Source organism: Blastomonas sp. 34TW, assembly GCF_059803595.1.
Genome location: NZ_JAPFGW010000009.1, coordinates 55,776 through 109,835, shown reverse-complemented (window position 1 = coordinate 109,835; position 54,060 = coordinate 55,776). Strand labels below are relative to the sequence as shown.

Below are 54,060 nucleotides of genomic sequence, written 5' to 3'. Positions count from 1 at the left end.
CGGCATAGTCGAGCGCGACCAGCGATTCGCCGATCACTCGCTCCATCAGCGCCCAGAAATGGTTGCGCGGATGCCCGTAATAGCGCCCAGCCGCCAGCGACGCCCGGCCCGGAAGACTGCCCAGCAGCAGCAGCGTGCAGGTCTGGGGCAGCACCGGCGCAAGGCCGCTCACAGGGTCAGATAGCGGGGGAGAGTGCGTCATGTCGGCGTTTCAGCACGCCGCGACCAGGTGCGCACTATCCTGCGCAAGGCTGGTCGATCGGGGTTTTCGGGAAGGAGATGGATGCCCCCCAAGGATTCGAACCTTGATTAACGGAGTCAGAGTCCGTGGTCTTACCATTAGACGAAGGGGCAGTAGGCGGTCGCAATTAGGCGCGTCGGCGGACGCGGTCAAGACCCAAATCGCGACGAATCGGTGCCAAGCTTGCGCATTCACCGCATATTGGCTAGCCTTGGCCTCAAGTACCGGCGAAGCGTGGACATATTGGCCGCGTGGGCATGCCCGGATGAGAAAAAGAGCGATTTTGGCATGGTGGAGCAACCCACATCCATGCCGCAGGCCGAATCCCCCGCAATCACCCCGTCCGATGGCGGCAAGGTTGCCAAGGAACTGGCAAATCCCGCCAGAAATGGCCGGAATGCGGCACGACAGCGAGGCAGGTCCAAGACGGGTGCCCATCAGGGCCAGCGCGGCCCGGGGCCCGCACCCGGCACACCGACGCGAATCACCGAATCCAGACCGGCAAAGAGCGGCCATGGCGATCGTGGCGGCTGGAATGCCCGGCGCGCCTATGCCGCGATCGATCTCGGCACCAACAATTGCAGATTGCTGATCGCGAAACCGGCCGCGGACGGCTTTGTCGTGGTCGATGCGTTCTCCCGCGTCGTGCGGCTGGGCGAGGGCCTTGGCCAGAGCGGACGGCTGAGCGATGCCGCAATGGATCGCGCGGTCGCCGCTTTGTCGATCTGCGCCGACAAGCTGCGCCGCCGCCATGTCGCGCTGGCGCGGTCGGTCGCGACCGAGGCGTGCCGCAAGGCGAGCAACGGCCCGGCCTTTATCGATCGCGTGCGCCGCGAAACCGGGATCGTGCTCGACATCATCACCGCCGAGGAAGAGGCGCGGCTCGCGGTGCTGGGCTGTCATATCCTGCTCGAACCCGGCGATGGCCCGGCGCTGATCTTCGATATCGGCGGCGGATCGACCGAGCTCGTGCTGGTCGACAGCTCAGGCCCGGTGCCCGACATTCTCGACTGGATGAGCGTGCCCTGGGGCGTGGTGACGCTGACCGAGAGCGAGCGCTTCGATCATGACGATCCCGAGTCGCGCGCGGCCGCCTATGCGCGAATGCGAGCGCGGGTGATGGACGGCTTTGCCCCCTTTGCCCGCCGGTTGCCACAGCTGCCCGATGCAGAGCGGCGGTTGCTCGGCACCAGCGGCACGGTGACGACGCTCGCCAGCCTGCATCTCGACCTGCCTTGTTATAACCGCGACGCGATCGACGGGCTGATCGTTCCGTCCGAATCGATGCGCGCCATCAGCGCGCGGCTGGCGGGCATGAGCCTGAACCAGCGGCGCGAACTGCCCTGCATCGGCAAGGAGCGCGCCGATCTGGTGGTGGCGGGCTGCGCCATTCTCGAATCGATCCTCGACATATGGCCCGCCATGCGGCTGGGCGTCGCCGATCGCGGCATTCGCGAGGGCATATTGCGCGCATTGATGGGCAAGGATGCGCCGCAACCACGCTCCGCGCATGAGCAACGCGCATGAGCGGCGACGGCAAGGATGGCGGTGCCGGCAGCGGTAGCGGCGGCGGAAGGATTCCCGGCGATTCGCGGCGCAAGGCCAAGGGCAAATATGGCGATGGTCTCAAGCAGCGGGTCAAGACTGCGCGCGGGCGCACCGCCTCGTCCAACCGCTGGCTCGAGCGCCAGCTCAACGATCCCTATGTCCGCAAGGCCAAGGCCGAAGGCTATCGCAGCCGCGCGGTGTACAAGCTGGTCGAGCTCGACGAGAAATTCGCCATCGTGCGCAAGGCGCGGCATGTGGTCGATTTAGGCATTGCGCCGGGCGGCTGGTCGCAGCTGGTGCGCCGGGTGAACCCCAAGGCGGCAGTGGTCGGCATCGACCTGCTGCCGGTCGACCCGATCGAGGGCGTCACCATCTTCCAGATGGACTTCATGGCCGATGATGCGCCGGGCAAGCTGATCGATGCGCTCGGCGGCAGGCCCGATCTGGTTCTGTCCGACATGGCGGCGAACACCGTCGGCCACAAGCAGACCGATCATCTGCGCACCATGGGGCTGGTCGAGGCGGCGGCGCATTTCGCGGTCGATCAGCTGATCGAGGGTGGGACCTTCGTTGCCAAGGTGCTGGCCGGTGGCACCGACAACGACCTGCTCACGCTGCTCAAGCAGCATTTCAAGACCGTGAAGCACGCCAAGCCGCCTGCCAGCCGCAAGGGCAGCAACGAATGGTATGTCGTGGCGCAAGGTCGCAAACCGCGAGCAGCGTCTGCGGGCGGCGACGAACTGGCCTGAAACTGGGGGTGATTCGCCTTGCCCTGTGGGGCGGAATGGCGATGCTGGGGGCTGATGCAGCCTGACCGATGCGCTGCCATGGACGTGGGGGCCTCATGATCCATCGCAATTTGCTGGTTCTGGCGTCGATCGTGTTCATCGACATGGCCGGTATCGGCCTGATCGTGCCGGTGATGCCGTCGCTGATCCAGTCGCTGACAGGGCAAGGCCTCGATCACGCGGCGACCTGGGGCGGCTGGCTGCTGTTCACTTATGCTGCGATGCAATTCCTGTTCGCGCCGGTGATAGGGGGGCTGAGCGACCGGTTCGGGCGGCGTCCGGTGCTGCTGGCGACGCTGGCGCTGCTGGGCGTCGACTATGCGCTGATGGCTATTGCACCCAGCCTTGCCTGGCTGTTCGCAGGCCGCGCCATTTCGGGCGTGATGGGCGCAAGCTATGCCGCCGCGAACAGCTGCATCGCCGACAGCATTCCGGCCGAGCGGCGCGGGGCGGCGTTTGGCATGCTCGGCGGCGCGGGCGCAGCGGGCTTCGTGCTCGGCCCGGCGATCGGCGGGCTGATCGGCCAGTTTGGCGACCGGCTGCCGTTTGTCGCTGCGGCTCTGTTGTGCGCCGCCGGGGCGGTTTTCGGGCTGTTGCGGTTCGAGGAAACGCTTCTTCCCGAGCGGCGGCGGCGATTCGATCCCTTCCGATCCAATCCGCTGGGCACGATTCGCCGAATGCGGCGCATCCCGCTGGTCATGGGATGCCTCTGCGCGATCTTCCTGATGCAGCTCGCCAGCCAGGCGCAGCTCTCGGTCTGGGCCTATTATGGCACGGCGAAATTCGAGTGGACGCCTGCGGTCACCGGCGCAACCATCGCGCTGTTCGGCATATTGCTGGTTTTGACCCAGGGCGTGCTGTCGGGCAAGGCCATCGCCCGCTTCGGCCCGGTGCGCACCGCGACGATCAGTCTGCTGTTCTCGATCCCCTCGTTTCTGACGCTCGCCTTTGCGCCGAGCACGCCCGTGGTGATCCTGGGTGTGATCATCGGTGCCATCCCGGGCATGTGCTTCCCGGCGATGCAGCAGCTGATGAGCCCCCGCGTGGCCGAAGACGCGCAGGGCGAGTTGCAGGGTGCCATCGCCAGCACGATCAGCCTGACCGCGATCATCGGACCGCCGCTGATGACCGGGGTGTTTGCCGCTAATGCCGATGCCCAGGGCCCCTTCTTCCCCGGCGCACCCTTTGTCGTTGCAGCAGGGCTGATGGCAGGCGCGGTGACGGTGCTGACGGTCACGCTGTTGCGCCATGCCGGGCAACCCTCCGCCGCCTGAGCGCAGCAAAAAGCCCCGCCCGCGATGTGCGGACGGGGCTGTTTCGCCTTACCCTTGCAGAGCGATCAGAAACGGCCGCGCAGGGTGATGCCATAGGTGCGCGGTTCGCCCAGGAAGGCCGAGAAAATCTGGCGTCCACCGGGGAATTGCGGATCGACGAACGGCGCTGCGGTCGTACCGGCCTGGAACGGGCTGTTGAACGCGACCTGGGTGAAGTCCTCGTTGAACAGGTTCTGTGCCCAGAGCTCGACCGCCCAGGCCTGGTCCGGACCGCGCAGGCCGACGCGTGCGTTGACCACCACGAAGCTCGGCTGTTCCTTCTGCGGGAACAGGTCCGATCCGGTGTTGAAGGCATCGGTCACGCGGGTGTCGAGATAGACCAGACCCGAAAGGCCGTTATTGCCGATATCCGGCGTCCAGGCCATCGATCCGGTCAGCGTCAGCTCGGGCGCGTTCGACAGGTTGTCGCCGGGCAGCTTGCGCAGCGCCGGATCCAGCGGCGCGCCGTTGCGGTTGCCGATCAGGTTGTTGCGATAGCTGGTATCGGCATAGGTCAGACCGCCATTGACCGTGAAGGTGCGCGACGGACGGATCGAGGCTTCGAGCTCGACGCCTTGGGCGACCACGCCATAGGTCACGTCGCCACGGGCACAGCCGCCGGTCGTGGCGCTGAGATCGCGGTCGGCGCCGGCGAGATCGGTCGAGCAGCCGTTGACCGTCTGCACCAGGAAGACGGTGCCGTTGAAGGTGTTGAGCTGGAAATTCTCGAACTGCTGACGGAACAGCGCGAGGTTGATGGTCAGCGGACCGCGCGAATATTTCGCGCCCAGTTCGAACGCATCGACGATTTCCTGGTCGAACTGCAGGTTGCGCACCAGCGCCTGCGCACCGCCGACCGCCGCGAAGGTGGTCACCGGAGCGCCGCCCAGCGGAGCGACGACCGGGCCCTTAAGCGCCGAACGGTCGAGGTTGAAACCGCCTGCCTTGTAGCCGCGCGAATAGCTGCCGTAGAGCAGCAGATCGTCGGTGGGCTTCCACGACAGCACCGCGGTGCCGGTGAACTCGTTCTCGCTGCGGCGATCGCGGATCGATACGCCGTTGAGCTCTGCGGTCGAGTTGCCCTGGCAGCCCAGGCCGACCAGAGCGCCAGCCAGCGCGCGTGCGGTGGCATTGGGGCTGATCAGATCGTCGGTGAGCGATGCCTGCAGGCGGGTACAGACGGTGTTGTCGTTGCTGAAGGTCGCGTTGAAGCGCTTGCGCTCGTTGGTGTAGCGCAGGCCGACCGTCAGATCGAGATTGTCGGTGATGTGGAAGATATTGTGCGTGAAGAACGCATAGTTGCGGCTGTTCTGGAAATAGCGATCGCTGATCGAGCCGAGATTGTTGAGCGTATCGAGCAGCGCGAAGCCGTTGGCGATATCCGCGCCGGTCTGTCCACCGCCGCTCGCCGCAGCCAGCGTGGCGGGACCCACGCCGGGTGCGACGCATCCCGGCGAGGTCGGCGAATACAGGCCGGCGAGACCGCCGCCCGAGATGATGCGGCAGGTGGCGAAGCGGCCATATTGGTTGCCGAAGCGCAGGTTGTCGCGCACGGTCAGGTCTTCGTCGGCGAAATAGCCACCGACCAGCCAGTCGAGCTTGCCGTCGAACGCCTCGCCCTGCAGGCGCAGTTCCTGGGTGAAGGTCTTGAACTGGCGGAACTGGGCGTCGGTATCGTCGGCGCGATAGAGAATGTCGACCGCGCTGTAATCGGTGTCCGATGCCTGGCTGTTCTTGTAATAGCGATAGCCGGTGATCGAAGTCAGCGTTGCGCCGCCCATGTCCCAGTTCACTTCGAGCGAGAGACCGCCATCCTTGGTCTTGCCGTTATAGGTGCGGCCGCGGGTGACGAAGGTGTTGCGGCTGAACGGATCGTTGAACGAACCGATCGGCTGGCCGAGGTCGCGCAGCACGTTGATGATGTTGTTGCCCGTGGTCTGGAGCGGCGCGAGCGGAGTCGACGGGTTGTTGAGGTCGCCGATCAGCGGGTTGAAATCGCGGCCCAGATAAACCGCACCGCAGCAGCGCTCGTCGCGGTTGGTATAGTCGGCGATGAAGCGGAACGAGACCGCATCCACCGGCTCCCACAGCAGCTGGCCCTTGACGAAATAGCGGTCGCGATTGTTCAGGTCGATATTGTTGTTCACATCGCGCAGGAAGCCGTCGCGCTTTTCGTACACGCCGTCGAAGCGCGCCGCGAGCGTTTCGCTCAACGGGCCGGTGAGGCCGGCCTGCAGACGGATATTGTCGAAATTGCCATAGGTCGCCTCGCCAAAGCCGCCGAATTCGAATTCGGGCTTTTTCGAGTAGATCGACAGGATACCGGCCGAGGCGTTGCGGCCGAACAAGGTGCCCTGCGGACCGCGCAGCACTTCCACCCGGTCGAGCTCACCCAGTTCGTTGAGACCGATGCCCGAGCGCGAGCGATAGACGCCGTCGATGAACACCGCGACCGAGCTTTCGAGGCCCGGATTGTCACCCACCGTGCCGATACCGCGGATACGCGCCGATCCGTTCGCCTCGTTGCCGGTGGAGGATACGAGCAGCGAGGGGACGACCTGGTTCAGCTGGCGGATGTCGTTGGCGCCGGTATTCTCGAGCGTTTCGGCGTTGACGGCCGACACCGCGACCGGAACGTCGGACAGCAGCTGCTCGCGGCCCTGGGCCACGACGACGATGGTGTTGCTGTCGTTGACGCCTTCCTGATCCGTATCCTGCGCCAGGGCGGGGCTCGCCATGGCCACCAGGCCGGCTGAAAGCATGAGGGACACACGGCTGGCTTTGCCGAAACGCATGGGCATATCTCTCTCCTGATTGTGGTCTCTCTGGCGGTCATGCGCCGCCTTGACGTGAACGTTAGACCAAAATCGGCGGGATTCCAGCGGTTGCGCGGGCTGCCCGCAAAAATGCAGGGCGTTGTCGCGAAAACGCAACACCAGTTATGCAAGTGACTTTATCGCCGGAATTCTGCCGTTTTTTGCAAGTCGAAGCGCAAGGCCGCGCTTTCCGTAGCGACAAAGGCGTGCGGGTGGGCGCCCAGCACGGAGAGAATAGCCGGGTCATCGGCATCGAGCCCTCCGGTCAATGCACCGAAGGCGGGCAGGATCAGCCGGTCGGAACAGGCGACGAAACAGGGGCGCGAGACCGTCCGCCCGCGCAGCCGTACCCTGAGGCGCGGATGAAAATGGCCCGAGAGTTCGGGCACGCTCCTGCACGATTCGGCCCTGTGGCGGAGCGCCAGCCCGGCGATTTCGGCCTCCTCGACCACCCTGCCGCCGAAACCGGTTTCGAGCGCGCTGTCATGGTTGCCGGTGATCCAGTGCAGCGCGACACGTTGCGCCAGTCGCTCAAGCCGATCGACCAGAGCGGAGTCGAGCCGTGATGCGCCGTCGCTGTCGTGGAAATTGTCGCCCAGGCACCACAGGCTGGTCGCGCCCGAGGCCGCAAGCGCGCGTTCGAGCCGGTCGAGCGTCGCCGCGCTGTCATAGGGCGGCAGCATCTGCCCGCCCCGTGCATACCAGCTTGCCTTTTCGAAATGCAGATCGGCGACGAACAACGCCTTTTCGCGCGGCCAGTAGAGCGCGGCGCGATCGACGATGACGAAATCCTGCCCGGCGAACGAAAGGGGAACCATGGCTCTGCCATGCCGCAGACATCGGGGTGTTGCAAGCCCGGTGCTTGGCAGATCGTCGCACGCCGATTATGGGCCAGCGCATGACCTTGCCCACCGACTATCCGCTGACCGTCGCGGCGCTCTATCACTTTGCGACGGTTCCCGAGCCTGGCGCGGTGCGCGATGCGCTGCACGCGCTGTGCGAAGCGCAGGGATTGTGCGGCACGCTGCTGATCGCGCACGAGGGCGTCAACGGCACGATCGCCGGGCCCGATGCGGGCGTCGCCGCGCTGGTCGCTGCGATCCGCGCGATGCCGGGCTTCGCGTCGATCGAAGTCAAATATTCGGGCGCGCACGAACCCCCGTTCAAGCGGCTCAAGGTCAAGGTGAAGCGCGAGATCGTCACCATGGGCGTGCCCGATATCGACCCGGTGCATGGCCAGGGCGCCTATGTCGAACCCGCGGACTGGAACGCGCTGATCGCCGATCCCGATACGGTGGTGATCGACACGCGCAACAGCTTCGAATTCGCGCAAGGGACCTTTGCCGGATCGGTCGATCCCGGCACCGAACGGTTCACCCAGTTTCCCGCCTGGTTCGACGCGCAGGCCGAGGAACTGCGCCAATCGGGCAAGAAGATCGCGATGTTCTGCACCGGCGGCATCCGCTGCGAAAAGGCCACCGCCTATGTCCGCGCGCAGGGATTTGACGAGGTTTATCACCTCAAGGGCGGCATCCTGAAATATCTGGAACAGGTGCCCGCCGAGCAATCGCTGTTCGAGGGCGGCTGCTTCGTCTTCGACGAGCGGGTCGCGCTGGGCCAGGGGCTCGAATTGCTCGACGTCGAACGCGCGGTGGCCAAGGGCGGGGATTGATCCCCGACCCTTTATCATTGTCGCCCCCCGCAAAGGGGGGATTCCCGTTTTCGCGGGAATGACGGGAATTCAGCGCCGTCCGAAAGTGCTCTTCACCAGCCGCGCCACCAGCCCGCTCAGGCTGCGATAGTTTGCGAGGCTATAGGTCGATTCCACGCCCAGTTCGCGCACCAGGCGGCGGTGCGCCTCGGGCAGCGCGTGATAGGGTATGCCGGGCAGCAGATGGTGCAGCGCATGGTAGCGCAGGCCCACCGGCGCCCAGAGCTCGGGCAGCAGTCCGGGCGGCGGCACGTTGACGCTGTCGAGATATTGCGCCGTCACGCTCATCGGCTCCTCCTCGTTCTCCCACAGATGCGCGACCAGGGTGCGTATCTGGTTGAGCACCATGGTGCCCGAGACGATGGCGAGACCAATCAGGAAGGCACGCAGCGGCAAGGTGCCGGTCGCGACCAGCGCGATCAGTGTCATCGCCCAGGCGCTGGCGAGCGTTTCGAGCACCAGCCAGTGGCGGCGCGCCTCGCCCTCGGGCATGACGCGGCGGAAGGCGGGGTTGATCACCAGCCCAGAATAACGCTCGACGACGATGCGGCGCAGCGGCGGGATGATCAGCGAGAGCGGCGACAGCACGCCATAGCGCACGATAAGGCCGATCGGGCCCAGGGCCGCGACCAGCACGAACAGCGGCACCGTCCACGGCTTCATCAGCGCGAGCGGCAGATATTCGGGGTCCTTGACCGTGCCATAGCGCAGCCGCTGGTGGTGCAGATTGTGCACGCCCTCGTACATGAAGCTGGGAATGAGCAGCGGAATGCCGACCAGCGCGTTCCAGCCGGCATTGAATCCGGGGACGGCATCGGGGCGCAAATGAGTCAGTTCGTGGATGAAGCTGCCCGCGCGGTAGAGCGCCAGGATCGCGACCAGCGCGCACAGCAGCGCTAGCCCGGTGCCATCGACCAGGATCGCGCCGACCAGCGCGCCATAGCCGACCGCGACCGAGGCGAGCATGTCCGCCCAGTAAACGCCCGGCTTCGCGGCGTTGAGATCGCGCGTCAGCGATGCGGCCGCGCGGATCATCGCCATGTCGTCGGGCACCTGGCCGCTGGCGCGCGCCAGGGTCGCGCCCTGGGCGGCACTGCGGCCGGAATCGGAAAGGGGGAAACTGCTAGCCATGATGTTCCTGTACTGATCGCCCGCTTAAGCCACGGCAACGTGGCAGCATGATGGCAATATCTGGCCCGCAATTCCTTGACACAGATCATGGCGGAGCGACAAAGGGCACGGCCCTTTGGGGCTTCCATGACGATGAAGGATGAGTTTTGGCGGACCAGCAGCAGATAAGCGTCAGCCCGGTGAACGACAAGGCCGCCCTCAAGGCGTTCGTCGATATCGCCTATGATCTGAATGCCTCCGACCCGGCCTGGGTGCCGCCCCTGCGCGCCGAAGTCTACGAGATGTTCAATCCGGCCAAGAACCCGTTTTATGGCCATGCCACCGTCCAGCCGATGATCGCGCGGCGCGGTGGCAAGGTGGTGGGGCGCATCTCAGCGCATATCGACCATCTCGCGCTGACCCAGCCGGTCGAACAGGGCATGGGCCCCGGCACTGGCAATTTCGGCATGTTCGAGGCGGCGGACGAGGCCGTAGCCCGCGCGCTGCTGAACGCGGCCGAGCAATGGCTGCGCGACCAGGGAATGACCCGCGCACTCGGCCCCTTGAGCCTGTCGATCTGGGACGAGCCGGGGCTGCTCACCTTCGGCCATGACCGCCCGCCGATCATCATGATGGGGCATCACAACGCCGCCTATCAGGGCTGGATCGAGCGCGCCGGCTACACGCCCGCCAAGAAGCTGCTGTCCTACGAGCTGCCGATCGTCGAGGGCTTTTCGCCGCTGGTCCAGCGCATCGTCGCCGCCGGGCGCAAGAACGAGCGCATCCGGCTGCGCAAGGTCGACAAGAGCCGGTTCGACGAGGATGCCGCCACGATCCTGGCGATCCTCAACGATGCCTGGGGCGAGAACTGGGGCTTCGTGCCGATCACCGATGCAGAGGTCGCCTATATCGGCAAGAAGCTGCGCCCGCTGGTGCGCGAGGACCTGATCATGATCGCCGAATATGACGGCCGTCCTGTCGCGTTCCTGATGACGCTGCCCGATATCAACACCGTCACCGCGCCGCTCAACGGATCGCTCTTCCCCTTCGGCTGGGCCAAGCTGCTCTGGTGGCTGCGCACCTGCCGTTCGCCCAGCGTGCGCGTGCCGCTGATGGGCGTGGTCAAGGACCTGCAGAACACGCGCATGGCCGCGCAGCTTGCCTTCATGCTGATCGAGACAATCCGCGTCGAGGCGGTGAAGAATTACGGCACGGTGCGCGGCGAGATCGGCTGGGTGCTCGAGGACAATCAGGGCATGAACGCGATCGCCGATGCGATCGAGAGCAAGGTCAACCGCGAATATCTGATCTACGAAAAGCCGCTCTGATCGCCTGACCGGACTGCCGGGCGTTCAGACCATTGCAACATTCGCGCGTTAAGGCGTCCGGCCGGCCCGGCGCGGCGGGGATTTGACGCCCCGTTTTGCGCCCACTAGACGACACGCAAACGCTGTGGAGCTTATCCCCTTATGAAGATCGCGATGATTGGTTCGGGCTATGTCGGCCTGGTGTCGGGTGCCTGTTTCGCCGATTTCGGCCATGACGTGGTCTGCGTCGACAAGGATCCGGCCAAGATCGAATCTCTGCTCGCCGGCAAGATGCCGATCTACGAGCCGGGGCTTGAAGGGCTGGTTGCCGCCAATGTGCGCGCTGGCCGCCTGTCGTTCTCGACCGATCTGCCCTCGAGCGTCGCCGATGCCGATGCGGTGTTCATCGCGGTGGGCACGCCCTCGCGCCGCGGCGACGGCTTTGCGGACCTCAGCTATGTGCGCGATGCCGCGCGCGAGATCGGCGAATCGATCCGCAAGCGCTGCGTCGTGGTCACCAAATCGACCGTTCCGGTCGGCACCGGCGACGAGGTCGAGAAGATCATCCGACAGACCGCGCCGGAGGCCGATTTCGAGGTCGTCTCCAACCCCGAATTCCTGCGTGAGGGCGCGGCGATCGGCGATTTCAAGCGGCCCGACCGCATCGTCGTCGGCACCGAGGTCGAATGGGCACGCGAATATATGCGCGAGATCTACCAGCCGCTGTTCCTCAACGAATCGCCGATTCTGTTCGTCTCGCGCCGCACGTCCGAGGTGATCAAATACGCCGCGAACGCGTTCCTTGCCACCAAGATCACCTTCATCAACGAGATGGCGGACCTGTGCGAGAAGGTCGGCGCGAACGTGCAGGACGTCTCGCGCGGCATCGGGCTCGATGGGCGGATCGGCGCCAAGTTCCTGCATGCCGGCCCCGGCTATGGCGGCAGCTGCTTCCCCAAGGACACGCTCGCGCTGATGAAGACCGCGCAGGACCATGAGGCCCCGCTGCAGATCGTCGAGGCCGTGGTGCGCGTCAACGACCTGCGCAAGCGCGCGATGGCGCGCAAGGTGATCGCGGCGATGGGCGGCGATGTAGAGGGCAAGCGCATCGCGATGCTGGGCCTGACCTTCAAGCCGAATACCGACGACATGCGCGATGCCCCCGCGATCGTCATCGCCCAGGGGCTGATCGACGCGGGCGCTGAGGTCATCGCCTATGATCCCGAGGGCATGGAGGCGGCACGGTCGCTGATGCCTGTGGTCATCATGGCGGAAGGGGCGTATCAGGCGCTGCAGGATGCCGATTGCGCGGTGATCGTGACGGAATGGGACGTGTTCCGCGCGCTCGCGCTGCCCCGCGTGCTCGCCACCATGCGCGGCAACACGCTGGTCGACCTGCGCAACATCTACAAGCCCGAGCAGATGAAGGCGGCGGGCTTCCATTATGTGAGCGTCGGCCGCTGAGCCACGACGCCTGAAGGGAGAGCGGAGCATGGCCAGACGTATCGCGGTGATCTTCGGCACCCGGCCCGAGGCGATCAAGCTGTTCCCGGTGGTGGCCGCGCTCCAGGCCGCGCCGGATCTGGAACCGGTGGTGCTGGTCACCGGCCAGCATCGCGAGATGCTCGACCAGGTGCTGGAAATCGCCGGGCTGGTACCCGATCATGACCTCGCGCTGATGCAGCCGGGCCAGAGCCTCGACGAGATCAGCGCGCGGCTGCTCACCGGCATCGGCAGCGTGCTCGATGCCGAAAAGCCCGACATGGTGATCGTGCAGGGCGATACTGCGACCGCGATGTGCGGCGCGCTCGCCGCCTATTATCGCAAGATTCCGGTCGCGCATGTCGAGGCGGGCCTGCGCTCGGGCAATATCTATCATCCCTGGCCCGAAGAGGTGAACCGCAAGATCATCGGATCCTTCGCCGACCTGCACTTCGCACCGACCGAAACCGCCGCCAGCGCCCTGCGCCGCGAGGCGGTGGACGAGGCGAAGATTCTGGTCACCGGCAACACCGTGATTGATGCGCTGCACTGGGTGACCGGCAAGCTGGAAGCCGATCCGGGCCGGGCGAACGTGATCGCGCCCATCGAACAGCGCTTTGCGGGCAAGCGGATCATCGGCGTCACCACCCATCGGCGCGAGAATTTCGGCAGCGGGATGGACGATATCGCCCATGCCATTCGCGAACTCGCCGCGCGCGACGATGTCGCGATCATCTTCCCCGTGCACCTCAATCCGCAGGTGCGTGCCGCGATGCTGCCGATCCTGGGTGGGCTGGACAATGTCGCGCTGCTCGAGCCGCTCGACTATCTCAACTTCACCCGGCTGCTGCAGATTGCCGAGCTGATGCTGACCGATAGCGGCGGCGTGCAGGAAGAGGCTCCGGCGCTCGGCAAGCCCGTGCTGGTGATGCGCGACACCACCGAGCGGCCCGAGGGCGTCGCGGCGGGCACGGCGAAGCTGGTCGGCACCGACCGCGCGACGATCATCGCCGAAGCGACCCGGCTGCTCGACGATGGGCAAGCTTATGCCGCGATGGCGCAGGCGCACAATCCCTTTGGCGACGGCAAGAGCTCAGCCCGGATCGTCAATGCCATCAGCGCCTGGTTCGCCCGCCTATAGCCAGCCCTGGCTGCGCAGCACCGGCTGCATCGCCCTCGACACCGGCGCGCTGATATTACCGGGCAGCGCCAGTTCCATCCGGCCCGATTGCTGGCGCACCGCCTGCACCGCATCGCGCGCAACCCACCAGCTGCGATGCACGCGCGCGCCCGCCGAATCGTCGAGCAGCGCACAGGCATCGGCCATGCGCATCAGCACCAGATCGCTGCCCAGATCGGTATGCACGCGCAGATAATGGTCCTCCGCCTCGATCGCGATCAGCCGTCCGGCGCGCAACCGGTGCGGCAGCTTTTCGGCGAGCAGCGGCGGAAGCGCGGAGTGATCGGTCACGGGGGCTTCGGCAGAGGTCGATGCGGGCGCAGGCTCGGTTGCAGGCTGCGGCATGGGCACGACCGCCGCCTGGACGACCTGGTGTCCAGTCGCCAGATAGTTGATCGTGGTGAGCACCACCGAAATGAGCAGCACCGCCAGCCAGAATTCGAGCACGACGATCGGCGTGATCAGGCCGATGCCGAAGAACAGCGCGCTGACCACGATGACGATGAAGCTGTGCGGCAGCGAGACGAGCAGCGCGACCAGCCCGGCCTCTGCCCAGCGATGCGCCGCGAGGCCGCCCCAGCCGCGCACCAGCGCATTGACCCCCAGGCCGAGCAGCGATCCGGGCAGGATCACCGCCGCCCAATAGGCAAAGCGCTGGAGAAAGGGCGCAGCCTGGGTGCCCATCGCGCCCAGATAGGCGAGCACCGCCGCCGCGATTATCCCGATGACAAGTCCCCGCAATGCCTGGCTTTTCGCATCCCAAGCATTTCGCGAAGCGTGAACGGCAGGGGGTGGCAACTCACGCATCAGGGCGGGCAACTCGCGTAACCGGACAGGACAGCCGGGTCTAGCTGCGCCAGGGTGAGGGGGTCAAGCATGGCCCCGTCGCCATCGCAACCCGCAAGGAGAACCAGACCCATGAAAGCCCTGTATCTCGCCGCCACGCTCGCGCTTGCCACCGCCGGAAACGGCATCGCCTGGGCCAGCGCGCCCGCTACCGCCCCTGCCGCCTCCAACGCGGCGCTGACCGTTACCTTCGAGCAGATCGAGATGCCTGAGGGCCAGATCCTGCTCAGCCTCTATGACAACGAAGGTGCGCACGATGCGGGCGGCAAGCCGGTGCGCGCCGCGATGGCCAAGGTGGAAGGCAAGACCGTCTCGGTCCGCTTCGAGGGCCTCGCGCCCGGCCGCTATGCGATCAAGGCGTTTCATGATGTCGATGGCGACGGCAAGATGAAGACAAACCCCTTCGGCATGCCGCTCGAACCCTTTGCCTTTTCGAACAACGCCAAGCCCGTGGGCGGCCCGGCGCGCTGGCAGGCGGCCAGCTTCGACGTGCCCGCCGGCGGTTCCGAAACCCGCATCGCGATCCAGTAAGGACACGATCTCATGAACCGTCGTGATCTGCTGATCGGTGGAGGCCTGGCCGCGCTCGGCACCCTCGCCCCCGTTACCGCCCGTGCCGCTGCCGCCGTGGCTACCGCGCCCGACTGGACGCTGGGCACCACCGACATTCTGGCAGACATCGCCCCGCGCAGCCTCCGCCGCATCCAGGGCCGTGCGCCCGATCTGGCTGGCACGCTCTACCGCAACGGACCGGCGCGCTTCCGGCGGGGCGACAGCGCTTCAGGCCACTGGTTCGATGGCGACGGGCTGATCCGCGCCTGGCAGCTGCGCGGCAACGAGGCACGGCTCGCCGCGCGCTTTGTCGATACGCCCAAGCGCCGCCTCGAGGAAAAGCTCGGCCGCATCGTCCAGCCGGGCTTCGGCACGCTCGAGCAGCCCGGCGCGCTCGTCGGAAGCTCCGACGATACCAATGCCGCCAACACGCATGTCATCAAGGCGGGCAATCGCCTGCTGGCGCTATGGGAGGCGGGCTCTGCCACCGCAATGGACCCGGGCACGCTGGACACGATCGGCCAGGTCACCTTTCGCGACGACCTGAAGCACATGCCCTTCCTCGCGCATCCGCGCATCGAGCCCGATGGCCGCATCTGGAACATCGGATCGGGCGGGGCGGCGGTCTATGTCTGGCGGCTGTCGAAGCATGGCACGTTCGAGGCGGGCGAAGCGGTGAAGCTGCCGATGGCGAGCTATATCCATGATTTCACCGCGACCGCGCGACACCTGGTGATCCTGTGCCAGCCCTGGATCGCGGGTGCGATGAAGCTGCCCTTCTCGAAAAGCCTGACCTGGCAGCCCGAATTGGGATCGAAGGTGCTGGTGCTCGACAAGGACGACCTGTCGAAGGCCCGCGTGTTCGATCTGCCGCCGCTCTCCTTCTTTCATCTGGGCGATGCCTGGGAAGAGACGGACGGCACGATCCGTTTCGATGGCTGCTTCCACAAGGACGTGACCTTTGCGGTCGAAGGCGCACCCGGGCTGGTCGAGGGACGCTATGTCCATGCCGAACGGCCCGAGCTTAACCTGGTCGCGCTGCACCCCGATGGCCGCGCGACGCTGACGCCGGCCGGGATCACCGCCGAATTCCCGCGCAGCGCGCCCGAGCGGGCCGGCTTGCCCCGGTCGGCCACGGTGCATGTCGGCGGCTATACCGGCGACCGGCCGTTTGCGCGCAGCGTCGGCAGCTGGGACTGGGTCAGGGGACGCCATGACAGCTTCGATTTCGGCGCGCGGCATCTGGTCGAGGAATTCGTGCCCGCAGGCGCGCATCACCTGATCGGCACCACGCTTAACCTCGACGCCAGCGCCACCGAGCTGCACCTGTTCGATGCCCGCCGCATCGCCGATGGCCCGGTGGCGAGCTGGCGCAGCGACATCGCGCTGCCGGTCAGCTTCCATGGCAGCTGGGTCAGCGCCTGACGGGTGCGACGAAAGGCGGGTCAAGCCACTGGTCGCGTCACGATGCGTGCGTTAGAGCAGGGAAATGTCCTCTGCCTTCATTGCGCTCCAGCATCTCGTACCGCAGCACGCGCTGACCCGGCTCGCCGGACGGCTGGCGGCGAGCGAGAGCCCCTGGCTGCGCGACCGGATGATCCGCCGCTTTGCCGCCGCCTATAATGTCGACATGGGCGAGGCGGCGCGCGGCTTCGGACAGTTTGCCAGCTTCAACGACTTCTTCACCCGCGAGCTCAAGCCCGGAGCGCGTCCGCTCGCCGATGCGGGGCGCTTCATCCTCAGCCCCGCCGACGGCGCGGTCAGCCAGGCGGGGCCGATCCGCGACGGGCGCATCATCCAGGCCAAGGGGCGCGACTACAGCGTCGAGGAGCTGCTCGGCGGCCAAAGCGGCGACGCGCACCGTTTCGATGGCGGGCAGTTCGTCACCATTTACCTGAGCCCGCGCGACTATCACCGCGTGCACATGCCGGCGGCGGGAACGCTGCAATCGACCGTATACCTTCCCGGCAAGCTGTTCTCGGTCAATCCGGGCACCGCCGCAGGGGTCGACCGGCTGTTCGCGCGCAACGAGCGCCTGGCATGTCTGTTCGACGGGCACGATGGGGTGTTTGCGAGCGTGATGGTCGGCGCGATGATCGTCGCCGGGATCGACACCGTCTGGCCGCACCGTTTTGCCGACCATGAAACCGCGCCGGTCGCCGAGGATTTCTCGGCTAGCGGTTTCCACCTCGCGGCGGGCGACGAGATGGGCCGCTTCTATCTGGGATCGACCGTGGTGCTGCTGTTCGAGCCGGGCCGCGTTGCCTGGACCGATGCGCTTCAGCCCGGCGCGACGCTGCGCATGGGCCAGGCGATCGGAAAGCGGTTGTCGGGAGGATGAGGGGCCGCCTGAGCGGCGGAACCCCGAAGTGACTGGTGCGGTCAAGAAGACTCGAACTTCCACGGGCTTTCGCCCACAACGACCTCAACGTTGCGCGTCTACCAATTCCGCCATGACCGCACAGTCCAGCAATTCGCGGGGATTTCGGCCGTTTCGACGGCCCTGCCCGCGTGGCAGGCCGCGCCATTAGCAAAGCGTAACGCCCATAGCAACAAGGGAATCTCGTGTGCCTGTCAGGCAGCGCGTGCGATCAGTTGCGCTTGGCCCAGGCGATCTCGGCCGAGGTGGCAGAGCGCGGAACATCGACCATCGCCTGGCGGAAATCGGCCGACTGGCCTGGCTCCAGCTTCTCGACCGGCGGGTTGATGATCCAGTTGAACACTACCCGGTCCTGCGCATCGCGCAGCACCACCAGCATCGGCGGCACATCCTGCGCGCGCTGGCTCAGGTTCTTGATCGTGCCCGAGGCGCTGAAATATTCGGTGCCGTTGGGCAGGGTGCGCCGTTCCTGCTTCTTGGGCGGGAAATCGATCACCAGATCGGGCTCGACCTCGGCAAAGGGCAGGCTGTAATCGGCGATGAAGCCGGGCAGTCCGAAGGTCTGGATCGCCACCGCTGCCCCCGATGCAACGAGCGCAAAGGCGACCGCACCGATCATCCACAGCTTGGCCGGGTTGCGGCGCGGACGGAAGGGCGGCTCGTGGCTGAAGCTGCTCGGCCGATCGGCCAGCGCGTCGTCGGCATAGCTGGCGACGATCGGACGGTCGACCGGAGGAACCGGCCGGGGCAGCGGCGGCAATTCGGGCTCCGGCTCGCGGGCGGATTCGGGCTCGACCGGCACCGGCGCGACCATCGGCGGCTCCGGGCTCGCTGTCGGCGGCGGCGCAGGCGCAGCCGGTCTTGGCTCGGATTCGACCGGCGCTGCTGGCGAAGCGGCAGGTGCTGCCGTTTCTGCGACCGGCGCAGGTGCGGGGGTGGGCGCAGGCTGCACTACAGGGTCGGCGACCGACTCCGGCGCGGGAATGTCCGGACCATGCTGGAACCAGCTGTGCCCGCACTTGGCGCAACGCACCGATCGTCCATCGATACCGATGGCGCTGTCGGGAACCGCATAGCGGGTGTTGCACGCAGGGCACGCAATAATCATGGCGTTTCTAACCATGATGGGCGAATCGCCGCAAGGGGCTTGCAGCGCCTGCAAACGCGGTGACCCCATGTTTTCCACTGCTGATTGCGCGCAAGGGCGGTTTTTCAACGGCTTGACGCCATGGCTGCAGGATTTGGCAGTGCGGGTGACGTGAGGGTGCGCATTCCCATTGCCTGTTTGGGCCGCGCCGCGCTATCGCCGCTGCATGAGCGCCCCGCAGATGGCCCCTTCGGTCGAAAGCATCGTCCAGTTCGAGAATGTGGGGCTGCGCTATGGCACCGGGCCCGAGGCGCTGATCGACCTTTCGTTCACGCTGTTCTCGGGCCAGTTCTATTTCCTCACCGGGCCATCGGGCGCGGGCAAGTCCTCGCTGCTCAAGCTGCTCTATCTGGCGCAGCGGCCCAGCCGCGGGATGATCCGGCTGTTCGGCAGCGACCTCATGACGCTGGCGCGCGACCGGCTGCCCGGCTTTCGCCGTCGCATCGGCGTCGTCTTCCAGGATTTCCGGCTGGTGCCGCACCTCTCTGCATTCGACAATATCGCGCTGCCGCTGCGCATCGCGGGGATGCGCGATGCCGATATCGCGACGCCCGTGCGCGAGATTCTCGACTGGGTGGGGCTGAGCGCGCGCGGCGATGCCCTGCCTGCGACGCTTTCGGGCGGCGAGCAGCAGCGCGTCGCGATCGCGCGCGCGGTCATCACCCGGCCCGACATTCTCGTCGCCGACGAACCCACGGGCAATGTCGATCCCGATATGGCGGTGAAGCTGCTGCGGCTGTTTGAGGCGCTCAATCGCATGGGCACCACGATCATCGTCGCGACGCATGACGTGCACCTGATGACGCGGATCAAGCGCGCGCAGATGATGCGGCTGGAAGGCGGGCGCCTGTCCGACCCCACCGGTGCGCTGCGCTATCCGCCGCGCCCGTCCGACATGACCGGCTGGGGCGACATGCCCGGCAAGCCCGGCGAGGCACGCTGATGCTCGGCGCGCTCTTCCCCACCGGGCACGACCGCCGGCTGATCCCGCAGGCGCGGCTGACCGGGCCGATGCCCTGGGTAATCGCGGTGATGCTGTTCCTCACCCTGCTCGCCGCTGCGGCAGCGCTGGCGCTGGGCAGCGCGGCGCAGCAGATCAATGCGGATCTTGCGGGCCGGGCAACGGTGCAGATCGTCAATGCCGATGCCGAGGCGCGGCAGAAACAGGCGCTCGCGGCCGAGGCGCTGCTGCGCTCCGATCGCGCGGTGGCCAGCGTCACCCAGGTGAGCGAGGCCGAGGTCCGTGCGCTGCTGACGCCATGGCTGGGCAGCGGCGCGGTCAGCCGCGACATCCCCCTGCCCGCGCTGATCGATGTCGATTTTCGCGCCGAGGCCGATACTGCCACGCTCACCCGGCTGCGCCGCGCAATGAGGCCCGTCGCGCCCGATGCGCGGATCGATGCGCATGGCCAGTGGCTGAAACCGGTGTTCGATCTGATCGGGACGCTGCGCTGGCTGGCGATCGCGCTGGTCGCGCTGCTCGCGCTCGCCACCACCGCCTCGGTCATGCTCTCGGCCCGCAGCAGCTTTGCCGCGCATTCCGAGACGATCGACATCATGCACCTGCTCGGCAGCACGCATCAGCAGATCGCGCGGCTGTTCCAGCGCCGCATCGCGCTCGATGCCGCCATGGGAGCGCTGATCGGCTGCCTGCTTGCTGCGCCGGTGCTCTGGATGCTCGGGCGCGCCGCCGCCCGGCTCGATTCGGGGCTGATTTCTGCCGGATCGTTCGGCCCGATCGACTGGCTGCAGCTTGCAACTGTGCCGATAGCGGGTATTGCGCTCGCAGTGTTCACCGCGCGGGTGACGGTGCTCGGCGCGCTCAGGAAGAAGCTGTGATCGTTCGCCTGTTGTCATCGGTGCTGCTGGCCTGGATCCTGGGCTTTGCCTGGTTCGCGATCCTGCTGCCCCAGCCCTTGGGCGACCAGCAGACCGATGCCGTGGTGGTGCCCACCGGCGGCCCGCTGCGCATCGACCGCGGGCTCGAGGCGCTGCGCAACAAATGGGCCGAGCGCATGCTGATTTCGGGCGTCGATCGCGATGTTCGTCCGGCAGAGCTCAGCGCACGCTTCCCCGGATCGGTGGCGCTGTTCGACTGCTGCGTCGACCTCGGCTTTCGCGCCTATGACACGCGCTCGAACGGCCTGGAGACCGCGCGCTGGGCCAAGCAGCGCAAGGTCAAGTCGGTCCGGCTGGTCACCACCGACTGGCACATGCGTCGCGCCGAATATGAGCTGCACCGCGCGCTGCCCGACGACATCGCCATCTATCCCGATGCGGTCGCGAGCAAGCCCAGCCTGATGACGCTGTGGCGCGAATATAACAAGCTGGTGCTGCGCGTCATCGCCGGGCTGTTCGGGGTCTGATCATGGCACGCACGCTGCTGGCGATTTTCCGGTCTATCCTGTTCACCATCGCCTTTTACGGCGGATCGGTGTTCATCGTCATCATCGCCTTCATCATCCTGCCCTTCTCGCGGCACCGGCTGCAGAGCATGGCGCGCGGATGGGGCATGTATCATTATTGCTGCGCGCGGACGTTTCTGGGTATCCGCGTGCGCATCGAAGGGCCGATACCGCAGGGCCAGGTGCTCTATGCCATCAAGCACGAAAGCTTTTTCGAGACGATCGAACTGCTGCGCATCTTCAACCGGCCTGCCGTCGTCGCCAAGATCGAGCTGTCGCGCATTCCGCTATGGAGCCATATCGCGCGCACCTATGGCATGATCTTCATCGATCGGGCGGGCGGCGCGGTGGCGCTGCGCAACATGATGGCCGAGGTGCGCCGTTTTGTCGCCGAAGGGCGATCGATCGTGATCTATCCCGAAGGCACCAGCACCCCGCCAGGCGAGCAGCCGCCGCTCCAGGCGGGCTTTGCCGGGCTGTACAAGCTCGCCAAGCTGCCGGTGGTGCCGATCGCGCTGGCGAGCGGGCATCTCTATCCCCGGCGCGGCTTCATCAAGCGCCCCGGCGTGATCATCTACAAGTTCGGCGAGATGATCCCTGCAGGGCTCTCGCGCGAGGAGATCGAGGCGCGGGTGCACAAGGCGATCAACGAGCTGAACGCGGTGGAGCGGGGCTGAAGTTTCTACCCCCTTTTCATCGTCACCCCCGCGCAGGCGGGGGTCCCGCTGCCCTGAACGTTCGCACTTGAAGCGGGATTCCCGCTTTCGCGGGAATGAAAGGTTAAATATCTGTAATAGTTAGATAATCTCACCCGAAAGACGCTGACAGATCAGGTCGAGCTGGTCGAGATTGCCATAGCGGATGGTGACGCTGCCGCTGCGCTGGTTCGCCTCGCTGCTGATCTTGACCTTGAGGCCGAGCAGGTCTTCCAGATGCCGCTCGACCGCCTCGATATCGGCATTGCTCGCCGGATCGCCCGCCCCGCCAGTGCGGGACCTGCCGCCCGGCTTGCCCCCGGCATCGCTGCGCGCGCGGCGCACCAGCTTCTCGACCTCGCGCACCGAAAGACCGCGATCGACCACTTCGGCGGCGATCGCCTCGGCATCGGGCACGTTGATCAGCGCGCGGGCATGACCCATGCTGAGGCTCTTGTCGGCGACCATCTTGAGCACCGGCTGCGGCAATGCGAGCAGGCGCATGAGGTTCGCGATATGGCTGCGCGACTTGTCGACCATCCGCGCGACCTCGACCGGGGTATAGCCCTGGTCGCCGACCAGCCGCTGATAGGCTTCGGCCTCTTCGACCGGATTCAGGTCCTCGCGCTGGATATTCTCGATCAGCGCCAGTGCCAGCGTATCGGGATCGCTGAGTTCGCGGACGATCGCCGGAATCTCGTGCAGCCGGGCGCGCTGCGCCGCGCGCCAACGGCGTTCGCCGGCGACCAGCTCATACCCCCCACCCTTGCGCGGACGGACGATGACCGGTTGAATCACCCCGCGCTGCGCGATCGAGCGCGCCAGATCATCGAGCGCTTCCTCGTCGAAATAACGGCGGGGCTGGCCGGGGTGCGGGCGGATCTCGGCGAGCGGCAGCGTGCGCAGGCCGGTGGCAGAACCGGGCTGCCCCTCGCTGCCCTCGTCGCGCCGCACCAGCGGTTCCTCGCGCCCGACTTCGCCCAGCAGCGCATTGAGCCCCCGCCCCAGCCCGCTCGGACGCTTGCGTCCCAGCGCCTTGGCGATATCGGGCAGACCGCTATTGTCTTCGGCCATCAGGCAGCTTCCTCTTCCATGCGCGGCATGCGGGTGATGAATTCGCGGGCCAGCGCGATATAGGCTTCCGATCCGACGCAGCGATGGTCGTAGATCAGCGCCGGCATGCCATGGCTCGGCGCTTCGGACAGGCGCACATTGCGCGGGATCACGGTATCGAACACCAGCCGCCCGAGCACCGCGCGCACGTCATCGGAAACCTGATCGGTCAGCCGGTTGCGGCGATCGTACATGGTCAGCACCACACCGATGATCGACAGATCCGGATTGAACCGCTGCTGCACGCGTTCGACCGTCTGCAGCAGCTGGCTCAGTCCCTCGAGCGCGAAGAACTCGCACTGCAGCGGGACCAGCACCTGATCGGTGGCGACAAGCGCATTCAGGGTCAGCAGACCGAGCGAAGGCGGACAATCGATCAGACACACCTGCCAGCGATCTTCGGGCGCGTTGTCCATTGCCGCCTTCAGCCGGTGCGTGCGCATTTCCAGATCGACCATCTCGATCTCTGCGCCCGAAAGATCGACCGTCGCCGGGATGACATCGAGCCCCGGAATCTGCGTCGGGACGCAGCATTGAACGAGCGAGCTTTCGTTGGTGAGCAGATCATAGCTCGAATACTCGCGATCGTTGCGCGCAATGCCGAGCCCGGTCGAGGCATTGCCTTGCGGGTCGAGATCGATCAGCAACACCGACAGTCCGGTCGCTGCCAGCGCCGTCGCCAGGTTGATCGCGGTCGTGGTCTTGCCCACCCCGCCTTTCTGATTCGCGACCGCAATGCGGATCATCTTTTGCTCCTGTGTCTGCGCTCGATCTTGCGGCGCGGTGCCTGCCGGGCTTCGATCGGCGCTACGCGTCCGGTTCCGACGAGAATCGCGGCGTCGGCATCGGTGAGGCTCTGTTCCACGTGGAACAGTTTCTGCCACGCCGCGGCGATGCTTTCCAGTTCTGCACGCGCATTGCGTCCCTTTGGCAGCAACCAGCGCGTCTTTTCTGTGGAAAAGCGCCCCGCCCCCTCCAGCAGACGCGGCAGCGGCGCAAACGCACGCGCGGATATGTAATCGGCAGCAAAGCTCTCCACCTTGTCGAGCGCACTGCCCGCCACCTCGGCCCGCCCCCCAAGCCCGAACCGATCGATGGCTTTGTCCAGATAGGCGATGCGCAAGCCGCGCGACTCGATCAGAGTAACCCGGCACGGCGCGAGCAGCGCGATCACCAGTCCAGGAAAGCCCGCACCACTGCCCAGGTCCACCCAGTGCTCATCGGGCTGCGGTGCGGCGAAGCGCAACAGCTGGGCGCTGTCGGCGATATGGCGTTGCCACATCGATGCCAGGGTCGCCGCCGATACAAGGTTCTGGTGCCTCGCCTCTTCCGCCACGAACGCGGCCAGCGCATCGAGCCGGTCCATTGTTTCACGTGAAACACCTGGCCGGCTGGCAACCCAGGATCGGGCCTGGTCCTCGGTCTCGAGAATCATGCTGCGCGCTTGCGGGCGTGCACGAGAATGGCAGCGAGCGCTGCAGGAGTGACACCCCGAACCCGTCCCGCCTCGGCCAGCGTCTCGGGCCGGGCAAGATCGAGCCGCTCGACCATCTCGTTCGACAGCCCGGTGATCGCGCGATAATCGATATCCGCCCCCAGCAGCACCTTCTCGTTCGCGCGAAGGTCGCGCAGCTCGGCATCCTGCCGCGCGAGATAGGGCGCGTAGACCGCATCCTCCTCGATCTCGGCACGGAGGTCTTCGGGCAGCGCAGCAGCGGCATGGGGCAGCAGCCCAGCCAAGGAATCGAGCGTGACCGATGGGAAGCGCAGCCAATCGTACAGGCTCTGCCGCGTGCCATCGGCCTTGATCGATAGGCCGAGTGCCGCCAGCTCGGTGCATGTCGCCTGACGCTCCAGCACGGCAAGCATCTCGGCCTTGGCCTGCTGGCGCTGCTCGAACCAGCGCTGGCGCTCCTCACCCACCGCGCTATTGGCGATGGCCATTCCGGTCAATCGGTCGGTCGCATTGTTGGCGCGCAGACGCAGGCGATATTCAGCGCGCGCGGTGAGCATGCGATAGGGCTCGGTCACGCCCTGCAGCACCAGATCGTCGATCATCACCGCGAGATAGCTGCTCGCACGATCGGGCAACACAATGTCACGACCCAGCACCGCGCCGGCAGCCGCCATGCCTGCAGTCAGCCCTTGCGCCGCAGCCTCCTCGTACCCGGTCGTGCCATTGATCTGGCCCGCGCAATAGAGCCCCGGGATCGCGCGCACTTCCAGCCGATGGTCGAGCGCGCGTGGGTCGATATGGTCATATTCGACCGCATATCCCGGCACGACAATCTCGGCGCGCTCGAGCCCCGCCATGCTGCGCACAAAGGCGAGCTGCACATCGGTGGGCAGCGAGGTCGAGATGCCGTTGGGATAGACCAGATGCGTGTCGAGACCCTCGGGCTCGAGGAACACCTGATGCCCGTCGCGATCGCCGAAGCGGTGGATCTTGTCCTCGATCGAGGGGCAGTAGCGCGGTCCCTGCGCCCCGATCGCACCGCTGAACAGCGGCGAACGGTCGAGATTCGCGCGGATGATATCATGCGTCTGCTGGCTGGTCCGGGTGATCGCGCAGAAGACTTGCGGTACTGTGCGGCCTTCGCTCAGCGGCGACATGGTCCAGGCTTCGCCGTCGCTCGGCTGTTCCTCGAGCTGCGCCCAGTTAATGGTGCGTCCATCGATGCGGGGAGGGGTGCCGGTCTTGAGACGCGCCATCGGCAGATTGGCCGCGCGGAGCTGCTGCGCGAGCAGGCTCGCACCGGGTTCACCGATGCGACCGCCCTCGAGCCGCTCTTCGCCGCGGAACAATCGTCCGCCCAGAAAGGTCCCGGTCGCCAGCACCACGGCGCGTGCGGCAACTGCACCGCCATCGGCGAGATCGACCCCTGCCACCCGGCCCTGTTCGAGCCGTAGCGCTGCGACCTCGCCCTCGACAATCGACAGGTTCGGCTGCGCTGCCAGCATCGCCTGGATCGCAGCCTTGTACAGCTTGCGATCGGCCTGGACGCGCGGCCCCTGCACCGCGCTGCCCTTCGAGCTGTTGAGCATGCGATAGTGGATCGCGGCCTTGTCTGCCGCGCGCGCGATCAGGCCATCAAAGGCATCCACCTCACGCACGAGATGGCCCTTGCCCAGGCCACCGATCGCCGGATTGCACGACATCGCCCCGATCGCGTCGCGCGTGAAGCTGACCAGCCCGACGCGCGCACCCATGCGCGCGGCGACCGCCGCCGCTTCGCAACCGGCATGACCGCCGCCGACCACCAGAACATCAAATTGCTGCATGGAGCCGCGCATACAGCAATTGCGGGATTCGGTCGAGGGGGTGTCATGCGAGCGAAACGGCATAACGAGCCGTACTGTCTCCCCTCCCGCCAGCGGCAGGGGAGAGGTTCATTTCCCGATGCAAAACGCGCCGAACAGAGCGTCGAGCATATCTTCGACATGCGTGCGGCCAAGCAGTTGGTCGAGCGCATGTCGTGCGAGCCGCAGACCTTCGGCACGAAGCAACAGGTCCGTCTGTGCCCTGGCTCCGTGGAGAGCGGAGGCGCATTCGCCGAGCAGCCGGTGCTGGCGCGCGTTGAGCGCGACCTCGTTGCTCGCCGGAAGCAACGTCCGCGCTGTTGCCACAAGATCGTCGATCAGCGCATCGAGCCCCTGCCCCGTCTTCGCCGAAAGCCGATGGCGTGCCACCTGCTTTGTTTCACGTGGAACACCCGTTCGATCAATCTGCGACTCGACCTCCCACAGGGCAGGATGAGAAGGCCCTTCACCTTCTGTACCTAACCACAGGACGATGTCCGCCGCCGCGATCGCATCTTGCGCCCGGGCAATGCCAATGGACTCGATCTCCTCGGCCCCCTCGTCGCGCAGCCCCGCCGTATCGGTCAGCACGAAAGGGATTCCGCCCAGCGCCACCGGCGCTTCGATGACATCGCGCGTGGTCCCCGCGATATCGGATACGATGGCCGCTTCGCGCTGCAGCAGGGCGTTGAGCAATGTGGACTTGCCGGCATTGGGCGGCCCGGCAAGCACCACGCGGATACCATCGCGCAACCGCTCGGCGCGCGGCCTTGCCAGCGCAAGGTCGATATCGCCTGCCAGCGTGCCGATCCCCTGCCCCACCGCATCAACGGCATGCTCAGGCACATCATCCTCATCGGAAAAGTCGAGATCGGCCTCGACCAGCGCAGAGAGCCTCAGCACATCGCGCCGCCACGCCTCGACCTGGCGCGAAAGATGCCCGCTCGCCATGCGGATCGCGGCGACGCGCTGCGCCTCGGTCTCGGCGAACAACAGATCGGACAGGCCCTCGGCCTCGGCCAGGTCCATGCGGCCGTTGAGAAAGGCGCGGCGGGTGAATTCGCCCGGTTCCGCGAGCCGGAGCCCTTCAATCCCTGCAAGCGCGATCTCGACCGCGCGCACCACTGCCCTGCCTCCGTGCAGATGCAGTTCGGCCAGATCCTCGCCCGTGGCCGTGTCTGGCCCTGGAAACCACAGGATGAGCGCACGGTCGAGTATCTCGCTCGAGACCGGATGGCGCAGGGTACGCAAAGAGGCGCGGCGCGGCCCGGGCAGCGCGCCGGAAAGCGCCTTGAGCGCCGTTCCTGCCTGCGGCCCACTGATCCTAATGATCGCCAGGGCTGCGGGAGGTGCGCCGCTCGACAGCGCATAGATCGTCGCCCCCGCAGTCACGGTTCAATAAGGGGAAAGGTCAGTCCGAGGACTTCTTGCCGCTCGCCCCGGCGGCAGCGGCGTCCATGATCTGCTGGAAGAAGCGCAGGCCCATTTCGCCCATCGGGGCGATGTTCTTGGCGATGGTCTGCAGCTGGTCGACATTGCTGGTGCCCTTCATCGCGCTGACGACACCATCGACATAGGTCTTGTTGACATCGGAGACATCGGGCAACCCCATGAATCGGCGCATCTCTTCCGGGGAACAATCGACTTCGATATTCACTTTCATGGCATTACCCTCTTGTCAGCGCAAAGGCCCCCAAGCCCCGGATTCACGCTTATCAGCACGGGCAAAGTGGGTATAAACGGGTCACAAATCAATCGAATTGATGATGGAGAGCAGAATGGGTTCGACGCACAGCATCGCCACTTTCGACCACGAGGCAAGCTTCGACGCCTATGTCGCCGCGCCCGAAGGCACGCCAAAGGCCGCGATCATCGTGATCCAGGAGATTTTCGGCGTCAATCCGGGCATCCGCCAGAAGTGCGATGGGTGGGCGGCGCAAGGCTATCTCGCGGTCGCGCCCGATCTGTTCTGGCGGATCAAGCCGGGGATCGAGCTCGACCCCGATGTCGAGGCCGAGCTGCACGAAGCCTTCGGCTATTTCGGCCAGTATGATCCCGATGATGGCGTCAAGGATATCGAGGCGACCATCCGCGCGATCCGGTCCGGCATCGGCGGGCTTGATGGCGTCGCCAAGGTCGGCGCGGTCGGCTACTGCCTCGGCGGACGACTCGCCTATATGACGGCTGCGCGCACCGATATCGACGCCAGCGTTGGCTATTACGGCGTGATGATCGACCAGATGCTGGGCGAGGCGCACGCGATTGCCAATCCCCTGATGCTGCACATTCCGACCGCGGACCATCTTGTCGGGCCCGAGGCGCAGGCAGCGATTCATGCCGGGCTGGATGATCACCCCAAGGTCACGCTGCATGATTATGAAGGGCTCGATCACGGCTTTGCCGCCGAGATGGGCAACCGCCGCGACGAGTCCGGCGCGCAGCTCGCCGATGGCCGCACCGCTGCCTTCTTTGCGGAGCATCTGGCATGAGCGTCGCACAAGCCGGAATCGCCGCCTGGCACGATTACATGCATGGCGGCTCGGACCCCGAAAAGCTGAGCGCCATGCTGGCAGACGACGCGGTATTCCATTCGCCCGTCGTCCACACCCCGCAAGAAGGCAAGGCCAAGGTCTTCGCCTATCTGCACGCCGCCGCGCACGTGCTGGGCAATGACAGCTTCCATTACGTCCGCGAGATCGTCGATGGGGACACCGCCGTGCTCGAATTCGCGCTCGTGCTCGATGGCATCCAGGTCAACGGCGTCGACATGGTCCGCTGGAATGCCGATGGCAAGATCGAGGACTTCAAGGTGATGGTGCGGCCGCTGAAGGCGGTCAACAAGGTCTGGGAGAAAATGGGCGAGATGCTGGCTAGGGCGGGTTAAGAGGCAGACCGCTAACACCAGCATCGTCATTCCCGCGAAAGCGGGAATCCCGCTACTGAGAAGCGCTGAAGTAAGCGGGACCCCCGCCTTTGCGGGGACGATAGATATGAACCGTTGTGGTTAATCGTCCGCCATCAGATAGGCGATAATCGCCGCGCGCTCCTCGGCTTTGCGCAGGCCGAAAAAGCCCATCTGGTTGCCTGGCACCAAAGCTTCCGGATCGGTCAGGAAGCGGTCGAGCAGTTCGGGGGTCCAGCGCGGGTTGCTGGCGGCGAAAGCCTTGAAAGCCTTGGAATAGGCAAAAGTCCTGTCGCCAGCGACGGGGCGCTGGCTCAACCCATGCAGATTGGGCCCGCTCAGCCCCTTCTCGCCCTTTTGCACCGAATGGCAACTGTAACAGCGTTGGAAAGCACGTTCACCCATCTGGTTGGTGGATTGCGCCAATGCTGTACCGGGCAGTATCAGGATCAGCAGCGACAGGACAACGCGCAGCCTCATCTGTCGGTCCGGATGACCATCAGCCGCTCGGTGCTCGATTCGGGCAGGAACACCTCGCCCTTGCGGCCCAGGATCTGGCGGACATTGGCGCCCTCGCCGCTGCCTGGATAGCGCTGGACGAATTTCTCAGCTCGCGGATCGAACACCCGGGTCGAATTGTCGCCAAAATCGCTGACCCACACCATGTCGCGCTCGTCGACATAGACCGCATAGGCCTTGGGTGCGGGTCCGGGGAGCTTCCAGGCCTTCCAGCTCTTGTTTGAAGGCCTGTAGCGATAGAGCTCGCCGCTATTCCATCCCGTGATCCACAGGTCGCCCTTGCTGTCCGCCCAGACGCGGCGCAGCCCTGCGTCCTTTGTCGGCGGCTCGATCACGCTGATGTCGCCAGTGGCGCTGTCGATCCGCGCGAGATGGCTGCCCGCGAGCGAGACATACCAGACCGTGCCGTCGGGCGCGGTGGCGATGCCATAGGGGCCGCGTCCCTTGGGGTCCTTCCACACCCGAACCTTGCCGTCGGCGGCGCTCACCCGGCCATAAATTCCGTTCTGGCCGGTGAACCAGTGCGTGCCCTGCTTGTCAAAGGCGCCCGTGTTGAGATTGGTATAGCCCGTGTCCTCGGGCAGCTTCCAGACGTCCAGCTTGCCATTCTTCGGGTCGTAGCGGACGATGGCATTCTGACCGCCATCGGTGATCCAGGCCATGCCATCGGGCCCCTGAATGACCCCGTGCGGGGCAGAATCGGGGCCGAGCGAGAGCTGCACGACCTTGCCCGACACCGGATCGAGAATGCCGAGCGCACCCTGTTTCTGTGCGGTGTACCAGATCTTGCCGTCGGGTGCCGGGGCAACATCGTGCGGGCGCGATCCCTTGGGAAGCTCGAACAGCTGGACGTTGCGGCCAATTTCGGCCGAGGCGGCGATCTGGGCCTTTTCCTCAGCGACCAGCGGGCCGCTCGCAAAACAAGCCAGCACCATTCCGGAAAGCCATACCCGCTTCATGCAAAAATCCTCCCCGATCGATGTTGCGATCCTATCAGGGATCCAACACCGATGGAGAGGAAATGTTGCGCGCTAAACGATGGTCAGTTGAACAGCGTCACCACGCCGACGCCGGGATCGACGAACCCGTCATACATCATCTTGCCCGCGACATAGAGGATCACGGCCAGGCCGATATAGGCGATCCAGCGATAGCGCTCGATATATTTGGCGATGAAATTCGCCGCGATGCCCATCAGCGCGACCGACAGGATCAGGCCGACGATCAGGATGCCGGGATGTTCGCGCGCAGCCCCTGCCACCGCGAGCACATTGTCGAGGCTCATGCTGACATCGGCTACCGCAACCGCCCAGGCGGCAGCGGCGAAGCTCTTGGCCGGTGCGACGCCGCTATGCTCGTCGCCTTCGATTTCGGGCGAGCCTGCGTTCGCGCCCGCCGGTTGCAGCTCGCGGTACATCTTCCACGAGACCCAGAGCAGCAACAGGCCGCCGGCAAAGATCAGCCCGACGATCTGCATCAGCTGGGTGACGACCAGCGCGAATCCGATGCGCAGCACCAGAGCGGCGATGATGCCGATCAGGATCACCTTCTTGCGCTGATCGGCGGGCAGGCCCGCCGCCAGAGCGCCGACGACGATGGCATTGTCGCCGGCGAGCAGCACGTCGATCATCAGCACCTGGCCGAAAGCGGCGAGCGCGGACGGGGAGCCGATATTCGAGAAATCGGCAACGATATGGTTCCAAAGTTCCATCATGATGGGTGTCGCAGCCCTGAAGGATTACTGGTTCATGGAATCGAAGAAGTCTTCGTTGGTCTTCGAATCCTTCATCTTGTCGAGCAGGAACTCCATCGCGTCGACGGTGCCCATCTGCATGAGGATGCGGCGCAGCACCCACATCTTGGAAAGGATATCCTTCTCCACCAGCAGTTCCTCCTTGCGCGTGCCGGACTTTCCGACGTCGAGCGCGGGGAAGATACGCTTGTCGGCGACCTTGCGATCCAGCACGATTTCGCTGTTGCCGGTGCCCTTGAATTCTTCGAAGATGACCTCGTCCATGCGGCTGCCGGTATCGATCAGCGCGGTGGCGATGATCGAGAGCGAGCCGCCTTCCTCGATATTGCGCGCGGCACCGAAGAAGCGCTTGGGACGCTGCAAGGCATTGGCGTCGACACCGCCGGTCAGCACCTTGCCCGACGAAGGCACGACGGTGTTATAGGCACGGCCCAGACGCGTGATCGAATCGAGCAGGATGACGACATCCTTCTTGTGCTCGACCAGACGCTTGGCCTTCTCGATCACCATTTCGGCGACCTGGACGTGGCGCTGCGCGGGTTCGTCAAAGGTTGAGCTGATGACCTCGCCCTTCACGCTGCGCTGCATGTCGGTGACTTCTTCCGGGCGCTCGTCGATCAGCAGCACGATCAGGAAGACTTCGGGATGGTTGTCGGTGATCGCCTTGGCAATGTTCTGCAGCAGCACGGTCTTGCCGACGCGCGGCGGCGCGACGATCAGCGCGCGCTGGCCCTTGCCCTGCGGCGAGACGATGTCGATGACCCGCGCCGACTTGTCCTTGACCGTCGGGTCGAGCGTGTCGAGCCGCAACTTCTCGTTCGGGTAGAGCGGGGTCAGGTTGTCGAAATTGACGCGGTGACGCACGACATCGGGATCGTCGAAATTGACCGCAGTGAGCTTGGTCAGCGCGAAATAGCGCTCGCCATCGCGCGGCGCGCGGATTTCGCCTTCCACCGTATCACCGGTGCGCAGGCCGAAGCGGCGCACCTGGTTGGGGCTGACATAGATGTCGTCGGGCCCGGCGAGATAGTTCGCCTCGGGGCTGCGCAGGAACCCGAAACCGTCGGACAGCACCTCGATGGTGCCCAGACCCATGATCTGTTCGCCATCTTCGGCAAGTTCCTTGAGGATCGCGAACATCAGGTCCTGGCGGCGGAGCGTCGATGCGCCCTCGACGCCCAGCTCTTCGGCCATGGTGACGAGTTCGGCGGGGGTTTTCTGCTTGAGTTCTTTGAGATGCATGAGGTGCAGGATTCCGTGGGAAGGGTGCCGCCAAAAATGGAAACGCGGCAGTCAGGAAAGAGATGCGGGACGCCCAACCGGTAATCCGGTCACTGGTGAAGCGGGTCGTCGAAGGTCCCGGACGGGACGCATGCGGAAATAGGGCCGAGAGCGACGAAAGTCAATCCGGGCTGCGATGAGGCGAGGCCTGGGCGCAATCTGCACCACCCCCGCTCAGCCTGAGCCTGTCGAAGGCCCCGCTATATGGCCAGCGTGGGCGCGGGCCCTTCGACTGCGCGGGCTGCACCCGCTGCTCAGGGTGAGCGGACGTGGTCAGGCGAAAGTCTTCGCGACTAGAACGGCTTCACGATCACCAGGATCACGATCACCGCGGCAGCGACGCCCGGAACCTCGTTGATCAGCCGCAGCTGCTTGCCGGTAAGCTTGCGCTCGCCGCGAGCCAGCTTCTTCGCATAGCCGATCATCCAGCCATGATAGCCGCTCAAAAGCAGCACGAAGAGCAGCTTGGCGTGCAGCCAGCCGGCGGTCCACCAGTTGCCCTGGCTCGCCAGCACCAGCCCCAGCACCCAGACTATGATCAGCGAGGGGTTGAGGATGATCTTTCGCAGCTTGTTCTCGCGGTCGATCCAGCGCGTCGCCTCTTCGGAGCCGTGCTCGGCCTCCTGATGATAGACCAGGAAGCGCGGCATCATGAACAGGCCGGCCATCCAGAAGATGACGAAGATGAGGTGCGCCGCTTTCAGCCAGAGATAGAGCATGGAGAGAACATAATCCGTTGTCAGAAGAAGCTCGTTCATGGGTTCTGCCGCCAGTCACACCGGTTGAGGCGGCAGGGCGGTCATACGCCCTGCTTCACCAGTGTAAGCAGTGCATGCACGTGTTCAATGGGGGTCTGCTGCAATATGCCGTGCCCCAGGTTGAAAATATGCGGCCGCCCCTCGAACGTGCGCAGGATATGCCGGACCGCATTTTCCATCTGCTCGCCGCCCGCCAGCAGCGCCAGCGGGTCGAGATTGCCCTGGACGGGCAGATGCGCCGGAATATTGGCGGCAGCCCAGACCGGATCGATCGTCTCGTCGAGCCCGAGCGCATCGACGCCGGTTTCGCGGGCATAGGCGGCAAGCTTCTCGCCTGCGCCCTTGGGGAAACCGATCACCGGCACGCCGGGGCGTGCTTCGTGGATGGCTGCGGCAATGCGCGCATTGGGCGCGATCACCCAGCGTTCGAACTGCGCCGGGGCGAGCGAACCCGACCAGCTGTCGAAAATCTGGACAGCATCGACGCCGGCATCGATCTGGCCGATCAGATATTCGATGGTGAGGTCGACGATTCCGTCGATGAGCGCCTGAAAACCGGCGGGATCGCGATAGGCATATTCACGTGTTGCGTGCTGGTCCTTGCTGCCCTCGCCGTTGACCATATAGGTCGCAACGGTCCAGGCCGACCCTGCAAAGCCCAGAAACGCCTTTTCAGGCGCGAGCTCGGCCTTCACCAGACGCACGGTCTCGTAGATCGCCTCGAGCCGCTCAGGAGCTGCGACAAGGCTCTCCAGCGCATGATCGAGCAACCGGGGCGACAGATGCGGCCCCTCGCCCACCAGGAATTTCAGATCCTGTCCCATCGCATAGGGCACGATCAGGATATCGGAAAACAGGATCGCGGCATCGAGCGCGAACCGGCGCAGCGGCTGCAGCGTGATTTCGGCAGCCGCTGGACTATCATAGACCAGCTCGAGAAAGCCGCCCTTTTCCGCACGGAGCGCGCGATATTCCGGAAGGTAGCGCCCGGCCTGGCGCATCATCCACATCGGCGGCACCTTGGCCACATGTCCGTTCAGGCAATCGAGCAAGGGCGCCTTGCGCGCCGTCGTCAGAGTTGTGTCCCCACCCATCTTAATTCTTATATCCTTTATATAGGGATTCTGTTGAAGAAGGCCGCTGGAAAACCGGCATGACGCTTTCTTGCCCTATGTATCGACAGATTGACAGTCGCCAAATCGCAGCAGCCTGACGAGTCGGCAAATTTGTGCCCGCTATCAACAGCCTGTGGGTAAAGCTTTCCCTTGTGGACAAGCCCTGTGAGGAATCTCCGGTCAGGGGGGAGCAAAACCATCCCCGGTTTTGCCCACAATATCATGCCTTGATTTATCCCCGCGCTGCCCACAGACCATGGCCATGAGCCGCATTCACCTCCATCTGCTGTCGGATTCCACGGGCGAGACCCTGGAGAATATCGCCAAGGCGGCGCTGGCGCAGTTCGATGCGGTTGAGGTCATCAAGCATTTCTGGCCGATGGTGCGTTCCGAAACGCATCTCGACCGGATATTGGACGAGGTCGCGGCCAATCCGGGGCTCGTGCTGTTCACCTTGGTCAATCCCGATATCCGCGCCAAGCTCGAGCGGCGCTGCCGCGTGCTCGGGCTGCCGATGGTGCCCGCGCTCGATGCGGTGAGCGATGCCTTGTCCAATCTGCTCGGCCAGGCGGCCAAGGCGCGGCCGGGCCGACAGCATGTGCTCGATGCCGCCTATTTCGCGCGCGTGGAAGCGATCCAGTTCACGATCGCGCATGACGACGGGCAGAACTGGGAGAATTGGGAGGCGGCGGACATCGTGCTCGCCGGCGTCTCGCGCTCGTCCAAGACGCCGACCTCGATCTATCTCGCCAATCGCGGCTACAAGACCGCGAACATCCCGATCGTGATCGAATCGCCGCCGCCTTCCGCGCTGTTCACGCTCAGGCATCCGCTGGTGGTGGGGCTGACGACCAATCCCGAACGGCTGATCGCGGTGCGCCGCAACCGGCTGTTGTCCTTGAACCAGGCCCCCGAAACCGATTATGTCAATGACGAGAAGGTGAAGGCCGAGCTGGCCTTTGCCAGGCGGATGTTTGCGGATAATGGTTGGCCGGTGATCGACGTGACGCGTCGATCGATCGAGGAATCGGCGGCGGCGATCATCAACCTGTTCAACGAGCGCGAAGCCGCGCGCGAAAACAGGCGGCAGGCGACCGAGCCGATGGATAAAGCCTAGTTTGCTTCGGGCATAAGGACGATGGAAATGCTGATACTCGCATCGCAGAGCACCGCACGCCGGGCCATGCTCGATGCTGCCGATGTGCCTTTCTCGGTCGTGGCGGCGCATATCGATGAATCCTCGATCCGTGCCTCGCTCCATGCCGAGGGCACCTCCCCTCGCGATATCGCCGATGCCCTGGCAGAAGCCAAAGCGATGCGCGTCGGCACCCGGCGGCCCGAGGCGATGGTGCTCGGCTCCGACCAGATCCTGGAAACCAGCGAAGGCGAGATGCTGAGCAAACCGCAGACCCCCGACGATGCGATCCGCCAGCTCGAATCGCTGTCGGGCAAGCCGCACAAATTGTGGAGCGCCGCCGTCATCGTCGAGGGCGGTCGGCCGATCTGGCGGCATGTCGGCAAGGCGGTGATGCACGTGCGTCCGCTGGGCCCTGCCTTTGTCCGTGACTATGTGGAAAAGCACTGGGAAACCATTGGATATACGGTGGGTTGCTACGAGATAGAGGGTGCGGGAGCCCAGCTTTTCAGCCATATCGAGGGCGATGTGTTCACCGTCCAGGGCATGCCGCTGCTGCCGCTACTCGGCTTCCTGCGCGAACGCGAACTGATGCCGAGCTGATTCATCCGCTTGGAAAATCGGCAAGGGTTTCAGCAGAGTCCGCCTTACCCCCTCCGTTTGTCCCGAGCGAAGTCGAGGGACGCAGACCCAAGGGTTTCCCATGTCCCAACCCTATGCCGAGGTGATCGGCGACCCGATCGCGCACAGCAAATCGCCGCTGATCCACAATTTCTGGCTCAAAACGCTGGGGATGGAAGCCGAGTATCGCGCCTGCCATGTCACGCCCGACGCGCTGGCCGATTATATCGCCCAGCGCCGTGCCGATCCGCTCTGGCGCGGGTGCAATGTCACCATTCCGCACAAGATTGCGGTGATGGAGCATGTCGCCGATCCGGGCGATGTGCGCAGCAGCATCGGGGCGATGAACACGATCGCGCGCGATGAACAGGGCGCGCTGTTCGGCACCAACACCGATGCCGGCGGTTTCTACGCACCGCTCGGGCAGAGCGATTTTACCGGTGCAGATGTCGCGCTGATCGGCGCGGGCGGGGCGGCGCGGGCGGTGCTGTTCGCGCTCGCCCGAATGGAGGTCGCCAGCGTGACAATCCATGCGCGCAATCCCCTGAAAGCCATGGGGCTGCTTGCGAGCTTCGCGCTCAAGGGCCAGGTGCGCGGCATGGACGATCCGCTGGGCGAGGTCGATCTGCTGGTCAACACGAGCCCCTTGGGCATGAAGGGTTTCGACCCGCTGGTGCTCGACCTTTTGCCGCTGCCCGAGAGCGCGCTGGTCTATGACATTGTCTACAATCCGCTCGAAACCGGGCTGCTGAAGGCGGCGCGGGCGCGCGGGCTCGAGACGGTCGACGGGCTCGAGATGCTGATCGGCCAGGCAGCGCTCGCCTTCGAAATCTTCTTCGGTGCCGCTCCCCCGCGGAACCGCGACGATGAGCTCCGGGCATTGCTGCTGGCATGATGGCACCGATCAAGCGCCTGCCGCCGCACCATCGTCACCGTCCGATGGTGCTCGGGCTGACCGGATCGATCGGCATGGGCAAATCGGCGGTGGCGAAGATGCTGCGCGCCGAGGGCGTGCCGGTGTTCGATGCCGATGCCGAGGTACATGTGCTGCAGGGACCGGGCGGAGCGCTGCTGCCCGCGATCGAGGCCGCGTTTCCCGGCACGACAGGGCCGCAAGGTGTCGACCGTGCGAAGCTGGGTGCGGCGGTGTTCGGCAATCCAGTGGCGCTGAAAAGGCTCGAGCATATCGTGCATCCGGCGGTGGCGCGCTCGCGCGCCGCCTTCGTCCGCGCCCACCGGTCGCGCCGGATCATCGTGTTCGATATCCCGCTGCTGTTCGAGAAAGGCGGTACCCAGAATGTCGATGGCATCGTGGTCGTCTCCGCGGCGCTGTGGCAGCAGCGCAAGCGCGTGCTCGCCCGCCCGGGCATGACCGCGGCACGCCTGCGCCATATCCGTCACCTGCAGATGGCTGATCACCACAAGCGCGCGCATGCCGATTGGGTGATCCCCACCGGCGGCACCAAATTGGCGACGCGACAGGCGGTGCGCAGGCTGCTTCAGAATTTACGTTCGGCCCTTGCACGATGAGCAAATCGGTCCAATAGTATCGGAAATGAGAGAGATCATTTTCGATACCGAAACCACCGGCCTGTCCCCTGATGAAGGACACAGGATGGTGGAAATCGGGTGTATCGAGATGGTCGGTCGCAGCCTGACGGGCCGCACCTTCCACGCCTATTTCAACCCCGAAATCCCGATGCCGCCCGAAGCCGAGAAGGTGCATGGCCTGGGCGATGCGTTTCTCGCCGACAAGCCGCTGTTTGGCGCAGGCGTCGAGGATCTGCTCGAGTTTCTCGGCGATGCGACCCTGGTCGCGCACAATGCCGGGTTCGACATGCGCTTCCTGAATGCGGAACTGGCCATGGTCGGCAAGCCCGCCATTGCGATGAGCCGTGTGATCGACACCGTCGCGATGGCACGCGCCAAGTTTCCCGGATCGCCCGCCAGCCTGGATGCATTGTGCAAGCGCTTCGGCGTCGATCGCAGCCACCGCGTGCTGCACGGCGCGCTGCTCGATGCCGAGCTGCTGGCGCAGGTCTATATCGAGCTGACCGGGGGTCGCCAGATCGGGCTTGGTCTCGCCGACGACAGCGCGGAAACCGCCGTCGTCCCCGGTGCACGGCCTCGCCTCATTCCCAGTGTCCAGCGTCCGCACCGCCTGCCGCGCCCGTTTGCCGCCAGCGAGGAAGAGCTGGCCGCGCATGCCGAGTTCCTGGGCAAGATCAAGCAGCCGCTCTGGCTGTCGACACGCTAACCTTTGTACTGAAAATCATTCCGGAAAGGAGGTCTTTACCCGAATCGTCACCCGATCCTTAGCGTTGGACGCCAAGGATATATCGATCCGGCCCGTCGCGGCAGTGATCCTGCGGCTGGCCCCAAAAAATGGAGAATATCATGGACATTCGTATTTCTGGTCATCAGGTCGACACTGGCGAAGCGCTCAAGGTGCACGTCGCGGACCGACTCAATGCGATTGTCGAAAAGTATTTTTCCAAGGCGATATCCAGCCAGGTCACCTTCAGCCGAGGGCCTCACGAACAGTTCCAGTGCGATATCGTCACGCATGTGATGCAGGGCCTGATCCTCAAGGGCCATGGCCTGGCGCAGGATGCGCATGTCTGCTTCGACGGCGCGGCGGACAAGATCGAGAAGCAGCTGCGCCGCTATATGGGCCGCCTCAAGGGCCGCCACGAACAGTTCCAGCATGCCGCGCGCGAGGAAGAAGCCGCCTATGTCGTGTTCGACAGCGGCAACGAGGAAGAGGAGGTCGTGGGCGATGCCCCGGTCGTGATCGCCGAAACCCGCGTCGACGTGCCCACCGCCACCGTATCCGACGCGGTGATGATGCTCGACCTGCGCAACACCAATGCGCTGTTCTTCAAGAATACCGGCACCGGGCGGCACAACATGGTCTATCGCCGCCCCGATGGTTCGATCGGCTGGGTCGAACCGCGCGTCTGAATATTTTCGGCGCGTTGTGCGCCCGTGCATCGCATGGCTTGGTTTTTCGGGCGATATGGTGCATGGGCGCGGCAGCAATGCGTCGGCGGGATGAGGCAACCCCCTCCCGGCAGGGCCGACGGTGATCCTTTGAACATTCGTGCGCGCCGCCTCGGCAACGATCGGGGGCGGCGCGACAGAATCGAGAATTTTGACTGTCATGGCATGGTTCGAACTCCATAAGCAGGCGGTGCTGATCTCGGCACGCGTCGCGGACAAGCACCAGGCGCTCGAGCTGGCCGCCGAACAGTTCGGTCATTGCTACGGGCTGGATCCGGACAAGGTGCTCGGCTGCCTGCTCGAGCGCGAGCAACTCGGTTCGACCGGCTTCGGGCGCCGCGTTGCCATTCCGCATGGCAAGATGGATGGGCTGGACCATTCGGTGGCGGTGGTGCTGCGGCTGGGCAAGCCGATCGAGTTCGGCTCGATCGACAATCTTCCGGTCGATCTGGTGATCGCGCTGCTCTCGCCGGTGGCCACGGGTGCGATGCACCTTCAGGCACTTGCGCATATCTCGCGGCTGACGCGTGACGAAAAGACGCTCGCCAAGATCAAGGGCGCGGATGACCCGGACGCGATCTATGCGCTGGTCACCGCCGAGCTGGATCGTGACGCTGCCTGACCGGGCGACAGGGCCTGGCGAAGAGGCGCATTTCCGCGCGCTCGAACGCCTTTATGCCGCCGCTGCGATCAATCGGCTGTTCCCGTCGCGGCTGACGATCACGGCAGCGGGCAAGGCACGGATCGATTTCGAGGTGACCCCTGAACATTTCCATGCGGCCGGTGCGGCGCATGGCACGCTCTATTTCAAGATGCTCGACGATGCCGCCTTCTATGCGTGCAATGCGCTGGTCACCGACCGATTCCTGCTCACCACGGCGTTCAACCTGCATTTCACCGCGCCGGTGCGCGCGGGGCCGGTCTATGCCGAGGGCCATTGGGTAAGCGGGCGCCGACGCGTCTGGGTGGGCGAATCCCGGCTGGTGGACAGCCATGGCGAGGAGATCGCGCGCGGCACGGGCACGTTCATGCGCTCGCACATCGCGCTGTCGGGGCTGGAAGGCTACAAGCCGCCGATCGCGGACAGCCTGTGATCGAGCCTCGGCTGGCGACTCACGTCCGCATCGAGGCGCTCAAGCGTCTCACCGCCGCAGCAGGCGGCTTTGCCACCATCATCGCCAAAGGGGACCCGGTATCGGGCGCGATCCTTATCGCGCGGACGGTTCGCGGACAGGACAATGCGCTGTTCGAACTGTTCCGCAGGTTCGACGACCAGGCGGAGTGGCAGGAGGTGTGGAGCGAGGATTCCGGCTCGCTGGCGCGCAAGGGCAGCATGGCCGAATATGTCGAGCGACGCCGTCTTCGCGATGCCGACTTGTGGATTATCGAACTGGATGTCGCCAGCCGCGCACAGTTCAACGCGATAATGGGTCAGACGAGTTGACTCATTATCGCCGCTGCTAGAGGGGCCGCTGCACCGATCAACGCGCAGGCGGCTCATATGGTTCCCCGGCTTTTCAAGGCCAGAGAAGAACAGGGCTAGCACGCAGACGGGGGGTTTCCCTTCCGGAACCGGCCGGGCTTTTCTGCCCGATCCCAGTTCCGGCCGTGGTGATCCACCGCACAGTCAAAGTTTGTAATGAGTAAGATCCTCAAGGTCGCCAGCATGGCCGCCATGACAGTCTATTCGATTGTCACCTTCTCTCTCACCGACGCGTCAGCCGCCCTTGCATCGCCGCTGATTGCCGACATGATCCAGCCGGTTCCCGCCCAGACGAGCGAAACCACCGCCTCCAGCGCTGATGAAGCCGCTGTCGTAGCCGGTGCTGCCTCGGCCGAAACCGCTCCCCAGCAGATCGACACCCAGACCGCCAAGCCGCCGCTCAAGGCCGAAAGCCTGGCGCAGCTCGTGTCGATGTCCGACATGCCCGCCGAAATCGACGAGGAAACCCGTTGTCTCGCCGGTGCCGTCTATTTCGAATCCAAGGGCGAGACCCTTAACGGCCAGCTCGCCGTCGCCAAGGTGGTGATCGCGCGCCGCGATTCGGGCCGCTTCGCCAGCAGCCTGTGCGGCGTGGTCTATCAGCCCAGCCAGTTCTCGTTCGTTCGCGGCGGCCGCATGCCCGCCATTCCCACCGCCAGCCAGGACTGGAAGGAAGCCGTCGCCATCGCGCAGATCGCGATGAAGGACAGCTGGGACAGCCCGGTCGAAGGCGCGCTGTTCTTCCACGCGCGTCATGTCTCGCCGGGCTGGCGCATGCAGCGCCTCGCCGCGGTCGACAATCACGTCTTCTATCGCTGATCGCCTGGCCTCAGGGCCAGCCACGACAGCTTGAGAGCTAGTCCTTTGGGTCGCAAAGGACTGAGGCGGGCGCTCCTCTAGCGTCCGCCTCGACCTTTTTGCGCGTAGGGAAAGCGCATGAAGAAAGGACCGGCAGCTTGGGGGCTACCGGTCCAGTCGGGTTTCTACCAAGGGTGTGGTAAAGGCTTGGCGCGTCAGCTGCCGACGGCGATGCGTTCGCCGGGCTTGAAGGTCTCGCCGGCTTCGGCGCGGGCGATCAGCGTGACCATGGCGCGCTGGCCGCTCTCTTCGGTTTCGCGGACGCAATTCTTGTAATCGCTCACTTCACGCAGCGGGCCGCGGGGCAGGCTGCCGCAGACCTGGGTGGTGGCGGCACGCAGCCGGTGCTCGAGCGTCGCTGCGCCTTCGGGCGTGGTGAGGTCGAGATCGACGAACGGCACTTCGATGCTGCGAACGACGCGGTTGCCGCTGACCTGCTCGGTCACGACCGGCTTGGCCTGGACGGCGGCGGAGAACACGATGGCCGAAGCGGCAGCAGCGGCGAGGGTGCGGGTGGCAATGGGGGCAAGGGCACGGGCGAACATGGGGGGTCCTTTCTGGGGCAAGCTCACTGAACGATGGGACCGATCCTGCGGGTAAGGGTCCCAGCAGGACCGGTCTTGTTGTTGTTTGCCGCCGATGTCCGGCCTGGGGAGCTATGGAGCATCGGCGACATCATCTGGATAGGGCAGGGCGCGCCGATGCGCGCGCCGCGCTCGACAAGGACGCAGCAGATGTCGCTCAACGACTACAGCTGTCGACGAACGACACAGCCGCATCGACCAATGTAACATATGCAAAGAAAGCGTCACCGAATCGGCAAGAAACGGTCATGCTTCCGCTACGGAAAGCTGGGGCCGTCAGCCGATAGGGAATGTCGCGAGCGCTTCCGCCAGAAGCGCCGCGCGGGGTTCCACGTGGAACCCTGTCAGATCAGTCCCGCGAGCGGGCTGGAGGGATCGGCATATTTGCGCGTGCCCATGCGTCCGGCGAGATAGGCCTCGCGGCCGGCCTCGACTGCCAGCTTCATCGCGCGCGCCATGCGGATCGGGTCCTTCGCCTCGGCGATCGCGGTGTTCATCAGCACGCCGTCACAGCCCAGCTCCATTGCGATCGCCGCATCAGAAGCCGTGCCGACCCCGGCATCGACCAGCACCGGCACCTTGGCGTTCTCGACGATCAGCCGGATGGTGACGCGGTTCTGGATGCCCAGCCCCGATCCGATCGGCGCGCCCAGCGGCATGATCGCGACCGCGCCGGCATCTTCCAGCCGCTTCGCGCCGATGGGATCGTCAGCGCAATAGACCATCGGCTTGAAACCTTCCCTGGCGAGAATCTCGGTCGCGCGCAGCGTTTCGTGCATGTCGGGATAGAGCGTCTTCGCCTCGCCCAGCACCTCGAGCTTGACCAGGTCCCAGCCGCCTGCCTCGCGCGCCAGGCGCAGCGTGCGGATTGCCTCCTCGCCGGTGAAACAGCCGGCGGTGTTGGGAAGATAGGTGATCTTCTTCGGGTCGATAAAGTCGGTGAGCATCGGCGCATTGGGGTCCGACACGTTGACCCGGCGCACCGCGACGGTGACGATCTCGGCCCCCGAAGCGGCGACCGCTGCGGCGTTCTGCGCGAAATCCTTGTACTTGCCGGTGCCGACGATCAGCCGCGAGCGAAACGTGTGACCCGCGACGGTCCAGCTGTCATCCGCCGGAGCATGATCGCCGCCGCCGACGAAATGCACGATCTCCAGCCGGTCGCCATCGTGCACGGTGACATCGCCGAGCGTCGAACGCGGCACGATCTCCAGATTGCGCTCGACCGCCACCTTGGCGGCGTCGAGCCCGAGCGAGCCGACGAGCGCAGCAATGCTCTGGCCCGCGGCAACGCGGCGCGGCTCGCCATTGATATGAATGCTGATCTGGGCGGTGTCGGTGGAGGTGCTGGTCATAGGGCGCGACTCTTGGCGCGGATCGAGGGGCAAGGGCAAGCCCCAATATTGGCAATCGGGATTGCGTTCAGTGCTGGCGCGCGGCGCGATAGTTCAGCAGATGCGCGATGCTGAGCAGCGCGACGCCGGTCAGCGTCAGCGCATATTCCCAGGAACCGCCATGCGGCACGGTCATCGCGGCGAGCATCGCGGCAATGCCCATCGAGCCGATGGCGAGCGGTGTCCAGGCACCGTGCAATCGGACGCCATGGCCCAGTGCGAGTGCGGCCATGATCGCCGCAAGCACGAAGCCGATCTCATGCACCCAGGGAGAAAGGAAGATGCCGCCCATCGAGGCGAATCCCGCCACCAGCCACAGGCCCGCCGCGCAATGCACCATGCACAGCGCAGACAGCGCAATCGCGGCCGAATCGAGCTGGCCGGACCGGGTGATACGAGACAACATGCCTCGCACATAGGTGATATGATATCATTGCGCAATCGGGCTTTAGCAACAATCTCGCCAGGACGCGATGAGCGGTGCCGAAAAACCCCTTGCAAGCAGGGCATCGCCGTCCGAAATGCGTGCATCATGACCAGCCTGTCGCACCCCCGGATCGCCACGCCGCTGTCGCCCGACCGCAGCACGCCCAATGCCATCGCCATCTGGCTCTACGGCGTCGCGCTGCTGGTCTTCTGCATGGTGGTCGTGGGCGGGATTACACGGTTGACCGAATCGGGCCTGTCGATCACCGAATGGAATGTGGTCACCGGTACCCTGCCGCCGCTGTCCGAAGCCGCCTGGGTGGCGGAGTTCGAGAAATACAAGCGCATCCCCGAATATATCGAGGTCAATGCCGGCATGTCGCTGGCCGAGTTCAAGACCATCTATTTCTGGGAATATGTCCACCGGCTGCTCGGGCGGCTCGTCGGAGTCGCCTTCGCCCTGCCCTTCGCCTGGTTCGCCATCCGCCGCGCGATTCCGCAGGGCTATGGCTGGCGGCTGTTCGCGCTGTTCGCGCTGGGCGGGCTGCAGGGTGCGATCGGATGGTGGATGGTCGCGTCGGGCCTGACCGAGCGTACCGATGTCAGCCATTTCCGGCTCGCGGTGCACCTGCTCAACGCGCTGTTCATCATGGCCGGGCTGATCTGGACCGCGCGCGACCTGCAGGTGCTCGCGCGCGATCCCGCAGCGCGGCCGGCGCGCATGACCGGGCTGGCGCTGGCGACGATCCTCATCCTCTTCGTGCAGCTGCTGCTCGGCGCCTGGGTCGCGGGGCTCAACGCGGGCTATGCCGCCAAGAGCTGGCCGCTGATGAATGGCAGCTTCGTTCCGCAAGATATCGACTGGTCGCATGGCGTGGTGCACACGCTGACGCACGACCCGTTCCTGCTGCATTTCCTGCATCGCTGGTGGGCCTTTGTCGCGGTCGCCGCACTGGTCGTGATGGCGCGTGCGGTGCGCAAGGCCGACCGGCCTGCCTCGGTCGCGATCCACAGCGCGTTCGGCGTGCAGGTGCTGCTCGGCATCGCCACGGTGATGAGCAGCGTCGATCTGCACCTCGCCGTGCTGCACCAGGCCGTGGGCGCGATTCTGGTCGGCACCGTCGCCTGGGGTGCGCACAGCCTGGGCCGTCAGGGTGCGACGCGCCCGGCATGATCGGCGATTCGCTTACCGACACCAGCGAGATCCGGCTGGTCTATTGCCCCTTTGCCGACAAGGAAGAGGCACAGACGATCGCACGCACCGTGGTGCGCGAACAGCTCGCCGCCTGCGCCAATGTGCTGGGGACGGTCCAGTCGATCTATCACTGGAACGGTGAGCTGACCGAACAGGCCGAGGTGCCGGTGCTGTTCAAGACCGCCTTGCCCCAGTCCAAGGCGCTGGTCGCCCGAATTGTGCATCTGCACAGCTATGACGAGCCGGCAGTGCTGGTGCTGCCGGTGGAATATTGCCCGCCCAGCTTTCGCGCCTGGGTGCTCGGCCAGACTCTGGCGATCGACTGAGCCGCGCCGGGCGACAGTTCCTGCGGATGGTGCGAATCGAGGCTTTTCCCAGCCTCCTCTAGGGCCGGAAACCCGATGGTATCATGATACCCTACGCCAAAAGCCCCAAAATGCTTGACGAATCGGGACCTGATCGTCATTAGCCGCGCTTCGTTCAGGCCTGCTGACCAGCGGCCTGTCGTGTCACGGAAATCTGTCAGCCGATCGCACTTCCCGATCCACCCGATCCGGAACCGCAGCGGAGGACGTTTTGGAAGGTTGAAGGCCATGAAGGCTTTGCTCAAGACCACCAAGTCGATCAAGCCGGCTGAGGTGGAAAAGAAATGGCATATTATCGATGCCGATGGACTGGTGGTCGGCCGCGTCGCGGTGATCATCGCCAACATCCTGCGCGGCAAGCACAAGCCGAGCTACACCCCGCATGTCGATTGCGGTGACCATGTCATCGTCATCAACGCAGGCAAGGTGCAGCTGACCGGCAACAAGCGCAGCGACAAGGTCTATTACAAGCACACCGGTTATATCGGTGGCATCAAGGAAGTGACCGCCGCCAAGGTGCTGGACGGCCGCTTCCCCGAGCGCGTGCTTGAAAAGGCGGTGGAGCGCATGGTTCCCCGTGGTCCGCTGGGTCGTCAGCAGATGCGCAACCTGCACCTCTTCACCGGAACCGAACATCCGCATGCCGGCCAGCAGCCCGAAGTGCTCGACGTGGCCTCGCTCAACCGCAAGAACAAGGTGGGTGCATAATGTCTGATACCGTGCAATCCCTGTCCGACATCAAGGACATCGCTGCCGACATCGAAACCACCGACGCGCCCGTCGCCAAGGTTTCGAATGCCCCGCTGCGCGAGCAGGAACTCGACAAGCAGGGCCGCGCCTATGCCACCGGTCGCCGCAAGGACGCCGTGGCCCGCGTGTGGCTGAAGCCCGGCACTGGCAAGATCATCGTCAACAAGCGCGACCAGGCCGTGTATTTCGCACGCCCGACTCTGCGTCTGGTGATCAACCAGGTGTTCGACATCACCGACCGCAAGGATCAGTATGACGTGATCTGCACCGTCAAGGGCGGCGGTCTCTCGGGCCAGGCCGGCGCGGTCAAGCACGGCATCAGCCAGGCGCTGACCAAGTACGAGCCGGCGCTCCGCAGCACCGTCAAGCAGGCAGGCTTCCTGACCCGCGACAGCCGCACCGTCGAGCGCAAGAAGTACGGCAAGGCCAAGGCGCGCAAGAGCTTCCAGTTCTCGAAGCGCTGATGCGTCTCGTCGCCGGGGTCTTCGGACTCCGTGCGATGCCGGAATGAAAAACGGGGTGATCGCCCCCCTTGGATTGGGCCTTCGGGCGTCTCCATCGGGCCAGCGATCGCCCCGATTTTCATTTCAGGCCGCCCGATCGGTGCAGCAGCGCTTGCACAGCGCGGTTGCACCCGCTAAGGGCGTCGCCTGCCCGCGAAGGAGTGTAGCTCAGCTGGTAGAGCGTCGGTCTCCAAAACCGAATGCCGGGGGTTCGAGTCCCTCCACTCCTGCCAGCGGCGATCAGTGTCTCCCCCAAGCGGGGCATCCCCTTCCATTGAATCCCCTTGCTTCTGCGGATTTGCGCGGCTATGGGGCTGTCTTTCTCCGACAGGGTGCATATATCGCGTTTCAGCCGGGCAAGGCTGGCGGCGATGTGTCTGCCAATGCGAATATGCCCGCCCATCGGAACAAGGAAAGTGAAGGCCATGGCCAGCGAAGGAAAGAAGACCAGCCCCGGCGAGTTCGTGCGACAGGTGCGCACTGAAGCCTCGAAGGTCGTCTGGCCGAGCCGCCAGGAAACGGTGACCACCTCGATCATGGTGTTCATCCTGATGACCATCCTGGCGATCTTCTTCCTGACCGTCGATTCGATCTTCGGTGCCATCGTCAAGTGGCTGCTCACGCTCGCGTAAGAGCGCCAAAACGTCTTTTGAAAGAGAACTGAATGTCGCGCTGGTACATCATTCACGCTTATTCGGGCTTCGAGAACAAGGTCCGCGACGCGATTCTCGCCGATGCCGAGCGCATGGGCCTGTCGGCGCTGGTCGAGCAGGTCGAGGTTCCGACCGAAACCGTGACCGAGGTGCGCCGCGGCAAGAAGGTGCAGACCGAGCGCAAGTTCTTCCCCGGCTATGTGCTGGCCAAGCTCAAGATGACCGACGATGTCTATCACGTCGTCAAGAACACGCCCAAGGTCACCGGTTTTCTCGGCCCCAATGGCAAGCCCCAGGCGATCAGCGATGCCGAGGCTGCGCGCATCCTGAACACCAAGGAAGAAGCCGCCAATGCGCCGCGCGCCCGCATCGATGTCGATTACGAGATCGGCGATTCGGTCAAGGTGCTCGAAGGCCCGTTCGCCAGCTTCAACGGCATTGTCGAGGAGCTCGATTTCGACAAGGCCCGTGTCAAGGTCTCGGTCTCGATCTTCGGCCGCGCCACGCCGGTCGATCTCGATTTCGAGCATGTGGAACTGGCGAAGTAAGGGAGCATCGCAGGAAAAGTGGGAACCGGTTTTCCGGTTCGCGATGCGACCCACAAGGAATTTTGTCCTCACCCCTTTCGGGGAGAGGGCGACGAGACTTGGCAGCTTGCTGCCTAGTCGCAGTGGGAGAGGGGCTCCGGCGTTCGATCTTGACGCATCCCCTCTCCAACTCCGCGTAACCGGCAAGCCGGTAACGCTCCGTATCCTCTCCCCTGAAGGAGAGAGGATACATCGTGCGGGAGACTGGCCTTAAACCAGTCGCTTGACCGCTTAATTTGAGGGCGACGGGCACCTGCCTTTCGCCTGACAGAATGAAGGAGTGCCATCATGGCAAAGAAGATTGAAGGCTATATCAAGCTGCAGGTGGCCGCTGGTGCCGCCAACCCCTCGCCGCCGATCGGCCCTGCTCTGGGTCAGCGCGGCGTCAACATCATGGAATTCTGCAAGCAGTTCAACGCTGCCACGCAGGACATGGAAAAGGGCACCCCGCTGCCGACCGTCATCACCGTGTACGGCGACCGCAGCTTCACCTTCGTGACCAAGACGCCGCCGGCGAGCTACCTGATCAAGAAGGCGGCGAACCTCAAGAGCGGTTCGAAGCTTCCGGGCAAGGAAAGCGCGGGCACCATCAAGCGTTCGCAGCTCGCGGAAATCGCGCAGGTGAAGATGGCCGACCTCAATGCCAACGACATCGAGGCAGCAACGAAGATTATCGAAGGCTCGGCAACGTCGATGGGCCTTGAAGTGGTGGAGGGCTGAGATCATGGCAAAGGTGACCAAGAAGGCAAAGGCTCTCGCCGCCAAGCTCGACGCTGAAAAGCTGTATGGTGTCGATGAAGCCATCAAGACCATCAAGGAACTGGCGAGCGCCAAGTTCGACGAGACCATCGAAGTCGCGCTGAACCTGGGCGTCGACCCGCGTCATGCCGACCAGATGGTCCGCGGTGTCGTGTCGCTGCCCTCGGGCACCGGCAAGGACGTCCGCGTCGCCGTGTTCGCGCGTGGCGACAAGGCCGAAGCGGCTCTGGCCGCCGGTGCCGAGCGTGCGGGTGCCGAAGACCTGATGGAAGAAATCCAGAACGGCAAGATCGACTATGATCGCATCATCGCCACCCCCGACATGATGGGCGTGGTCGGTCGTCTCGGCAAGCTGCTGGGTCCCAAGGGCCTGATGCCGAACCCGAAGCTGGGCACCGTCACCCCGAACGTCGCCGAAGCCGTCAAGGCGGCCAAGGGCGGCCAGGTGGAATTCCGCGTCGAAAAGGCCGGCATCATCCATTCGGGCATCGGCAAGGCCAGCTTCTCGGACGAAGCGCTGCGCGCCAATTTCGACGCGTTCGTCGATGCGATCGTCAAGGCCAAGCCCTCGGGCTCGAAGGGCAAGTATCTGCGCAAGATCTCGGTCAGCTCGTCGATGGGCCCCGGCCTGAAGGTCGACGTGTCGGAAGTGCACGCAGGCTGATCGTCACAATCTGCTGCTAAGCCATTCAGGGGCCGGAGGGGAACCTTCGGCCCCTTTTTGGTGTCTGGCTTCGACAGACATCCTGCATTGCCTGTCCCCTTCTGGCCGGAGCCCACCCCATGACCCTCGATCTGCACGTGACGCTGACCTATGACATGGCGGTGCCCACCGATATCCTGCTTCAGGTCGAGGCCGCCGCGATCCCCGAACAGCGAATCGAATCGGCGCATATCCAGGCCTCGCCATGCGATCATTTCGTCCGGGTGGCCGCGCTCGACGGCATCGGCGACCGCATCTGGCTGCGCACCAGCGGGCGGCTCAGCATCGATTATCGCGCGCGGATGACGGTGCTGCGCGATCTCGCCGATGCCGCCAGCCTGCCGCAGATGCTGCTGCACCAGCTGCCCGGCGAGACGGTGCAATATCTGTTTGATTCGCATTATTGCCCGGCGACCAAGTTCCACAGCTTCGTTGATACCGAGTTCGGCACCCTGTCTGGCGGTGCGCGGATCGCGGCGATGCGCGACTGGATCGCCGAGCATTTTACCTATCAGCCGGGAAGCTCGGACGCCACGACCACCGCGCTCGACAGCTTTGTGACGCGGCACGGGGTGTGCCGCGACTATGCGCATGTGATGATCGTGCTCGCGCGCGCCTGCTCGATCCCCGCGCGCTTCGCCAGCGTCTATGCGCCCGATGTCACCCCGCAGGATTTCCATGCGGTGGCCGAGGTCTTCCTCGCCAATCCGGACGGCGAGGGCGGCGCCTGGCATCTGGTCGACCCCACCGGCATGGCGACCGCCGCCGACATGGTGAAGATCGGCGTCGGTCGCGACGCGCTCGACGTGGCGTTTCTCACCGCCTTCGGCACCGTCGAGCTGGTCGAGCAGCAGGTCAGCGTGAAACGCGCTTGACCCTCACTCGGTCAGGTCGGGTCGCCATTCGGCCGTCAGGCGGCGGAGAGGGGCAGGGGCATGGTGTCCCGCCTCGCCCGACAGTTCCGCGACGTCGAGCAACCGCGCCAGCAGCCTTTGTCCGAACGGCCAGTCGCCGAGGTCCGAATCGGCGTTGATATGCCCAGCGCGGCCCGCATCGACATGGTCCGCGCCCCAGAAGCTGGCGAGGCGATAGGCGCGATCCGGGCTGATATACGGATCGTCGCGGCTGCTCACCAACAGGCTGGGGAAAGGCAAAACGCCGCGCGCCGAGGGGGCGAAGCTGTTGAGGCGCGGATCGGCCGGGGCACTGTCGACCTCCGGCGGCGCGACGAGCAGTGCGCCTGCCACCTTGCCGCCCGCGCGCGGCCGCTCGAGCGCTGCCCACCAGGCGACCGCATGGCAGCCGAGCGAATGCGCGACGAGCACGATCGGCCCTTCGGTCTGGCGGATCGCGAGATTCAGCCGGTTGACCCACGCATTGCGGTTGGGGGTGTGCCAGTTGCCCATGTCGACGCGGTGGCAGTTCAGCCACTGGCGTTCCCACAGGCTCTGCCAATGCGCGGGGCCGCTATTGTCGAGTCCGGGGACAAGCAGGATCGTGGGATCGGTATGCGGAGCGAATGCAGTCATGGGGCACCTTCCGTTTCGAGTCGGTCCGTCTGGGGAGCGACGAACCATGGCGTCAAAATAACTCAACTAAAATGCTAGACAAATGATCTGCGCCACACGGATGGTGGCTTGCGCCGGACCGAAAACCCGATGGCGCTTGACTCTGGGCCCCACACTGCTAATGGCCTGCGCGACCGGACGTGCCGCAAGGCGTGTCCGATCGCCGTCCGAGACAGTTGGTGCGGGGATCTGCCCCGCTTAATTCCCAGCCTAGACGGGGACATGTTTTTCGCTGTCGTGCGCTCGTCGCACCACAGACGCTGCCATTTTCGTCCCTCTGACGCACAGGCGCAGCAGGGGCTTCGGCTCGGCAAACACCCCCCACGGACAGACGTAGCAGTGCGGCCAGGACCGGCAACGGCCCTTTTCGCGCTGCACAAGCAACCGGGCGCACCGGTGGATGGCCTTGGTCGTCCATCAAGCCGATGCGCTCATGTGGAAGGAGAACGGCATGGATCGTGCTGAAAAAGAAGCCGCTGTTGCCTCGCTGAACGCAACCTTCGGTGAAGCCGGTGTGGTGGTGGTGACCCGTAATCTGGGTCTGACCGTTGCCAAGTCGACCGAGCTTCGCACGAAGATGCGCGCAGAAGGCGCCAGCTACAAAGTGACCAAGAACCGGCTGGCCAAGCTTGCCGCTCAGGGCACGCCTTATGCCTCGATCGCCGACCTGTTCACCGGCCCCGTCGCGCTTGCGACCTCGGGTGATCCGGTGGCAGCGGCCAAGGTCGCGGTCAACTTCGCCAAGGATAACGACAAGCTCGAGATCGTTGGCGGCGCGATGGGCGATGTGGTCCTCGATGCCGAAGGTGTGAAGGCGCTCGCCTCGATGCCCTCGCTCGACGAACTGCGCGCCAAGATCATTGGTCTCGTCAATGCCCCGGCCACCAAGGTGGTTCAGGTCATTCAGGCTCCCGCCGGGCAGCTCGCCCGCGTGTTCGGCGCCTATGCGGCCAAGGAAGACGCATAAGTTTTGGTACCCCCTGCCGCACGCCCGGACTGGCGGCGGCAAGCAACATGTTTAGAATTGGAGACTTAAAATGGCAGATATCGCAAACCTGGTCGAAGAACTCTCGAAGCTGACCGTTCTGGAAGCCGCTGAACTCTCGAAGGCTCTGGAAGAAGCATGGGGCGTTTCGGCCGCTGCTGCTGTGGCTGTTGCTGCACCCGCCGCTGGCGGCGCTGCTCCGGCTGCTGAAGAGCAGACCGAATTCGACGTCATCCTGACCGGCGACGGCGGCAAGAAGATCCAGGTCATCAAGGAAGTCCGCGCGATCACCAACCTGGGCCTGACCGAAGCCAAGACCCTGGTCGAAAGCGCTCCCAAGGCGATCAAGGAAGGCGTCAGCAAGGCTGAAGCCGAAGACATCAAGGCGAAGATCGAAGCAGCCGGCGGCACCGTCGAGCTCAAGTAATCTTCTGCGCCCAAGCCTTCGGGCCTGGGGATGAAGAAAAGGGCGGCCTGCTTTCGCGCAGGTCGCCCTTTTTCGTTTTCAGGCAGCGGGTTGTTTCACGTGAAGCCGCCCACCCCTTCCCTAACGCCCCTCGAACGCGCATATGTCTGCGATGACCCAGACAGACCCCCGCTCGTTCCTCTACCGCGCCGATGCGCTCGACCCCGATACCGCGCAGGCGATCACCCGCGATGCGCTGAAAGCCTGCGACGATGGCGAGCTCTATCTGCAATATTCGGCGAGCGAGAGCTTCGTCTTCGACGACGGGCGGCTGAAGACCGCCGACTATTCGACCGATTCTGGCTTCGGCCTGCGCGGTGTTTCGGGCGAGATGACCGGCTTTGCCCATGCCAATGATGTCAGCGCCTCCGGAATCCGCCGCGCCGCCGAGACGCTCAAGCTGCTCGACCCGGCCAAGGGCGAGGCCGCCCCGCCGCCGCGCCGGAACAACCGGCATCTGTACACCGATGGCAATCCGCTCGAATCCATCCCCTTCGAGGCCAAGATCGCTTTGCTCGAGAAGATCGACGCCGCCGCGCGCGCGCGCGATCCGCGCGTCGCGCAGGTGACCGCAAGCCTCGTCGGCAGCTGGTCGGTGGTGGAGGTGGTGCGCGCCGATGGCTTTGTCGCCACCGATGTGCGGCCCTTGGTGCGGCTCAACGTCTCGATCGTAGCATCGAGCGGCGACCGGCGCGAGGTCGGCAGCTTCGGCATGGGCGGGCGCTATCTGTACGACAGCATGTTCGAGGACGCGGTCTGGAACCGCGCGATCGACGAGGCGCTGGCCCAGGCGCTGACCAATCTGGAAAGCGTCGCCGCGCCTGCGGGCGAGATGACCGTGCTGCTCGGTCCCGGCTGGCCTGGCATCATCCTGCACGAGGCGATCGGGCACGGGCTGGAAGGCGATTTCAACCGCAAGGGCACCAGCGCCTTTTCGGGCCGCATCGGCCAACGCGTCGCCGCCGAGGGCGTGACGGTGGTCGACGATGGCTCGATCCAGGACCGGCGCGGCTCGCTCTCCATCGACGATGAAGGCACGCCCACGCAGGAAAATGTGCTGATCGAGAACGGCATATTGCGCGGCTATATGCAGGACCGGCTGAACGCCCGGCTGATGGGTGTCGCCCCGACCGGCAACGGCCGCCGCCAGTCCTATGCCCATGCCCCGATGCCGCGCATGACCAACACCTTCATGCGCGCCGGCAACGACGACCCCGCCGAGCTGCTGAGCCGAGTGAAAAACGGCATCTATGCCAGAAGCTTCGGCGGCGGCCAGGTCGACATCGTCTCGGGCAAGTTCGTCTTCACCTGCACCGAGGCGTACCGCGTCGAAAACGGAAAGCTGGGTGCCCCGATCAAGGGCGCGACGCTGATCGGCGACGGCCCGACGGTGCTCACCAAGGTCACCGGCATCGGCAACGACTTCGCCCTCGATGAAGGCGTCGGCGTCTGCGGCAAGGGGGGGCAGGGCGTGCCCGCAGGCGTGGGCCAGCCCAGCTTGCTGGTCAGCGGGCTAACGGTGGGTGGGACGGGGGGCTAATCCGCTTCGCCACCCCCGTCGAGATCGTCGGGGGAATAGCTATAGCCGATAATGTCGCCCGGCTCGCATTCGAGATAGCAGCAGATCGCGGCGAGCGTCGAAAAGCGCAGGCCTTTGACCTTGCCCGACTTGAGCAGCGACAGGTTGGATTCGGTGATCCCGATCGCTTCGGCGAGCTGCTTGGAGCGCACCTTGCGCTGCGCGAGCATGACATTCAGGT

General features: G+C 64.9%; 61 protein-coding genes and 3 tRNA genes (2 of these 64 running past the window's edge). 39 read left to right on the top strand and 25 right to left on the bottom strand.

What is annotated here, in order from left to right:
• Positions 1-202, bottom strand: partial view of a DNA-deoxyinosine glycosylase gene (locus tag OPU69_RS12775; RefSeq protein WP_498511499.1) — the 5' portion only. 317 nt of this gene lie to the left of the window's left edge; only the first 202 of its 519 coding nucleotides appear in the window; the start codon lies at positions 200-202; the stop codon falls past the left edge of the window.
• Positions 203-280: 78 nt separating this feature from the next.
• Positions 281-354, bottom strand: a tRNA-Gln gene (locus OPU69_RS12770).
• A gap of 175 nt (positions 355-529) precedes the next feature.
• On the opposite strand from OPU69_RS12770, the gene OPU69_RS12765 reads away from it, so the two are divergent.
• From OPU69_RS12765 to OPU69_RS12755, 3 genes are all read left to right on the top strand, one after another.
• Positions 530-1,768, top strand: coding sequence for a Ppx/GppA phosphatase family protein (locus tag OPU69_RS12765; protein WP_498511497.1), 1,239 nt, complete (start codon positions 530-532; stop codon positions 1,766-1,768).
• Positions 1,765-2,538, top strand: coding sequence for an RlmE family RNA methyltransferase (locus tag OPU69_RS12760; protein ID WP_082730784.1), 774 nt, complete (start codon positions 1,765-1,767; stop codon positions 2,536-2,538). The genes OPU69_RS12765 and OPU69_RS12760 overlap by 4 nt, the downstream gene beginning before the upstream one ends.
• Before the next feature lie 95 nt (positions 2,539-2,633).
• Positions 2,634-3,851 carry an MFS transporter gene (locus OPU69_RS12755; protein ID WP_498511494.1) on the top strand — a complete coding sequence of 406 codons (1,218 nt, stop codon included), beginning with the start codon at positions 2,634-2,636 and terminating at the stop codon, positions 3,849-3,851.
• 65 nt (positions 3,852-3,916) lie between these two features.
• Here OPU69_RS12755 and OPU69_RS12750 read toward each other — a convergent pair whose 3' ends face one another.
• Complete coding sequence (locus OPU69_RS12750) at positions 3,917-6,691, bottom strand: TonB-dependent receptor (protein WP_498511492.1); 2,775 nt, start codon at positions 6,689-6,691, stop codon at positions 3,917-3,919.
• Positions 6,692-6,843: 152 nt separating this feature from the next.
• On the bottom strand, positions 6,844-7,524 hold the full coding sequence (gene pdeM / locus OPU69_RS12745) for a ligase-associated DNA damage response endonuclease PdeM (RefSeq protein ID WP_498511490.1): 681 nt from the start codon (positions 7,522-7,524) through the stop codon (positions 6,844-6,846).
• Positions 7,525-7,604: 80 nt separating this feature from the next.
• Here pdeM and trhO point away from each other — a divergent pair, with 80 nt between their 5' ends.
• Positions 7,605-8,378, top strand: a complete 774-nt coding sequence (gene trhO / locus OPU69_RS12740) for an oxygen-dependent tRNA uridine(34) hydroxylase TrhO (RefSeq protein WP_498511488.1) — start codon at positions 7,605-7,607, stop codon at positions 8,376-8,378.
• A gap of 69 nt (positions 8,379-8,447) precedes the next feature.
• Here the strand turns inward: trhO and OPU69_RS12735 are convergent, their stop codons facing one another.
• Positions 8,448-9,548 carry a fatty acid desaturase family protein gene (locus OPU69_RS12735; RefSeq protein ID WP_498511486.1) on the bottom strand — a complete coding sequence of 367 codons (1,101 nt, stop codon included), beginning with the start codon at positions 9,546-9,548 and terminating at the stop codon, positions 8,448-8,450.
• Between the two features lie 146 nt (positions 9,549-9,694).
• Here OPU69_RS12735 and OPU69_RS12730 point away from each other — a divergent pair, with 146 nt between their 5' ends.
• The 3 genes from OPU69_RS12730 (at position 9,695) to wecB (ending at position 13,457) form a co-directional block, all read left to right on the top strand.
• The gene (locus tag OPU69_RS12730; protein WP_498511484.1) at positions 9,695-10,855 is read left to right on the top strand and encodes an N-acetyltransferase; all 1,161 of its coding nucleotides are present in this window, start codon (positions 9,695-9,697) and stop codon (positions 10,853-10,855) included.
• Positions 10,856-10,996: 141 nt separating this feature from the next.
• Positions 10,997-12,298, top strand: coding sequence for a UDP-glucose dehydrogenase family protein (locus OPU69_RS12725; RefSeq protein WP_498511482.1), 1,302 nt, complete (start codon positions 10,997-10,999; stop codon positions 12,296-12,298).
• 28 nt (positions 12,299-12,326) lie between these two features.
• The gene (wecB, locus tag OPU69_RS12720) at positions 12,327-13,457 is read left to right on the top strand and encodes a non-hydrolyzing UDP-N-acetylglucosamine 2-epimerase (protein ID WP_498511480.1); all 1,131 of its coding nucleotides are present in this window, start codon (positions 12,327-12,329) and stop codon (positions 13,455-13,457) included.
• Here the strand turns inward: wecB and OPU69_RS12715 are convergent.
• Positions 13,452-14,237, bottom strand: a complete 786-nt coding sequence (locus OPU69_RS12715) for a LytTR family DNA-binding domain-containing protein (RefSeq protein ID WP_498511478.1) — start codon at positions 14,235-14,237, stop codon at positions 13,452-13,454. The two genes, wecB and OPU69_RS12715, sit on opposite strands and share 6 nt — an antisense overlap.
• 177 nt (positions 14,238-14,414) lie before the next feature.
• Between OPU69_RS12715 and OPU69_RS12710 the strand changes: the two genes are divergently transcribed.
• The 3 genes from OPU69_RS12710 (at position 14,415) to asd (ending at position 17,235) form a co-directional block, all read left to right on the top strand.
• Positions 14,415-14,873 (top strand): DUF2141 domain-containing protein, encoded by a 459-nt coding sequence (locus tag OPU69_RS12710; protein ID WP_060977931.1) that lies wholly within the window; start codon positions 14,415-14,417, stop codon positions 14,871-14,873.
• 12 nt (positions 14,874-14,885) lie between these two features.
• A complete protein-coding gene (locus tag OPU69_RS12705) occupies positions 14,886-16,319 on the top strand; it encodes a carotenoid oxygenase family protein (protein WP_060977932.1) in 1,434 nt (477 codons plus the stop codon).
• 64 nt (positions 16,320-16,383) lie between these two features.
• Positions 16,384-17,235, top strand: a complete 852-nt coding sequence (asd, locus tag OPU69_RS12700) for an archaetidylserine decarboxylase (protein ID WP_060977933.1) — start codon at positions 16,384-16,386, stop codon at positions 17,233-17,235.
• A gap of 33 nt (positions 17,236-17,268) precedes the next feature.
• Here the strand turns inward: asd and OPU69_RS12695 are convergent.
• Positions 17,269-17,355: transfer RNA gene (locus tag OPU69_RS12695), tRNA-Leu, on the bottom strand.
• Positions 17,356-17,485: 130 nt separating this feature from the next.
• Positions 17,486-18,382, bottom strand: coding sequence for an MJ0042-type zinc finger domain-containing protein (locus OPU69_RS12690; RefSeq protein WP_498511475.1), 897 nt, complete (start codon positions 18,380-18,382; stop codon positions 17,486-17,488).
• A 220-nt stretch (positions 18,383-18,602) separates the two neighbouring features.
• Here OPU69_RS12690 and ftsE point away from each other — a divergent pair, with 220 nt between their 5' ends.
• The 4 genes from ftsE to OPU69_RS12670 are packed head-to-tail and all read left to right on the top strand — an operon-like array spanning position 18,603 to position 21,503.
• Positions 18,603-19,364: a cell division ATP-binding protein FtsE gene (ftsE, locus tag OPU69_RS12685; RefSeq protein ID WP_060977961.1), complete on the top strand. Its 762-nt coding sequence runs from the start codon at positions 18,603-18,605 to the stop codon at positions 19,362-19,364.
• Positions 19,364-20,260, top strand: a complete 897-nt coding sequence (locus OPU69_RS12680) for a cell division protein FtsX (RefSeq protein ID WP_060977935.1) — start codon at positions 19,364-19,366, stop codon at positions 20,258-20,260. The genes ftsE and OPU69_RS12680 overlap by 1 nt, the downstream gene beginning before the upstream one ends.
• The gene (locus OPU69_RS12675) at positions 20,257-20,787 is read left to right on the top strand and encodes an ElyC/SanA/YdcF family protein (protein ID WP_181267015.1); all 531 of its coding nucleotides are present in this window, start codon (positions 20,257-20,259) and stop codon (positions 20,785-20,787) included. The genes OPU69_RS12680 and OPU69_RS12675 overlap by 4 nt, the downstream gene beginning before the upstream one ends.
• Before the next feature lie 2 nt (positions 20,788-20,789).
• Positions 20,790-21,503 (top strand): lysophospholipid acyltransferase family protein, encoded by a 714-nt coding sequence (locus OPU69_RS12670; protein WP_060977937.1) that lies wholly within the window; start codon positions 20,790-20,792, stop codon positions 21,501-21,503.
• A gap of 120 nt (positions 21,504-21,623) precedes the next feature.
• Here the strand turns inward: OPU69_RS12670 and OPU69_RS12665 are convergent, their stop codons facing one another.
• From OPU69_RS12665 to OPU69_RS12640, 6 genes are all read right to left on the bottom strand, one after another.
• The gene (locus OPU69_RS12665) at positions 21,624-22,595 is read right to left on the bottom strand and encodes a ParB/RepB/Spo0J family partition protein (RefSeq protein WP_060977938.1); all 972 of its coding nucleotides are present in this window, start codon (positions 22,593-22,595) and stop codon (positions 21,624-21,626) included.
• Positions 22,595-23,380, bottom strand: a complete 786-nt coding sequence (locus OPU69_RS12660) for a ParA family protein (RefSeq protein ID WP_060977939.1) — start codon at positions 23,378-23,380, stop codon at positions 22,595-22,597. The genes OPU69_RS12665 and OPU69_RS12660 overlap by 1 nt, the downstream gene beginning before the upstream one ends.
• On the bottom strand, positions 23,377-24,069 hold the full coding sequence (rsmG, locus tag OPU69_RS12655; protein WP_498511471.1) for a 16S rRNA (guanine(527)-N(7))-methyltransferase RsmG: 693 nt from the start codon (positions 24,067-24,069) through the stop codon (positions 23,377-23,379). Before rsmG ends, OPU69_RS12660 begins: the two co-directional genes overlap by 4 nt.
• Positions 24,066-25,916 carry a tRNA uridine-5-carboxymethylaminomethyl(34) synthesis enzyme MnmG gene (gene mnmG / locus OPU69_RS12650; RefSeq protein WP_498511469.1) on the bottom strand — a complete coding sequence of 617 codons (1,851 nt, stop codon included), beginning with the start codon at positions 25,914-25,916 and terminating at the stop codon, positions 24,066-24,068. Before mnmG ends, rsmG begins: the two co-directional genes overlap by 4 nt.
• Before the next feature lie 108 nt (positions 25,917-26,024).
• A complete protein-coding gene (gene mnmE, locus OPU69_RS12645; protein WP_498511467.1) occupies positions 26,025-27,326 on the bottom strand; it encodes a tRNA uridine-5-carboxymethylaminomethyl(34) synthesis GTPase MnmE in 1,302 nt (433 codons plus the stop codon).
• Positions 27,327-27,345: 19 nt separating this feature from the next.
• A complete protein-coding gene (locus OPU69_RS12640; RefSeq protein WP_060977942.1) occupies positions 27,346-27,597 on the bottom strand; it encodes a DUF6489 family protein in 252 nt (83 codons plus the stop codon).
• Between the two features lie 115 nt (positions 27,598-27,712).
• On the opposite strand from OPU69_RS12640, the gene OPU69_RS12635 reads away from it, so the two are divergent.
• Entirely contained in the window at positions 27,713-28,423 is a 711-nt protein-coding gene (locus OPU69_RS12635; RefSeq protein ID WP_060977943.1) for a dienelactone hydrolase family protein, read from the top strand.
• Positions 28,420-28,818 carry a nuclear transport factor 2 family protein gene (locus OPU69_RS12630; protein WP_060977944.1) on the top strand — a complete coding sequence of 133 codons (399 nt, stop codon included), beginning with the start codon at positions 28,420-28,422 and terminating at the stop codon, positions 28,816-28,818. The genes OPU69_RS12635 and OPU69_RS12630 overlap by 4 nt, the downstream gene beginning before the upstream one ends.
• 120 nt (positions 28,819-28,938) lie before the next feature.
• On the opposite strand, the gene OPU69_RS12625 is transcribed toward OPU69_RS12630, so the two are convergent.
• The 6 genes from OPU69_RS12625 to hemE form a co-directional block, all read right to left on the bottom strand.
• The gene (locus OPU69_RS12625) at positions 28,939-29,316 is read right to left on the bottom strand and encodes a c-type cytochrome (RefSeq protein WP_498511464.1); all 378 of its coding nucleotides are present in this window, start codon (positions 29,314-29,316) and stop codon (positions 28,939-28,941) included.
• Positions 29,313-30,314 (bottom strand): Vgb family protein, encoded by a 1,002-nt coding sequence (locus OPU69_RS12620; protein ID WP_498511462.1) that lies wholly within the window; start codon positions 30,312-30,314, stop codon positions 29,313-29,315. The genes OPU69_RS12625 and OPU69_RS12620 overlap by 4 nt, the downstream gene beginning before the upstream one ends.
• Before the next feature lie 83 nt (positions 30,315-30,397).
• The gene (locus tag OPU69_RS12615; RefSeq protein ID WP_498511460.1) at positions 30,398-31,069 is read right to left on the bottom strand and encodes a TerC family protein; all 672 of its coding nucleotides are present in this window, start codon (positions 31,067-31,069) and stop codon (positions 30,398-30,400) included.
• Between the two features lie 24 nt (positions 31,070-31,093).
• Entirely contained in the window at positions 31,094-32,350 is a 1,257-nt protein-coding gene (gene rho / locus OPU69_RS12610; protein WP_060977948.1) for a transcription termination factor Rho, read from the bottom strand.
• A 332-nt stretch (positions 32,351-32,682) separates the two neighbouring features.
• The gene (locus OPU69_RS12605) at positions 32,683-33,147 is read right to left on the bottom strand and encodes a CopD family protein (protein WP_067512647.1); all 465 of its coding nucleotides are present in this window, start codon (positions 33,145-33,147) and stop codon (positions 32,683-32,685) included.
• Positions 33,148-33,188: 41 nt separating this feature from the next.
• Positions 33,189-34,241: a uroporphyrinogen decarboxylase gene (gene hemE / locus OPU69_RS12600; RefSeq protein ID WP_498511457.1), complete on the bottom strand. Its 1,053-nt coding sequence runs from the start codon at positions 34,239-34,241 to the stop codon at positions 33,189-33,191.
• A 283-nt stretch (positions 34,242-34,524) separates the two neighbouring features.
• On the opposite strand from hemE, the gene OPU69_RS12595 reads away from it, so the two are divergent.
• The 10 genes from OPU69_RS12595 to OPU69_RS12550 all read left to right on the top strand — a co-directional run bounded on the left by OPU69_RS12595 (position 34,525) and on the right by OPU69_RS12550 (position 41,323).
• Positions 34,525-35,379 (top strand): pyruvate, water dikinase regulatory protein, encoded by an 855-nt coding sequence (locus OPU69_RS12595; protein WP_498511455.1) that lies wholly within the window; start codon positions 34,525-34,527, stop codon positions 35,377-35,379.
• Positions 35,380-35,406: 27 nt separating this feature from the next.
• The gene (locus OPU69_RS12590; RefSeq protein WP_081097138.1) at positions 35,407-36,000 is read left to right on the top strand and encodes a Maf family protein; all 594 of its coding nucleotides are present in this window, start codon (positions 35,407-35,409) and stop codon (positions 35,998-36,000) included.
• Positions 36,001-36,100: 100 nt separating this feature from the next.
• Positions 36,101-36,913, top strand: a complete 813-nt coding sequence (gene aroE / locus OPU69_RS12585; protein WP_498511453.1) for a shikimate dehydrogenase — start codon at positions 36,101-36,103, stop codon at positions 36,911-36,913.
• Positions 36,910-37,548 (top strand): dephospho-CoA kinase, encoded by a 639-nt coding sequence (gene coaE / locus OPU69_RS12580; RefSeq protein ID WP_498511451.1) that lies wholly within the window; start codon positions 36,910-36,912, stop codon positions 37,546-37,548. Before aroE ends, coaE begins: the two co-directional genes overlap by 4 nt.
• A gap of 25 nt (positions 37,549-37,573) precedes the next feature.
• Positions 37,574-38,275 carry a DNA polymerase III subunit epsilon gene (dnaQ, locus tag OPU69_RS12575; RefSeq protein WP_060977954.1) on the top strand — a complete coding sequence of 234 codons (702 nt, stop codon included), beginning with the start codon at positions 37,574-37,576 and terminating at the stop codon, positions 38,273-38,275.
• Between the two features lie 140 nt (positions 38,276-38,415).
• On the top strand, positions 38,416-38,982 hold the full coding sequence (hpf, locus tag OPU69_RS12570) for a ribosome hibernation-promoting factor, HPF/YfiA family (RefSeq protein ID WP_060977964.1): 567 nt from the start codon (positions 38,416-38,418) through the stop codon (positions 38,980-38,982).
• A 199-nt stretch (positions 38,983-39,181) separates the two neighbouring features.
• Positions 39,182-39,643: a PTS sugar transporter subunit IIA gene (locus tag OPU69_RS12565; RefSeq protein ID WP_060977955.1), complete on the top strand. Its 462-nt coding sequence runs from the start codon at positions 39,182-39,184 to the stop codon at positions 39,641-39,643.
• Positions 39,603-40,115 carry a PaaI family thioesterase gene (locus OPU69_RS12560; RefSeq protein WP_060977956.1) on the top strand — a complete coding sequence of 171 codons (513 nt, stop codon included), beginning with the start codon at positions 39,603-39,605 and terminating at the stop codon, positions 40,113-40,115. Before OPU69_RS12565 ends, OPU69_RS12560 begins: the two co-directional genes overlap by 41 nt.
• On the top strand, positions 40,112-40,465 hold the full coding sequence (locus tag OPU69_RS12555) for a DUF1491 family protein (protein WP_498511448.1): 354 nt from the start codon (positions 40,112-40,114) through the stop codon (positions 40,463-40,465). Before OPU69_RS12560 ends, OPU69_RS12555 begins: the two co-directional genes overlap by 4 nt.
• A 195-nt stretch (positions 40,466-40,660) precedes the next feature.
• Positions 40,661-41,323: a cell wall hydrolase gene (locus OPU69_RS12550; protein ID WP_060977958.1), complete on the top strand. Its 663-nt coding sequence runs from the start codon at positions 40,661-40,663 to the stop codon at positions 41,321-41,323.
• Between the two features lie 194 nt (positions 41,324-41,517).
• Here the strand turns inward: OPU69_RS12550 and OPU69_RS12545 are convergent, their stop codons facing one another.
• From OPU69_RS12545 to OPU69_RS12535, 3 genes are all read right to left on the bottom strand, one after another.
• Entirely contained in the window at positions 41,518-41,907 is a 390-nt protein-coding gene (locus tag OPU69_RS12545) for a UrcA family protein (protein WP_137775642.1), read from the bottom strand.
• A 383-nt stretch (positions 41,908-42,290) separates the two neighbouring features.
• Complete coding sequence (gene thiS, locus OPU69_RS12540) at positions 42,291-43,301, bottom strand: sulfur carrier protein ThiS (RefSeq protein WP_498511445.1); 1,011 nt, start codon at positions 43,299-43,301, stop codon at positions 42,291-42,293.
• Between the two features lie 67 nt (positions 43,302-43,368).
• Positions 43,369-43,746, bottom strand: coding sequence for a MerC domain-containing protein (locus tag OPU69_RS12535; protein ID WP_060977440.1), 378 nt, complete (start codon positions 43,744-43,746; stop codon positions 43,369-43,371).
• A 126-nt stretch (positions 43,747-43,872) separates the two neighbouring features.
• Between OPU69_RS12535 and OPU69_RS12530 the strand changes: the two genes are divergently transcribed.
• The 10 genes from OPU69_RS12530 to OPU69_RS12485 all read left to right on the top strand — a co-directional run bounded on the left by OPU69_RS12530 (position 43,873) and on the right by OPU69_RS12485 (position 50,156).
• On the top strand, positions 43,873-44,940 hold the full coding sequence (locus tag OPU69_RS12530; protein ID WP_498511443.1) for a COX15/CtaA family protein: 1,068 nt from the start codon (positions 43,873-43,875) through the stop codon (positions 44,938-44,940).
• Complete coding sequence (cutA, locus tag OPU69_RS12525) at positions 44,937-45,287, top strand: divalent-cation tolerance protein CutA (protein WP_060977438.1); 351 nt, start codon at positions 44,937-44,939, stop codon at positions 45,285-45,287. The genes OPU69_RS12530 and cutA overlap by 4 nt, the downstream gene beginning before the upstream one ends.
• A gap of 267 nt (positions 45,288-45,554) precedes the next feature.
• Positions 45,555-46,034 carry a 50S ribosomal protein L13 gene (gene rplM, locus OPU69_RS12520; protein WP_060977437.1) on the top strand — a complete coding sequence of 160 codons (480 nt, stop codon included), beginning with the start codon at positions 45,555-45,557 and terminating at the stop codon, positions 46,032-46,034.
• On the top strand, positions 46,034-46,540 hold the full coding sequence (gene rpsI / locus OPU69_RS12515) for a 30S ribosomal protein S9 (RefSeq protein ID WP_066043943.1): 507 nt from the start codon (positions 46,034-46,036) through the stop codon (positions 46,538-46,540). Before rplM ends, rpsI begins: the two co-directional genes overlap by 1 nt.
• 196 nt (positions 46,541-46,736) lie before the next feature.
• Positions 46,737-46,812: transfer RNA gene (locus OPU69_RS12510), tRNA-Trp, on the top strand.
• Positions 46,813-47,004: 192 nt separating this feature from the next.
• Positions 47,005-47,211: a preprotein translocase subunit SecE gene (secE, locus tag OPU69_RS12505; protein WP_060977436.1), complete on the top strand. Its 207-nt coding sequence runs from the start codon at positions 47,005-47,007 to the stop codon at positions 47,209-47,211.
• A gap of 32 nt (positions 47,212-47,243) precedes the next feature.
• Entirely contained in the window at positions 47,244-47,780 is a 537-nt protein-coding gene (nusG, locus tag OPU69_RS12500; RefSeq protein WP_023839461.1) for a transcription termination/antitermination protein NusG, read from the top strand.
• Between the two features lie 327 nt (positions 47,781-48,107).
• The gene (gene rplK, locus OPU69_RS12495) at positions 48,108-48,539 is read left to right on the top strand and encodes a 50S ribosomal protein L11 (protein WP_060977435.1); all 432 of its coding nucleotides are present in this window, start codon (positions 48,108-48,110) and stop codon (positions 48,537-48,539) included.
• A gap of 4 nt (positions 48,540-48,543) precedes the next feature.
• Complete coding sequence (gene rplA / locus OPU69_RS12490; RefSeq protein WP_060977434.1) at positions 48,544-49,242, top strand: 50S ribosomal protein L1; 699 nt, start codon at positions 48,544-48,546, stop codon at positions 49,240-49,242.
• Between the two features lie 119 nt (positions 49,243-49,361).
• Entirely contained in the window at positions 49,362-50,156 is a 795-nt protein-coding gene (locus OPU69_RS12485; protein ID WP_498511439.1) for a transglutaminase-like domain-containing protein, read from the top strand.
• 3 nt (positions 50,157-50,159) lie between these two features.
• Here OPU69_RS12485 and OPU69_RS12480 read toward each other — a convergent pair whose 3' ends face one another.
• Positions 50,160-50,810: an RBBP9/YdeN family alpha/beta hydrolase gene (locus OPU69_RS12480; protein ID WP_498511437.1), complete on the bottom strand. Its 651-nt coding sequence runs from the start codon at positions 50,808-50,810 to the stop codon at positions 50,160-50,162.
• A gap of 490 nt (positions 50,811-51,300) precedes the next feature.
• Here OPU69_RS12480 and rplJ point away from each other — a divergent pair, with 490 nt between their 5' ends.
• The 3 genes from rplJ to tldD all read left to right on the top strand — a co-directional run bounded on the left by rplJ (position 51,301) and on the right by tldD (position 53,840).
• A complete protein-coding gene (rplJ, locus tag OPU69_RS12475) occupies positions 51,301-51,816 on the top strand; it encodes a 50S ribosomal protein L10 (RefSeq protein WP_060977453.1) in 516 nt (171 codons plus the stop codon).
• A 70-nt stretch (positions 51,817-51,886) separates the two neighbouring features.
• Positions 51,887-52,261, top strand: coding sequence for a 50S ribosomal protein L7/L12 (rplL, locus tag OPU69_RS12470; RefSeq protein ID WP_060977432.1), 375 nt, complete (start codon positions 51,887-51,889; stop codon positions 52,259-52,261).
• A 151-nt stretch (positions 52,262-52,412) separates the two neighbouring features.
• Entirely contained in the window at positions 52,413-53,840 is a 1,428-nt protein-coding gene (gene tldD / locus OPU69_RS12465) for a metalloprotease TldD (RefSeq protein ID WP_498511434.1), read from the top strand.
• Here the strand turns inward: tldD and OPU69_RS12460 are convergent.
• Positions 53,837-54,060, bottom strand: the 3' portion of a protein-coding gene (locus tag OPU69_RS12460) for a helix-turn-helix domain-containing protein (RefSeq protein WP_060977431.1). 16 nt of this gene lie beyond the right edge of the window; the window shows 224 of its 240 coding nt (coding positions 17-240); the start codon falls outside the window, past its right edge; the stop codon is at positions 53,837-53,839. The two genes, tldD and OPU69_RS12460, sit on opposite strands and share 4 nt — an antisense overlap.

Excerpts from the sequence above, each read along its gene's own strand:
- OPU69_RS12550 (WP_060977958.1), top strand. The coding sequence starts at position 40,661 with ATGAGTAAGATCCTCAAGGTCGCCAGCATGGCCGCCATGACAGTCTAT.
- ftsE (WP_060977961.1), top strand. The coding sequence starts at position 18,603 with ATGGCCCCTTCGGTCGAAAGCATCGTCCAGTTCGAGAATGTGGGGCTG.
- OPU69_RS12705 (WP_060977932.1), top strand. The coding sequence starts at position 14,886 with ATGAACCGTCGTGATCTGCTGATCGGTGGAGGCCTGGCCGCGCTCGGC.
- OPU69_RS12565 (WP_060977955.1), top strand. The coding sequence starts at position 39,182 with ATGGCATGGTTCGAACTCCATAAGCAGGCGGTGCTGATCTCGGCACGC.
- secE (WP_060977436.1), top strand. The coding sequence starts at position 47,005 with ATGGCCAGCGAAGGAAAGAAGACCAGCCCCGGCGAGTTCGTGCGACAG.
- rplK (WP_060977435.1), top strand. The coding sequence starts at position 48,108 with ATGGCAAAGAAGATTGAAGGCTATATCAAGCTGCAGGTGGCCGCTGGT.
- hemE (WP_498511457.1), bottom strand. The coding sequence starts at position 34,241 with ATGGGTGGGGACACAACTCTGACGACGGCGCGCAAGGCGCCCTTGCTC.
- mnmG (WP_498511469.1), bottom strand. The coding sequence starts at position 25,916 with ATGCAGCAATTTGATGTTCTGGTGGTCGGCGGCGGTCATGCCGGTTGC.
- OPU69_RS12625 (WP_498511464.1), bottom strand. The coding sequence starts at position 29,316 with ATGAGGCTGCGCGTTGTCCTGTCGCTGCTGATCCTGATACTGCCCGGT.
- OPU69_RS12630 (WP_060977944.1), top strand. The coding sequence starts at position 28,420 with ATGAGCGTCGCACAAGCCGGAATCGCCGCCTGGCACGATTACATGCAT.
- rplJ (WP_060977453.1), top strand. The coding sequence starts at position 51,301 with ATGGATCGTGCTGAAAAAGAAGCCGCTGTTGCCTCGCTGAACGCAACC.
- rho (WP_060977948.1), bottom strand. The coding sequence starts at position 32,350 with ATGCATCTCAAAGAACTCAAGCAGAAAACCCCCGCCGAACTCGTCACC.
- OPU69_RS12690 (WP_498511475.1), bottom strand. The coding sequence starts at position 18,382 with ATGATTATTGCGTGCCCTGCGTGCAACACCCGCTATGCGGTTCCCGAC.
- OPU69_RS12640 (WP_060977942.1), bottom strand. The coding sequence starts at position 27,597 with ATGAAAGTGAATATCGAAGTCGATTGTTCCCCGGAAGAGATGCGCCGA.
- dnaQ (WP_060977954.1), top strand. The coding sequence starts at position 37,574 with ATGAGAGAGATCATTTTCGATACCGAAACCACCGGCCTGTCCCCTGAT.
- cutA (WP_060977438.1), top strand. The coding sequence starts at position 44,937 with ATGATCGGCGATTCGCTTACCGACACCAGCGAGATCCGGCTGGTCTAT.
- OPU69_RS12680 (WP_060977935.1), top strand. The coding sequence starts at position 19,364 with ATGCTCGGCGCGCTCTTCCCCACCGGGCACGACCGCCGGCTGATCCCG.
- rsmG (WP_498511471.1), bottom strand. The coding sequence starts at position 24,069 with ATGATTCTCGAGACCGAGGACCAGGCCCGATCCTGGGTTGCCAGCCGG.
- OPU69_RS12760 (WP_082730784.1), top strand. The coding sequence starts at position 1,765 with ATGAGCGGCGACGGCAAGGATGGCGGTGCCGGCAGCGGTAGCGGCGGC.
- OPU69_RS12725 (WP_498511482.1), top strand. The coding sequence starts at position 10,997 with ATGAAGATCGCGATGATTGGTTCGGGCTATGTCGGCCTGGTGTCGGGT.
- hpf (WP_060977964.1), top strand. The coding sequence starts at position 38,416 with ATGGACATTCGTATTTCTGGTCATCAGGTCGACACTGGCGAAGCGCTC.
- OPU69_RS12620 (WP_498511462.1), bottom strand. The coding sequence starts at position 30,314 with ATGAAGCGGGTATGGCTTTCCGGAATGGTGCTGGCTTGTTTTGCGAGC.
- aroE (WP_498511453.1), top strand. The coding sequence starts at position 36,101 with ATGTCCCAACCCTATGCCGAGGTGATCGGCGACCCGATCGCGCACAGC.
- OPU69_RS12670 (WP_060977937.1), top strand. The coding sequence starts at position 20,790 with ATGGCACGCACGCTGCTGGCGATTTTCCGGTCTATCCTGTTCACCATC.
- OPU69_RS12660 (WP_060977939.1), bottom strand. The coding sequence starts at position 23,380 with ATGATCCGCATTGCGGTCGCGAATCAGAAAGGCGGGGTGGGCAAGACC.
- OPU69_RS12530 (WP_498511443.1), top strand. The coding sequence starts at position 43,873 with ATGACCAGCCTGTCGCACCCCCGGATCGCCACGCCGCTGTCGCCCGAC.
- trhO (WP_498511488.1), top strand. The coding sequence starts at position 7,605 with ATGACCTTGCCCACCGACTATCCGCTGACCGTCGCGGCGCTCTATCAC.
- OPU69_RS12560 (WP_060977956.1), top strand. The coding sequence starts at position 39,603 with ATGCGCTGGTCACCGCCGAGCTGGATCGTGACGCTGCCTGACCGGGCG.
- pdeM (WP_498511490.1), bottom strand. The coding sequence starts at position 7,524 with ATGGTTCCCCTTTCGTTCGCCGGGCAGGATTTCGTCATCGTCGATCGC.
- OPU69_RS12615 (WP_498511460.1), bottom strand. The coding sequence starts at position 31,069 with ATGATGGAACTTTGGAACCATATCGTTGCCGATTTCTCGAATATCGGC.
- OPU69_RS12750 (WP_498511492.1), bottom strand. The coding sequence starts at position 6,691 with ATGCCCATGCGTTTCGGCAAAGCCAGCCGTGTGTCCCTCATGCTTTCA.
- OPU69_RS12590 (WP_081097138.1), top strand. The coding sequence starts at position 35,407 with ATGCTGATACTCGCATCGCAGAGCACCGCACGCCGGGCCATGCTCGAT.
- asd (WP_060977933.1), top strand. The coding sequence starts at position 16,384 with ATGTCCTCTGCCTTCATTGCGCTCCAGCATCTCGTACCGCAGCACGCG.
- OPU69_RS12545 (WP_137775642.1), bottom strand. The coding sequence starts at position 41,907 with ATGTTCGCCCGTGCCCTTGCCCCCATTGCCACCCGCACCCTCGCCGCT.
- OPU69_RS12485 (WP_498511439.1), top strand. The coding sequence starts at position 49,362 with ATGACCCTCGATCTGCACGTGACGCTGACCTATGACATGGCGGTGCCC.
- nusG (WP_023839461.1), top strand. The coding sequence starts at position 47,244 with ATGTCGCGCTGGTACATCATTCACGCTTATTCGGGCTTCGAGAACAAG.
- rplA (WP_060977434.1), top strand. The coding sequence starts at position 48,544 with ATGGCAAAGGTGACCAAGAAGGCAAAGGCTCTCGCCGCCAAGCTCGAC.
- wecB (WP_498511480.1), top strand. The coding sequence starts at position 12,327 with ATGGCCAGACGTATCGCGGTGATCTTCGGCACCCGGCCCGAGGCGATC.
- OPU69_RS12635 (WP_060977943.1), top strand. The coding sequence starts at position 27,713 with ATGGGTTCGACGCACAGCATCGCCACTTTCGACCACGAGGCAAGCTTC.
- OPU69_RS12755 (WP_498511494.1), top strand. The coding sequence starts at position 2,634 with ATGATCCATCGCAATTTGCTGGTTCTGGCGTCGATCGTGTTCATCGAC.
- rplM (WP_060977437.1), top strand. The coding sequence starts at position 45,555 with ATGAAGGCTTTGCTCAAGACCACCAAGTCGATCAAGCCGGCTGAGGTG.
- OPU69_RS12535 (WP_060977440.1), bottom strand. The coding sequence starts at position 43,746 with ATGTTGTCTCGTATCACCCGGTCCGGCCAGCTCGATTCGGCCGCGATT.
- OPU69_RS12605 (WP_067512647.1), bottom strand. The coding sequence starts at position 33,147 with ATGAACGAGCTTCTTCTGACAACGGATTATGTTCTCTCCATGCTCTAT.
- OPU69_RS12480 (WP_498511437.1), bottom strand. The coding sequence starts at position 50,810 with ATGACTGCATTCGCTCCGCATACCGATCCCACGATCCTGCTTGTCCCC.
- OPU69_RS12665 (WP_060977938.1), bottom strand. The coding sequence starts at position 22,595 with ATGGCCGAAGACAATAGCGGTCTGCCCGATATCGCCAAGGCGCTGGGA.
- tldD (WP_498511434.1), top strand. The coding sequence starts at position 52,413 with ATGACCCAGACAGACCCCCGCTCGTTCCTCTACCGCGCCGATGCGCTC.
- OPU69_RS12710 (WP_060977931.1), top strand. The coding sequence starts at position 14,415 with ATGAAAGCCCTGTATCTCGCCGCCACGCTCGCGCTTGCCACCGCCGGA.
- rplL (WP_060977432.1), top strand. The coding sequence starts at position 51,887 with ATGGCAGATATCGCAAACCTGGTCGAAGAACTCTCGAAGCTGACCGTT.
- OPU69_RS12595 (WP_498511455.1), top strand. The coding sequence starts at position 34,525 with ATGAGCCGCATTCACCTCCATCTGCTGTCGGATTCCACGGGCGAGACC.
- OPU69_RS12735 (WP_498511486.1), bottom strand. The coding sequence starts at position 9,548 with ATGGCTAGCAGTTTCCCCCTTTCCGATTCCGGCCGCAGTGCCGCCCAG.
- OPU69_RS12765 (WP_498511497.1), top strand. The coding sequence starts at position 530 with ATGGTGGAGCAACCCACATCCATGCCGCAGGCCGAATCCCCCGCAATC.
- coaE (WP_498511451.1), top strand. The coding sequence starts at position 36,910 with ATGATGGCACCGATCAAGCGCCTGCCGCCGCACCATCGTCACCGTCCG.
- thiS (WP_498511445.1), bottom strand. The coding sequence starts at position 43,301 with ATGACCAGCACCTCCACCGACACCGCCCAGATCAGCATTCATATCAAT.
- rpsI (WP_066043943.1), top strand. The coding sequence starts at position 46,034 with ATGTCTGATACCGTGCAATCCCTGTCCGACATCAAGGACATCGCTGCC.